At 61.6% G+C, this 57091-nt stretch carries 55 protein-coding genes, 1 tRNA gene and 1 other RNA gene (2 of these 57 only partly in view); 41 read left to right on the top strand and 16 right to left on the bottom strand.

Going from position 1 to position 57091, the window contains the following annotated elements:
* From J2X24_RS01140 to J2X24_RS01125, 4 genes are all read right to left on the bottom strand, one after another.
* Window positions 1–301, bottom strand: the 5' end (the start) of a protein-coding gene (locus J2X24_RS01140) for an ROK family transcriptional regulator (RefSeq protein WP_209715365.1). Its footprint begins 941 nt before the window's first position; the window shows 301 of its 1242 coding nt (coding positions 1–301); it begins with the start codon at window positions 299–301; the stop codon falls past the left edge of the window.
* 181 nt (window positions 302–482) lie between these two features.
* Window positions 483–1415 carry an alpha-E domain-containing protein gene (locus J2X24_RS01135; protein ID WP_209715362.1) on the bottom strand — a complete coding sequence of 311 codons (933 nt, stop codon included), beginning with the start codon at window positions 1413–1415 and terminating at the stop codon, window positions 483–485.
* A gap of 282 nt (window positions 1416–1697) precedes the next feature.
* The gene (locus J2X24_RS01130; protein WP_209715360.1) at window positions 1698–3149 is read right to left on the bottom strand and encodes a circularly permuted type 2 ATP-grasp protein; all 1452 of its coding nucleotides are present in this window, start codon (window positions 3147–3149) and stop codon (window positions 1698–1700) included.
* Between the two features lie 30 nt (window positions 3150–3179).
* Window positions 3180–5093: a class II glutamine amidotransferase gene (locus tag J2X24_RS01125; RefSeq protein ID WP_209715358.1), complete on the bottom strand. Its 1914-nt coding sequence runs from the start codon at window positions 5091–5093 to the stop codon at window positions 3180–3182.
* 168 nt (window positions 5094–5261) lie between these two features.
* Here J2X24_RS01125 and J2X24_RS01120 point away from each other — a divergent pair, with 168 nt between their 5' ends.
* The 3 genes from J2X24_RS01120 (at window position 5262) to J2X24_RS01110 (ending at window position 10920) form a co-directional block, all read left to right on the top strand.
* The gene (locus J2X24_RS01120; protein ID WP_209715355.1) at window positions 5262–8648 is read left to right on the top strand and encodes a transglutaminase family protein; all 3387 of its coding nucleotides are present in this window, start codon (window positions 5262–5264) and stop codon (window positions 8646–8648) included.
* Window positions 8649–8698: 50 nt separating this feature from the next.
* A complete protein-coding gene (locus J2X24_RS01115; RefSeq protein ID WP_209715352.1) occupies window positions 8699–9586 on the top strand; it encodes a tetratricopeptide repeat protein in 888 nt (295 codons plus the stop codon).
* An 83-nt stretch (window positions 9587–9669) separates the two neighbouring features.
* Window positions 9670–10920 (top strand): methyl-accepting chemotaxis protein, encoded by a 1251-nt coding sequence (locus J2X24_RS01110; RefSeq protein WP_209715349.1) that lies wholly within the window; start codon window positions 9670–9672, stop codon window positions 10918–10920.
* Between the two features lie 395 nt (window positions 10921–11315).
* Here J2X24_RS01110 and J2X24_RS01105 read toward each other — a convergent pair whose 3' ends face one another.
* Entirely contained in the window at window positions 11316–12101 is a 786-nt protein-coding gene (locus tag J2X24_RS01105) for a tetratricopeptide repeat protein (RefSeq protein WP_342591056.1), read from the bottom strand.
* A gap of 289 nt (window positions 12102–12390) precedes the next feature.
* Between J2X24_RS01105 and J2X24_RS01100 the strand changes: the two genes are divergently transcribed.
* The 3 genes from J2X24_RS01100 to J2X24_RS01090 all read left to right on the top strand — a co-directional run bounded on the left by J2X24_RS01100 (window position 12391) and on the right by J2X24_RS01090 (window position 15808).
* On the top strand, window positions 12391–13305 hold the full coding sequence (locus J2X24_RS01100) for an SIMPL domain-containing protein (protein WP_209715344.1): 915 nt from the start codon (window positions 12391–12393) through the stop codon (window positions 13303–13305).
* Window positions 13306–13421: 116 nt separating this feature from the next.
* Entirely contained in the window at window positions 13422–14570 is a 1149-nt protein-coding gene (locus tag J2X24_RS01095; protein ID WP_209715341.1) for a patatin-like phospholipase family protein, read from the top strand.
* Window positions 14571–14887: 317 nt separating this feature from the next.
* Entirely contained in the window at window positions 14888–15808 is a 921-nt protein-coding gene (locus J2X24_RS01090) for a tetratricopeptide repeat protein (protein ID WP_209715338.1), read from the top strand.
* 7 nt (window positions 15809–15815) lie between these two features.
* On the opposite strand, the gene J2X24_RS01085 is transcribed toward J2X24_RS01090, so the two are convergent.
* From J2X24_RS01085 to J2X24_RS01075, 3 genes are all read right to left on the bottom strand, one after another.
* Complete coding sequence (locus J2X24_RS01085; protein WP_245344350.1) at window positions 15816–16976, bottom strand: FAD-dependent oxidoreductase; 1161 nt, start codon at window positions 16974–16976, stop codon at window positions 15816–15818.
* A 122-nt stretch (window positions 16977–17098) separates the two neighbouring features.
* Window positions 17099–17173: transfer RNA gene (locus J2X24_RS01080), tRNA-Val, on the bottom strand.
* 113 nt (window positions 17174–17286) lie between these two features.
* Window positions 17287–17643: a response regulator gene (locus tag J2X24_RS01075; RefSeq protein ID WP_209716395.1), complete on the bottom strand. Its 357-nt coding sequence runs from the start codon at window positions 17641–17643 to the stop codon at window positions 17287–17289.
* A 175-nt stretch (window positions 17644–17818) separates the two neighbouring features.
* Here J2X24_RS01075 and J2X24_RS01070 point away from each other — a divergent pair, with 175 nt between their 5' ends.
* Complete coding sequence (locus J2X24_RS01070; protein WP_245344349.1) at window positions 17819–18697, top strand: N-formylglutamate amidohydrolase; 879 nt, start codon at window positions 17819–17821, stop codon at window positions 18695–18697.
* Window positions 18698–18915: 218 nt separating this feature from the next.
* Here J2X24_RS01070 and J2X24_RS01065 read toward each other — a convergent pair whose 3' ends face one another.
* Complete coding sequence (locus J2X24_RS01065) at window positions 18916–19710, bottom strand: DUF599 domain-containing protein (protein WP_209715335.1); 795 nt, start codon at window positions 19708–19710, stop codon at window positions 18916–18918.
* 179 nt (window positions 19711–19889) lie between these two features.
* Between J2X24_RS01065 and ppa the strand changes: the two genes are divergently transcribed.
* Together ppa and J2X24_RS01055 are read left to right on the top strand one after the other, a co-directional pair.
* The gene (gene ppa, locus J2X24_RS01060) at window positions 19890–20426 is read left to right on the top strand and encodes an inorganic diphosphatase (RefSeq protein WP_209715332.1); all 537 of its coding nucleotides are present in this window, start codon (window positions 19890–19892) and stop codon (window positions 20424–20426) included.
* A 447-nt stretch (window positions 20427–20873) separates the two neighbouring features.
* On the top strand, window positions 20874–21131 hold the full coding sequence (locus J2X24_RS01055) for a hypothetical protein (RefSeq protein ID WP_245344348.1): 258 nt from the start codon (window positions 20874–20876) through the stop codon (window positions 21129–21131).
* Window positions 21132–21240: 109 nt separating this feature from the next.
* Here J2X24_RS01055 and J2X24_RS01050 read toward each other — a convergent pair whose 3' ends face one another.
* The gene (locus tag J2X24_RS01050) at window positions 21241–21423 is read right to left on the bottom strand and encodes a YegP family protein (RefSeq protein ID WP_209715325.1); all 183 of its coding nucleotides are present in this window, start codon (window positions 21421–21423) and stop codon (window positions 21241–21243) included.
* Window positions 21424–21522: 99 nt separating this feature from the next.
* On the bottom strand, window positions 21523–21888 hold the full coding sequence (locus tag J2X24_RS01045) for a DUF983 domain-containing protein (RefSeq protein WP_209715322.1): 366 nt from the start codon (window positions 21886–21888) through the stop codon (window positions 21523–21525).
* A 118-nt stretch (window positions 21889–22006) separates the two neighbouring features.
* On the opposite strand from J2X24_RS01045, the gene J2X24_RS01040 reads away from it, so the two are divergent.
* From J2X24_RS01040 to J2X24_RS00985, 12 genes are all read left to right on the top strand, one after another.
* Window positions 22007–22960: an ArsR/SmtB family transcription factor gene (locus J2X24_RS01040; protein ID WP_209715320.1), complete on the top strand. Its 954-nt coding sequence runs from the start codon at window positions 22007–22009 to the stop codon at window positions 22958–22960.
* Between the two features lie 19 nt (window positions 22961–22979).
* Window positions 22980–23897 (top strand): methylenetetrahydrofolate reductase [NAD(P)H], encoded by a 918-nt coding sequence (gene metF / locus J2X24_RS01035; protein WP_209715317.1) that lies wholly within the window; start codon window positions 22980–22982, stop codon window positions 23895–23897.
* A gap of 26 nt (window positions 23898–23923) precedes the next feature.
* The gene (bla, locus tag J2X24_RS01030) at window positions 23924–24754 is read left to right on the top strand and encodes a subclass B3 metallo-beta-lactamase (RefSeq protein WP_209716389.1); all 831 of its coding nucleotides are present in this window, start codon (window positions 23924–23926) and stop codon (window positions 24752–24754) included.
* Window positions 24755–24900: 146 nt separating this feature from the next.
* Window positions 24901–25965, top strand: coding sequence for a homocysteine S-methyltransferase family protein (locus J2X24_RS01025; protein ID WP_209715314.1), 1065 nt, complete (start codon window positions 24901–24903; stop codon window positions 25963–25965).
* 59 nt (window positions 25966–26024) lie between these two features.
* On the top strand, window positions 26025–26717 hold the full coding sequence (locus J2X24_RS01020) for a hypothetical protein (RefSeq protein ID WP_209715311.1): 693 nt from the start codon (window positions 26025–26027) through the stop codon (window positions 26715–26717).
* A gap of 137 nt (window positions 26718–26854) precedes the next feature.
* Window positions 26855–28408 carry a flavin monoamine oxidase family protein gene (locus tag J2X24_RS01015; RefSeq protein WP_209715308.1) on the top strand — a complete coding sequence of 518 codons (1554 nt, stop codon included), beginning with the start codon at window positions 26855–26857 and terminating at the stop codon, window positions 28406–28408.
* 9 nt (window positions 28409–28417) lie between these two features.
* Window positions 28418–28969: a RidA family protein gene (locus tag J2X24_RS01010; RefSeq protein ID WP_245344347.1), complete on the top strand. Its 552-nt coding sequence runs from the start codon at window positions 28418–28420 to the stop codon at window positions 28967–28969.
* Between the two features lie 120 nt (window positions 28970–29089).
* Entirely contained in the window at window positions 29090–30076 is a 987-nt protein-coding gene (locus tag J2X24_RS01005) for a D-alanine--D-alanine ligase family protein (protein WP_209715305.1), read from the top strand.
* Window positions 30077–30160: 84 nt separating this feature from the next.
* Complete coding sequence (locus J2X24_RS01000) at window positions 30161–30787, top strand: hypothetical protein (RefSeq protein ID WP_209715302.1); 627 nt, start codon at window positions 30161–30163, stop codon at window positions 30785–30787.
* Window positions 30788–30830: 43 nt separating this feature from the next.
* Window positions 30831–33491, top strand: coding sequence for a methionine synthase (gene metH / locus J2X24_RS00995; RefSeq protein WP_209715298.1), 2661 nt, complete (start codon window positions 30831–30833; stop codon window positions 33489–33491).
* A gap of 50 nt (window positions 33492–33541) precedes the next feature.
* Window positions 33542–33775 carry a CopG family ribbon-helix-helix protein gene (locus J2X24_RS00990; protein ID WP_209715295.1) on the top strand — a complete coding sequence of 78 codons (234 nt, stop codon included), beginning with the start codon at window positions 33542–33544 and terminating at the stop codon, window positions 33773–33775.
* A 1-nt stretch (window position 33776) separates the two neighbouring features.
* Window positions 33777–34052 carry a type II toxin-antitoxin system RelE/ParE family toxin gene (locus J2X24_RS00985; RefSeq protein WP_209715292.1) on the top strand — a complete coding sequence of 92 codons (276 nt, stop codon included), beginning with the start codon at window positions 33777–33779 and terminating at the stop codon, window positions 34050–34052.
* Here the strand turns inward: J2X24_RS00985 and J2X24_RS00980 are convergent.
* Both J2X24_RS00980 and J2X24_RS00975 read right to left on the bottom strand, forming a co-directional pair.
* Complete coding sequence (locus tag J2X24_RS00980) at window positions 34049–34228, bottom strand: hypothetical protein (protein WP_209715289.1); 180 nt, start codon at window positions 34226–34228, stop codon at window positions 34049–34051. The two genes, J2X24_RS00985 and J2X24_RS00980, sit on opposite strands and share 4 nt — an antisense overlap.
* A 226-nt stretch (window positions 34229–34454) precedes the next feature.
* Window positions 34455–35207 carry a hypothetical protein gene (locus J2X24_RS00975; RefSeq protein ID WP_245344346.1) on the bottom strand — a complete coding sequence of 251 codons (753 nt, stop codon included), beginning with the start codon at window positions 35205–35207 and terminating at the stop codon, window positions 34455–34457.
* A gap of 300 nt (window positions 35208–35507) precedes the next feature.
* Between J2X24_RS00975 and J2X24_RS00970 the strand changes: the two genes are divergently transcribed.
* The 15 genes from J2X24_RS00970 to murD all read left to right on the top strand — a co-directional run bounded on the left by J2X24_RS00970 (window position 35508) and on the right by murD (window position 50029).
* Window positions 35508–36197 (top strand): molecular chaperone DjiA, encoded by a 690-nt coding sequence (locus J2X24_RS00970; RefSeq protein WP_209715282.1) that lies wholly within the window; start codon window positions 35508–35510, stop codon window positions 36195–36197.
* A 242-nt stretch (window positions 36198–36439) separates the two neighbouring features.
* Window positions 36440–36694, top strand: coding sequence for a hypothetical protein (locus J2X24_RS00965; RefSeq protein ID WP_245344345.1), 255 nt, complete (start codon window positions 36440–36442; stop codon window positions 36692–36694).
* Window positions 36695–36769: 75 nt separating this feature from the next.
* Window positions 36770–37897 (top strand): serine hydrolase domain-containing protein, encoded by a 1128-nt coding sequence (locus J2X24_RS00960; protein WP_209715276.1) that lies wholly within the window; start codon window positions 36770–36772, stop codon window positions 37895–37897.
* A gap of 10 nt (window positions 37898–37907) precedes the next feature.
* On the top strand, window positions 37908–38639 hold the full coding sequence (locus tag J2X24_RS00955; protein ID WP_209715273.1) for a DUF4241 domain-containing protein: 732 nt from the start codon (window positions 37908–37910) through the stop codon (window positions 38637–38639).
* Window positions 38640–38697: 58 nt separating this feature from the next.
* Window positions 38698–39453: a peptidoglycan recognition protein family protein gene (locus J2X24_RS00950; protein WP_209715270.1), complete on the top strand. Its 756-nt coding sequence runs from the start codon at window positions 38698–38700 to the stop codon at window positions 39451–39453.
* Between the two features lie 5 nt (window positions 39454–39458).
* Complete coding sequence (locus tag J2X24_RS00945) at window positions 39459–39830, top strand: DUF423 domain-containing protein (protein WP_209715268.1); 372 nt, start codon at window positions 39459–39461, stop codon at window positions 39828–39830.
* A 34-nt stretch (window positions 39831–39864) separates the two neighbouring features.
* Window positions 39865–40261, top strand: an RNA gene (gene rnpB, locus J2X24_RS00940) — RNase P RNA component class A.
* Window positions 40262–40625: 364 nt separating this feature from the next.
* Entirely contained in the window at window positions 40626–41078 is a 453-nt protein-coding gene (locus tag J2X24_RS00935) for a division/cell wall cluster transcriptional repressor MraZ (RefSeq protein ID WP_209715265.1), read from the top strand.
* 1 nt (window position 41079) lies between these two features.
* A complete protein-coding gene (gene rsmH / locus J2X24_RS00930; protein WP_209715262.1) occupies window positions 41080–42054 on the top strand; it encodes a 16S rRNA (cytosine(1402)-N(4))-methyltransferase RsmH in 975 nt (324 codons plus the stop codon).
* Window positions 42051–42512 carry a cell division protein FtsL gene (gene ftsL / locus J2X24_RS00925; protein WP_209715260.1) on the top strand — a complete coding sequence of 154 codons (462 nt, stop codon included), beginning with the start codon at window positions 42051–42053 and terminating at the stop codon, window positions 42510–42512. The genes rsmH and ftsL overlap by 4 nt, the downstream gene beginning before the upstream one ends.
* Window positions 42509–44254: a peptidoglycan D,D-transpeptidase FtsI family protein gene (locus J2X24_RS00920; protein WP_209715257.1), complete on the top strand. Its 1746-nt coding sequence runs from the start codon at window positions 42509–42511 to the stop codon at window positions 44252–44254. Before ftsL ends, J2X24_RS00920 begins: the two co-directional genes overlap by 4 nt.
* A complete protein-coding gene (locus tag J2X24_RS00915; RefSeq protein WP_209715254.1) occupies window positions 44254–45726 on the top strand; it encodes a UDP-N-acetylmuramoyl-L-alanyl-D-glutamate--2,6-diaminopimelate ligase in 1473 nt (490 codons plus the stop codon). The genes J2X24_RS00920 and J2X24_RS00915 overlap by 1 nt, the downstream gene beginning before the upstream one ends.
* A gap of 118 nt (window positions 45727–45844) precedes the next feature.
* Window positions 45845–47236 carry a UDP-N-acetylmuramoyl-tripeptide--D-alanyl-D-alanine ligase gene (locus tag J2X24_RS00910; protein ID WP_209715251.1) on the top strand — a complete coding sequence of 464 codons (1392 nt, stop codon included), beginning with the start codon at window positions 45845–45847 and terminating at the stop codon, window positions 47234–47236.
* A gap of 15 nt (window positions 47237–47251) precedes the next feature.
* Window positions 47252–48364, top strand: a complete 1113-nt coding sequence (gene mraY / locus J2X24_RS00905) for a phospho-N-acetylmuramoyl-pentapeptide-transferase (protein WP_209715248.1) — start codon at window positions 47252–47254, stop codon at window positions 48362–48364.
* Between the two features lie 225 nt (window positions 48365–48589).
* Entirely contained in the window at window positions 48590–50029 is a 1440-nt protein-coding gene (gene murD, locus J2X24_RS00900) for a UDP-N-acetylmuramoyl-L-alanine--D-glutamate ligase (protein WP_209715245.1), read from the top strand.
* On the opposite strand, the gene J2X24_RS00895 is transcribed toward murD, so the two are convergent.
* On the bottom strand, window positions 50030–50761 hold the full coding sequence (locus J2X24_RS00895; RefSeq protein WP_209715241.1) for a Crp/Fnr family transcriptional regulator: 732 nt from the start codon (window positions 50759–50761) through the stop codon (window positions 50030–50032).
* Between the two features lie 194 nt (window positions 50762–50955).
* On the opposite strand from J2X24_RS00895, the gene J2X24_RS00890 reads away from it, so the two are divergent.
* The 4 genes from J2X24_RS00890 (at window position 50956) to J2X24_RS00875 (ending at window position 55130) form a co-directional block, all read left to right on the top strand.
* The gene (locus tag J2X24_RS00890) at window positions 50956–51357 is read left to right on the top strand and encodes a response regulator (protein ID WP_245344344.1); all 402 of its coding nucleotides are present in this window, start codon (window positions 50956–50958) and stop codon (window positions 51355–51357) included.
* Between the two features lie 80 nt (window positions 51358–51437).
* Window positions 51438–52598 carry an FtsW/RodA/SpoVE family cell cycle protein gene (locus J2X24_RS00885; RefSeq protein WP_209715236.1) on the top strand — a complete coding sequence of 387 codons (1161 nt, stop codon included), beginning with the start codon at window positions 51438–51440 and terminating at the stop codon, window positions 52596–52598.
* Window positions 52599–52886: 288 nt separating this feature from the next.
* Window positions 52887–53954 carry an undecaprenyldiphospho-muramoylpentapeptide beta-N-acetylglucosaminyltransferase gene (murG, locus tag J2X24_RS00880; protein WP_245344395.1) on the top strand — a complete coding sequence of 356 codons (1068 nt, stop codon included), beginning with the start codon at window positions 52887–52889 and terminating at the stop codon, window positions 53952–53954.
* A gap of 51 nt (window positions 53955–54005) precedes the next feature.
* Window positions 54006–55130 (top strand): AI-2E family transporter, encoded by a 1125-nt coding sequence (locus tag J2X24_RS00875; protein ID WP_209715233.1) that lies wholly within the window; start codon window positions 54006–54008, stop codon window positions 55128–55130.
* Here the strand turns inward: J2X24_RS00875 and J2X24_RS00870 are convergent.
* Both J2X24_RS00870 and J2X24_RS00865 read right to left on the bottom strand, forming a co-directional pair.
* Window positions 55127–55414: a type II toxin-antitoxin system RelE/ParE family toxin gene (locus tag J2X24_RS00870; RefSeq protein ID WP_209715230.1), complete on the bottom strand. Its 288-nt coding sequence runs from the start codon at window positions 55412–55414 to the stop codon at window positions 55127–55129. The two genes, J2X24_RS00875 and J2X24_RS00870, sit on opposite strands and share 4 nt — an antisense overlap.
* Complete coding sequence (locus tag J2X24_RS00865) at window positions 55407–55643, bottom strand: hypothetical protein (protein WP_209715227.1); 237 nt, start codon at window positions 55641–55643, stop codon at window positions 55407–55409. The genes J2X24_RS00870 and J2X24_RS00865 overlap by 8 nt, the downstream gene beginning before the upstream one ends.
* Before the next feature lie 117 nt (window positions 55644–55760).
* On the opposite strand from J2X24_RS00865, the gene murC reads away from it, so the two are divergent.
* Window positions 55761–57091 carry the 5' portion of a UDP-N-acetylmuramate--L-alanine ligase gene (murC, locus tag J2X24_RS00860; protein ID WP_209715224.1) on the top strand. The gene runs 97 nt beyond the window's last position, so 1331 of the gene's 1428 nt are visible here — the first part of the coding sequence; it begins with the start codon at window positions 55761–55763; the stop codon falls past the right edge of the window.

Genomic DNA, 57091 nt, shown 5'->3' with positions numbered 1-57091 from the left:
CGACCAGCTTGGTCGCCGGCTGGCCACGGCCGCCGAGGTGCCGTCCGGCCTTCAGGATCATGCCGTCATTAAGGAGGCGCTTGGTGATGTTGGCGATGGCCGGCGCGGTCAGCCCGGTCAGTTCGGCAATCTCGGCGCGGGTGATGGGCTCGACGGCGGCGCGGACGGCCTGCAGGGTCACACGCTGATTGTGGTCGCCGGCGCGTTCGAGATTGGTGCCGGACAGGGCGTCCCCTAAGCCGTGAGGCCTGGCCGCCTGGCCGCGCCCCTCGTTTCGTCCGTTACGTTCGTCCGCACCCATTCAAGCCCCTCCCGGGGGACCGCTTATCAAAATTACGCCCGGATGCGCGGCAATCGATCCGGTCTGTCGTCCGCGACGTATACTTTCTTCTGTCACGTGCGCGGTCCTGTTCGCTTATGACATAAAAGCAAAGACTGCAAGCGCCGGACGCAAAAGTGACCAGGATGTAATATGCGCCCGGCTATACCTTGAAATAGGTCTCGTAGATCGCCTCGTCGACCAGGTTCAGATTGTACTGGAAGACATCGATGAACTCGTGCAGGCCGCTGGCGATGATGTGCGCAGCGTCGGAGCCGTGAATCTTTTGCGTCAGCACGGCCATTTCGGTTTCGGCCTTGTTGGACTGACCGTGACCATCAAGACTTTTCAGCGCGCTGGCAACGCGGTCGAGGCAGTGGATCACCGACCGCGGGAAGGCCTTGCTGAACAGCAAAAAAGCCGTGACGTCGCGGTAATTGATGCTGTGGTACTGCTGGCGGTACATTTCCAGCGCATTGACCGACTTCAGCACGGCGCCCCACTGGACGGCGTCATAGGCGCTGTCGATGACTTCGCCATGCGGCAAGAGGATGAAGTATTTGACGTCAAGCAGCCGGGCCGTCTTGTCGGCGCGTTCCAGCATCTGGCCCATATGGGCGAACTGCCAGCCGGAATAGCGGCTCATCGTGTTGTACATCAGGCCGGTGAACAGGTGGCCGGCCATGCGGACCTCGCGGTAGTAGTCGTAGAGGTCGGCCAGGGACCGTTTGCGGCTGTGCGCCTGGGTCAGGTGATACAACTCGTTGATCTTTTCCCACATCTCGACCGGTATGATCTCGCGCACCGTGCGGGCGTTTTCACGCGCCCGGTAGATGCATTGCAGGATGGAGTTGGGGTTCTTGTCGTCGAAGGTGAGGAACTTGACGACCGTGCGTTCGTCGGCGACCTGGTAGCGCTTGTTGAAATCCTCGTCGTCGCCGGAAGTGGCGATGACGGGATACCACTGGGTTTCGTCCTTCGAGAGGCTCATGTCGAGCATCAGGTGGAAGTTGACGTCGATAAAGCGGGCGACATTGTCGGCGCGTTCGAGATAGCGCGACATCCAATAGATCGAGTTGGCGACACGGCTCAGCATTGGCAGAAATCCAGGCGAACTTCGCCCTCCCTGCTTGCGGGGCAGAGCGGTAGCGAAAGTATAGCTTTCGCGAGCGATGGGGACCATCTGCGGAGCAGATGGTGGGCGGGGCTGACCCCTGTTCCCCAAGTTTCGATAGCAATTATTACGGCTCTGACGGTTAGCCCCGCCCACCGCAGCAAGCTGCGGTCCCCCCTCCCCATAAATGGGGAGGGCGAAGAGGGGGCATCATTGCAAAGGGCCTGCTGTACTAAAGCTGAGTGAAGGGAAGGTGCGCTGTGTTTAAACATTCGCGACTCCATCTTCGCCGATCACCCAGGTGTCCTTCGAGCCGCCGCCCTGGGAGGAGTTGACGACCAGCGAGCCCTTCTTCAGCGCCACGCGCGTCAGGCCGCCCGGCAGGGTGAAGATCTCCTCGCCATAGAGCGAATAGGGGCGGAAATCGACGTGGCGGCCTTCGATGCCGTTGCCGCAAAGCGTCGGGCAGCGCGACAGCGACAAGGTCGGCTGGGCGATATAGTCGCGCGGCCTGGCCTTGATCTTGGCAGCGAATTCCTTCTGCTCGGCCTTTGTGCTCTTGGGCCCGATCAGCATGCCGTAGCCGCCCGACAGGTTGACGGCCTTGACCACCAGCTTGTCGAGGTTTTCCAGCACGTATTTGCGGTCTGCATCGTCCTCGCAGATATAGGTGCGGACGTTCTGGGCGATCGCCTCTTCACCGAGATAGTATTTCACGATCTTGGGCACATAGGCATAGATGGCCTTGTCGTCGGCGATGCCGGTGCCAGGTGCATTCGCCAATGCCACCGTACCCTTGCGATAGCAGCGCATGAGGCCGGGGATACCCAGCAGCGAATCGGGCCGGAAAATCTCCGGATCGATGAACTCGTCGTCGATGCGGCGATAGATGACGTCGACCTGATGCAGGCCGGCGGTGGTGCGCATATAGACCTTGTCGTCCTCGACCACGAGGTCGGAGCCCTGCGCCAGCGCCACGCCCATCTGTTGCGCCAGGTAGGCGTGTTCGAAATAGGCCGAATTGTAGATGCCAGGCGTCAGCACGATGATGTTGGGATCGTCCTTGCCGTTGGGCGCGATGTGCTTGAGCGTCCGGTAGAGATGGTCGCCATAGTCGCTGACCGGGCGGACCTTCATGGTCTGGAAGGCTGTGGGCAGGATGCGCTTCAGCACGGCGCGGTTTTCCAGCACATAGGAAATGCCCGACGGACAGCGCAGATTGTCTTCGAGCACATAGAATTCGCCGTCGGAGTCGCGCACGAAATCAGTGCCCGAAATGTGCGTCCACACGCCTTTCGGCGGCGACAGGCCTTCGCAGGGTTTCAGATAGCATTGCGACGAGAAGATCATCTCGGCCGGTATGACGCCGTCTTTCAGGATCTTCTGGTCGTTATAAATGTCCTGGATGAACAGGTTCAGGGCTTGAATACGCTGGGCGATGCCGCGTTCCAGCTTGGCCCAGTCCTTCGCCGACACCATGCGCGGGATGATGTCGAAGGGCAGGATCTTCTCGGTGCCCTTCTTGTCGCCGTAGACGTTGAAGGTATTGCCCGACTGGTAAAGGATGTCCTCGGCCTGTTTCTGCCGGCGCTTCAGTTCGTTACGAGTGAGCTTGTCTATCTGCTCGATCAGCGGCTGCGCAGCCGCGTGCGCCACACCGTCCTTGCGGAACAATTCGTCGTAAAACCCGTCAACCTTATAACTCTCAAGCGCCAAGAACAGCCCCTTCGTTGGGTTATGGTTAGATTATTGGAAAACCTCGTTCATCGTGACCTGAACCCGCAGCGTTTCCTTGCCTCCGCCCCTGTATATGGTCCCCGCCGTGGGCGTTGCGTCGAGGTAGTTGCGGCCGGCGGCGACGCGGACGTGGTCCTGCGTCACGCGGCAACCGTTGGTCGGATCGAAGCCGCGCCAGCCGAGATAGGGGATGTAGATTTCCACCCATGCATGCGAGGCGTCGGACTGAATCTTGTTTTCGTAATTGGCGCCGGTGAAGATGTAACCCACGCGGTAGCGCGCCGGCACACCCAGCAGGCGCGCCAGACAGATGAACAGGTTGGCGAAATCCTGGCAGACGCCCTCGCGCATGGCATAGACGTCGAATGGCGTCGACTTCACCGTCGTCGCGCCCGGCACATAGCGGAAGTCGCGATAGATGCTGAGATTGATGTCGTTGAGCGTGTCCATCAGGTGGCGCGCATTGCGCTCGGCGAAGCTCATGGCATAGACCATCAGTTCGCGAATCTGCGTTTCGGGCAGTTCCGGCGAGCGCAGATAGGGCTCCATCATAACCTGCTGCCACGGCATCATGGTCAGTGGGAGGAAGGGCTGGCGCTTGTCCTGCGACATGTCGTCGATGGGCTGGCCGAAGATCTTGACCAGCGAACGGCACGACACGACCAGCTTCTTGTACGGCTTGATGATCGAATAGTGGATGGTCTGGTTGCCGAACACATCCTCGAAGCGCATCGATTCGCCTTCGGACGACAGGCTGAGCGTCGAATTCAGCACTTCCTGGCCCGAATCCTCGACGGGCATCAGACGGAAGCTGTGCGTCGAGTGCTCGACCTCGTTCTCGTACTCGTACTCGGTCGAATGGACGACGTCGTAAAGACGATAGGTGAGGGGCGAGCCATCCGGCGTATGGGTCAGCGAACGCACATTCAGGACATTGTGCTGGACATTCTTCATCTGCTGCAGCGACTGCAGGATGGAGAGTTGCTGAGCCTGGGCCTGCTGATCGGCGAACGGACGGCCCGTCAGGCCGCGTGACACAGACGGCGGTACGACCACACCTTGCAGGTGGCCGTCCTTCTCGTGGACGATCTGCTGGGGCTGGAGTTTCGGCGCATCCTTCTTGTTGGTCCAGGCGACCTGGCCGCGACGAGCAATGATAAGTTGACCCTTCTGCATCGGCTTCCAGTCGCCCTGGCGGAACGGCGCCGAGGAGAAGACGAGCGCGGTGCGGAAGGTGTCGCGCGGATTGTCGACGGTGAAGGAGGCCGCATCGGCTTCGAAGCCGCCGGCGGAATGGGGTGGGCTGATGCGGTTGTAATAGAGGTGGGTTTCCGACTGCGAGCCATAGAAGGCGGCGACGGTCGTGCCGTCCGAAATGACCATGTCGGCCGAGCCCATGTCGTCCAGCTGCAGGAACCACGACAAGAGGATTTGGTGATCGACATCGGCCAGGGTGCGGGCGCCATAGTCCTGGATCTTGCCGAGCAGGAAGCAGAAGGCCAGTTCCGAATCGGTGCGGCCCATGGGCTCGAGGAAGATCGACTTGTTGAAGTGCAGCTTCTTCATGGCCATCTTGTCGAGATCGCCATTGTGCATGAACAGCCAGTCCTGACCGGCAAAGCTGCGTGAGAAGGGTTGGGTTTCGAGGTGGGTGTAGCCCGAGGCCGCGCCGCGCACCTTGCAGAAGAAGACCGTCGAGCGGAAGGCGTCCCAGTCTTCCATGGCGCCGCGCAGGGATTGCGTGTCGCGCGCCGACGGGTCCTTGGCGACGATGGCCGCCTTATTGTCGGCCGGATACCAGGCCAGGCCCCAGCCCAGGGTATGCTCGCCCTTTTGCGGTCCCTTGCGGAATTTGAGGTCGATCGCCGGCGAACTCAAGCCGTCGAAGGAAAAGGCCAAAATGTCACTCGAAATGGCGCTCACAAAAACGACCTCTTTATTGCAATGCAACTAGACTTTCTTATCGGGGAGTTGTCTAGTCCCCGTTACAGGAAGGTTACACTTTTTTTGCGTTTCCGTAACAGGGGCCGTCACTTAAAAAAGTCCCGCGGACAATGCAGTCACTGAACACGAGGGATTAGTTCGAAGTCCATGACCATTCTGGCTGCGCTGCATCACGTCACCGACTACCGCTACGACCGTCCGATCAGCCTGAACCCGCAGGTCATCCGCCTGCGTCCCGCACCGCATACCCGGGCGCACGTCCAGTCCTATGCGCTAAAGGTGTCGCCGGAGCCGCACTTTATCAACTGGCAGCAGGACCCGTTCGGCAACTGGCTGGCGCGGGTGGTCTTTCCGGAAAAGGTGACGCACTTCAAGGTCGAGGTCGACCTGGTGCTGGAAATCAAGGTCTTCAATCCGTTCGACTTCTTCCTGGAAGATTCGGCCACGAAGTTCCCGTTCGCCTATACCGAAGAACTGAAGGACGAACTGGCACCCTATCTTGAGCTCAAGGACGACGATCCGCTGGTCATGGACTATGTCCGCTCCATTTCCGACGAAGAGGCTGGCACCGTCGATTTTCTGGTCGCCTTCAACCAGAAGCTCAATCGCGATATCGGCTACACCCTGCGCTATGAGCCAGGTGTCCAGACGGCGACCCAGACCTTGCAAAAGCTGACGGGATCGTGCCGCGACATGGCCTGGCTGGCCTGTCAGGTGCTCCGTCACAAGGGGTTGGCGGTGCGATTCGTCTCTGGCTATTCCATCCAGCTCAAGGCGGATGTCGAATCGCTCGACGGGCCGTCGGGCGTCAGCGAAGACGTCACTGATTTGCACGCCTGGTATGAGGTTTATCTGCCGGGCGCCGGCTGGATCGGGCTCGATCCGACTTCGGGCATGTTCACGGGCGAAGGGCATATTCCTTTGTGCTGCGCGCCGCATCCGACCTCGGCGGCGGCGATTACCGGCACGCATGAACGCGCTGACACGACCTTCGATCACAAGATGGAGGTGACGCGCATATATGAGAGTCGCCGCGTCACCCGGCCCTATACCGACAAGGAATGGGAGCGGATCGATGCGCTGGGCCACAAGGTCGACGAGGCCCTGACCGCGCAGGACGTCCGCCTGACCATGGGCGGCGAGCCGACCTTTGTGTCGCTCGATGACCGGACCGGCGACGAGTGGCATTTCACGGCGCTGTCCGACGAGAAAAAGAAGCTGGGTTACGACCTGTTCCAGCGCCTGTCGGCGAAATTCGCAAATGGGGCACTGGCCCAGCATGCACAGGGCAAGTGGTATCCGGGCGAAATCCTGCCGCGCTGGGCGATGAATATGTACTGGCGCAAGGATGGGGAACCTGTGTGGCTCGATCAGGCCCTGCTGGCCGATCCGGAAGCCAAGGCCGGACTGAAGCGCGATGTCGCTGGTGACTTCTTGCGGACGCTCGCGGACGCCCTGGGTGTCGGTGGGGAGCACGTCATCGGCGCTTACGAGGACATTCCGTACCTGCTTTGGAAGGAGCAGCGCATCCCGCTCGAAGGCGAGATGCTCAAGGCTGATATCTATGAGGCGACCGAGCGCAAGCGGCTTCAGGATCAGTTGGATACCAATGTCGGCGAGGCGACGGGCTATGTCCTGCCGCTGACCTTTTCGGGCAAGACGCACGGCTGGCTCTCGAACACATGGACATTCCGCACCGACAAGATGATGCTCTTGCCGGGCAATTCGCCGATTGGTCTGCGTCTGCCGCTGGGCGCCCTGCCGTTTGTCGATCCGAAGCTGGCTGAGGCGCATTACGTGCCGGACCGCTCGCCGTTTGCGGAGACGGAGGCTCTGACGGATGCTGAAGAAGCGATCAAAAGATACGGGAAGGTCCTTACTTCGCCCTCCCCATTTATGGGGAGGGGGGACCGCGAAGCGGTGGGCGGGGCTTTAAAGGACGGAGCCAAAGGCACCCCGCCCACCATCGCAAGCGATGGTCCCCCCTCCCCGCAGAGCAGGGAGGGCGAAGATGGTCCAAATGGTTTGGTCCGTAGTGCCCTCTGCGCCGAAGTCCGCGACGGCAAGCTGTTCCTGTTCCTGCCGCCGCTGTCCTATGTCGAACACTATCTCGACCTGATCCACGCCATCGAAGCCACGGCCGCGCATCTCAAAACCCCGGTCATCATCGAAGGCTATTCGCCGCCGCGCGACCATCGCATCGTATCGATGTCGGTCACCCCGGATCCCGGCGTCATCGAGGTCAATATCCAGCCGGCCGCCAACTGGGACGAACTCAAGTCCATCGTCAACACCGTCTATGACGAAGCCCGCCAGGCGCGGCTGGTCGCCGACAAATTCATGATCGACGGCAAGCGCGTCGGCACCGGCGGCGGCAACCACATTGTCATGGGCGCCGCAAAGCCCGAGGACTCTCCTTTCCTGCGCCGGCCAGACGTGCTGGGGTCGATGATCGCCTTCTGGCAGAACCACCCCAGCCTGTCCTATCTGTTTTCCGGCCTCTATATCGGGCCAACCTCGCAGGCGCCGCGCATCGACGAGGCGCGCCACGAGTCGCTATATGAGCTGGAAATCGCCCTGAAGCACCTGCCGCACGGCGATGAAGAGTCGGCGCCGTGGCTGGTCGACCGCCTGTTGCGCAACCTGCTGGTCGATCTCAGCGGCAATACCCACCGCGCCGAATTCTGCATCGACAAGCTCTATTCGCCCGACAGCGATCGCGGCCGGCTGGGCCTGCTGGAAATGCGCGGCTTCGAGATGTCGCCGCACCCGCAGATGAACCTGATCCAGGCGCTTTTGCTGCGCGCGCTCGTCGCCGTCTTCTGGAAGAAGCCGTACAAGGCGCCGATGGTGCGGTGGGGGACGTCGCTGCACGACCGCTTCATGCTGGGGCATTTTGTGCGCGAAGACATGCTTGAGGTCATCGAGTTCCTGTCGCAGAACGGCTATCGCTTCAGCCCCGACTGGTTCATTCCCTTCTTCGACTTCCGTTTTCCGACGGTCGGCACGGTCCAGATCGGCGGCCTGACCCTGGAACTGAAAAACGCCCTCGAACCCTGGCCAGTCATGGGCGAGGAGCCGTCGGGCGGCGGCACGTCGCGCGGGGTCGATTCGTCGGTCGAACGCATGGAGGTGCGGTTGCTGGGCGGCGTGACGTCACAGCACGTAGTGACCTGCAATGGCTATCGCCTGCCGCTGACGGCGACGCGCGACGCCAATGTCCAGGTCGCGGGCGTCCGTTACAAGGCCTGGAAGCCGTGGTCGTCGCTGCATCCGAACCTGCCTATAAATACGCCGCTTATCTTCGACGTGCTGGATACGCGGCTTGAACGGTCGCTTGGGGGCTGCCGCTACCACGTCATGCATCCGGGCGGGCGCAATTACGAGACCCTGCCGCTCAATGCCAATGAGGCGGAAGGCCGGAGGCTTTCGCGGTTCGAAGCCCCGACCCACACGGCGGGCCGCGTGCGCATTCCGGCATTACACGTCAACCCCGACTACCCGCACACGCTCGACCTCAGACGCCCAGTGTAGATTTCGGCGCCCTTCCGCGCTATGGATGAGGCCTGTCCAAGGGGGGATTCATGAAAAAGAAATCAGGCAGCGGTGCCGTAGTCGTCGGCGCGGCTGCCGTCATCGTGGTTGGTGGTGGCGTGTTTGCCATCGCCCAGGACTGGAAGACGGGCCACAACAGCCTCGTCGATTATGCGCGCGCCGAGATGGGCGACGCCGAGTTGCAGTACCAGTTCGGCCAGAAGGAACTGAAGAACACTTCCATGACCGCCAGCCCGGAAAAGGCACGTGTCTGGTTCGAGAAGTCAGCGAAGAACGGCTATGTGCCGGCGATGATGACGCTGGGCGACACTTACAACACATCGTCGGCTAAACGCGACGGCGATGCCGCCTGCCACTGGTACGAAGAGGCGGCCAGAAAGGGCAATGCCGAAGGCATGCGCAATATCGGCCTCTGCCACCAGATCGGCCGGGGCTCGCTGGCGCCCGACGACCGACCGGCGACCGAATGGTTCCGCAAGGCGGCGGAAAAGGGCGACCTGCCGGCGCATGGCCTGCTGGCGGCCCGCCTGTTCCGGGAGGGCAAGGACGCCGAGGCGCTGGAATGGTTGAAGAAGGCGGACGCGGCCGGATCGCTCGAAGCCACGGAAATGCTGGGAGATTACTACTACAGTCCCTATACCCCCAATCGCGACGTCAATAAGGCGTTCGGCTATTTCGCCAAAGCGGCCGAAGGCGGCATCACCGGCGCGCAACGGTCTTACAGCTTTTGCTTCTTCGCCGGGAAGGGGACAGCCAAGGATGGCGCTGAAGCTTACAAATGGGCGGTGATCGCGCAGAAGTCCGGAGACAAGGACGCGGTGACGGCGATCAATTTCCTGAAGCCCCAGTTGTCGGCGGCGCAGATCGCCGAGGGCGAAAAACGCGCCGATGCGTGGTTGGCCAGTCACAAGCGGTAATGTTTACGCTTAATTAGCCATGTTGCGTCCAATGTCGCCGGCAACTTACTCAGCGACAATCACAAGGACGAGACATGTTCGGAATGGGCCGTAAGACCGCGGACAGCAACCCGCAGGCGGACATCGTATTTGCGGCCATGGATGGACTGGCTTCGCCCGTCGCCGTGGCCGGTGCGGACGGTATCGTCTATTGCAACCCTGCCTTCGCCACGGCCCTGAACGGCCGCCGCGACCAATATGCCGGCCGCGCCCTGTCCAGCCTCTATGCCCCGCGTCAGCCCGAGGGCGGCAGCGGCTTTGACACCGCCCGCGCGGTCGATGACGGCATTGGCCGCTCCGGCAAATGGTCGGGTGTTGTCGGCCTGTCGCGCGCCGACGGTTCCGCGTTTGAAGCTTTGGCCAACATCACCACCATCATGTCGGCCGGGAAGTCCTACACCGTTGCCCAGTTCCAGAACCAGCAGCAGGGTGGCCTCCAGTCCCGCAAGCAGGAATTCGACGCCCTGGCCAGCACGCTGCAAAGCGAAGTCGGCGCCGCCGTCGACGCCATCTCCAAGGCCGCCGGCAATCTGGGCGGCGTGGTCACCAGCCTGATCCATTCGGCCGACGAGACTTCCCGTCAGTCGGAAAGCGTCGTGACGGTCAACACCGCGACGGCGAACAATGTCAGCGGCGTCGCCGATGCCGCCAACGAACTGGCGACCTCAATCGACGCCATCGGCGCCCAAGTCGGCCGGTCGACCCTGATCGCCCGCGACGCCGTCGGCCAGGCTTCCAATACCCAGGTCATCGTCAACCGTCTGGTCGGTGCGGCCGAGCGCATCGGTGACGTCATCAAGCTCATCCAGTCGATCGCCTCGCAGACCAACCTGCTGGCGCTGAACGCCACCATCGAAGCGGCGCGCGCCGGCGATGCCGGTCGCGGCTTCGCGGTCGTGGCCTCGGAAGTGAAGTCGCTGGCCAGCCAGACGGCGAAAGCCACCGAGGAAATCTCGCTGCAGATCGCCGACATCCAGGCGGCGACGACCGAAACCGAATCGGCTATCCGCGCCATCGGTTCGACCATCGAACAGATCAACGAAATTTCGGGCGTGATCGCCGACACGGTCGAGCGCCAGTCGGGCGTGACGCAGCGCATCTCGCAGAACGTGTCACTGGCTTCGCAAGGCACGGACCAGGTGACGCAAAGCCTGATGACCGTGGCCGACGTGGCGCGAGAAACGAGCGGCGCGGTCAACAAGGTCCAGTCGTCGATCGGCCAGGTGTCGGAACATACCGACAGCCTGCAGACGCGCATCCAGGGTTTTATCGAGCGCCTGCGGAAAGCTGCGTAAAGTCATGGGGTTTGGGGCCTGTGGCCCCAAGTCTTATAAAACAAAGAGAAAAGCCTGGCCTTTTGGGGCCAGGCCAGGCTGCTGACAAAGTCTGTGGACAATTTTCATGCGGTATATTGCCACCTGATTCACGGAACGTCTCGGAATCAAGCGGTGAACATATCGGAATCAAATTGTGGCAATTGGCCCTTCTCAAAAAAGATAGGGGGTTTGTCAGTAGCCTGGCCTGGCCTTTTGGGGCCAGGCTTTTCTCTTTGTTTTATAAGGTTTTGTGGGGTCGCGGACCCTGCCCTTCGCATGGCTCCGGGCGTTCGTTGAAGAAATCAGTACATTTAGGACTGATTTCTTCCGGTTTGCTTCACGAAGCAAACCGGCGCTCCTCACCCCCATAAGCTTTAAGCTGGTACCCAGCTCTGCAACTCCGCCTGCAACTCGCGCAACTGCTTTGGCGTCCACGACTGTTCCAGTTTTTCCAACTTGCGCATCGCGTCGCGCCGGCCTTTGCGGGCGGCCAGGGCGTACCAGAAATAGGCTTGCTCGCGGCTGCGCAGCTCACCCGTATTGGTCAGGTAGTTGTCGCCGACGCGCTCGATGGCCTCTGTGTCACCCTGCAATGCCGCCTGCCGCACCAGCTTCGCCGCCGTCACCGGATCGGGCCTGGGCTTCAGGCCGTTGAGATGCAGTTCCGCGAGGCACTTCGCCGCCCACGGGTGGCCGCGCTCGGCCGCGGGCGCCAGATACTCCGCCGCCCGGTCGAAATCGCTGATGCAGCCCAGTCCGTAACGGTATTGGTAACCGGCATAGGCCATGCCGTTGATATCGCCATGACGGGCATTGGCCTCATTGATCGCCAGCGCCGCGCGATAGGCCTTGTCGCCCATCTTCGACATGTGTGGAAAGGTAAAACCGTGATTGCAGATCTCTGCCAGTTTCAGCGCTGCATAGCCATCGCCCTGACGTGCCTTCGTGGCCAGGATCGACGCAGCCTCATGAAGATAATAGCTGGCGAGATTATAGTTATGAGGTGCGCCGCCAGTGCCCTTCTCCAGCATGTCCGCAACGGCGATACAGGCCTTGGCGTCGCCGTTGCGCGCCTTGCGCCGCGTCCGCCGGTATAGATTCAAGGGTTTCGAGTATTTCAGGCCGTCGCTGGTCAGGTCCTGGATCATCAGGATAATCACGACCAGCAAGGCAACACACAGCAAGACGAAAAAGAGAAGTGGGACAGCCACCGAAGGTGAGGTCAGGTCGATTGACATGGCTTTGCGATGTGAAATACCTTCACTGCGAAGGATACAGGCAGCCTATCAAACCGCTGGACAGCTACAAGGCAGCGAATATTTCAGGCGCCGTGCATGATTTGCATTGCATTTTTACAGGCGTACCAGGGCCTCACGCCGGCCATAAATCGGACATCGACGCACAACATCTTGGCGTCAGGCGCGTTTTACGCGCATCAGGGAGGGACTTATGAAAAAGCTGACAATGCTTACGGCCGCCGCCGTCCTTTGCGTATCCGGAACCGCCGTGGCGAAACCCGCCCGGGCGCAGACCGCCGCTACGGCTACTCCGCCGACCTCGAACGCGCTTTACGACAAGGCGCCGTGGTGGATGCGCGATGGCGTCATCACCCAGACCGGCCACGTCTTCACCGAAATCCCGGCCAATCGCGCCAGTTTCTCCGCCACCTTCCAGAGCGTCGATGACTCGGCGGAAAAGGCGCAGGCTAAATCGATTCAACAGACCAAGGCGTTGCAGCAGGCGCTGGACAAGCTCGGTAAGGATGCCGTGCGGGTGAATACCGGTTTTTCGATGCGGACGCTTTATGAGCAGTACCGCGACAAGAACGGCAACCGCATCGAAGACCAGCGCGGCGACAAGATCAATGGCTACGAAGTGTCGCTGAACATCTCGGTCGAGGTGCGCGACATGGCGCAACTGGAGCGCGCCTACGCCCTGGTGCTGGCCGCGTCCCCGACCCAGGCCGGCGGTATTGGCTTCAACCTTCAGCCGACCAACGAGATCAACACCTGGCTCTATAACGAAGCCATCAAGGACGCCCGCAGGCGTGCCACCGATGGCGTGACAGCCGCCGGCGGCAAACTGGGTGGGATCAAAGTCATCGATCCGACCGGCCGCGCCTGCCGTACCGATATCCTGGCGCGCGGCGCTGAGGATGAATGGAACAATACCGAGGCCAATGAAGTGGTCGTCTCCGGCATGCGCAAGGCTTACGCCGCGCCCCCGCCACCTCCACCACCCGCACCCGCAATGGCGGGCACGGTTGAGTATCTCGAAGCCAAGGCGCTGGCCAATCCGTTTATTCAGACACCGCCGTTGCAACGCTTGGAATCGACGGCCTGCGTCGTTTATGGCGTGGATTAAGCAATGTGCGAAAAAGTGTGCAGCGGTTTTTCGCATAACATTGCGACAACAAAAGACTAACATTGAAATTTTAATGTTGCGGCGCAATATGATTCTCCGGCTGTCCGGAGAGTCATATGTCGTTTGAAAGTCCCGACCCGCATCTTGACCTGCCGTTTGACCAGACCGTCCTGGTCCTGCAAGGCGGCGGCGCGCTTGGCCCGTATCAGGCCGGCGCCTATGAGGTTCTGCACGGCCACGGCATTCGGCCGGACTGGATATCGGGCATTTCCATCGGCGCCATCAATGGCGCCCTGATCGCCGGCAACGCGCCCGGTGACCGTATCGATGCCCTGAAAGCTTTCTGGCGCAAGGTCGGCGTCCACTTGCCGGGAGATGGCGCCACTTCGGTCAGTGACATCGCCGACTATGTCTACCGCCAGATGTCCGGTGCCTGGGCCTTGTCCGCCGGCGTCCAGGGCTTTTTTCGGCCGTGGTTCCTGTCGCCGTGGTTCAATCCGCCGGGCGAAGTCCAGGCGACCAGCTTCTACGATACCGCGCCGTTGCGTCAGACACTGCTGGACCTGGTCGATTTCGATCGTATCAATCGCGGCGAGACGCGTCTCAGTGTCGGCGCCGTTCATGTCCGCACCGGCAATTTCGTCTATTTCGACAACCGGGATCGCACGATCACGCCCGATCATATCATGGCCAGCGGGGCGCTGCCGCCCGGCTTTCCGGCGGTAATCATCGACGGCGAACCCTATTGGGATGGCGGTCTCGTCTCGAACACGCCGTTGAGCTATGTGCTGGAGTCCGGCATCGCCCGCGACACCCTGGTCTTTCAGGTCGATCTCTACAGCGCCACGGGGCCGGACCCGGCGACGCTCGACGAGGTTGAGGAGCGGCGCAAGGAGATCATCTATTCCAGCCGCACGCGCATGAATACCGACGCCTTCCTGGAAAAGTACCGGCTGCGCAACAAGCTGCGCGCCTTGGCTCGCCACGTGCCGCCCGAAGTGCGCGCCGAACTGCTGGGAAAGGATGATCCGTCCGACGCCTTCAACGGGCGGGTGAGCCTGGTTCACCTGATCAACCGCACCAACCGTCGCGAGATCCAGTCCAAGGACTATGAATTCTGGTGCCGGTCGCTGGAGATGCACTGGCGGAACGGACGGACGGACGCCGAGACCGCCATGCAGGCGGAGTCGTGGCGGCAATTGAACGATCCCGAAACCGGCCTGGCGGTCTATGACTATATCCGTCCCGACAAAGTAACGGCATAGGATTTAAAGCCTAGATTTAGCAACATTTTCCTTCCCCGTTTACGGGGAAGGTGTCAGCGAGCCTTTGGCGATATGACGGAAGGGGGAAGCCGTAGTTGCCACGACAATCTCCCCCTTCCGTCATTTGCTCCGCAAATGCCACCTTCCCCGTAAACGGGGAAGGAACAGATAACGGCCACAAGCTTTGCCGCTGCCGCTTTTTGGCAACAGCTCCGTGCAGAATGTGTTTGCACTGCAACAAAAACTATCGCCGCCCTCGCGAAAGGCTTATGGCGCTCCTATGTACGGGCGCGTGAAAGCCCACGGAGAATCTTGTTATGGTCATCGCCAGACTGCTGAAACTGACTGCCGCTTTGGCGGCGCTGATGCTGACGGCCAGCCCCGTGTGGTCGGCGACCGATGCCCGCATCAACCAGCAGGCCATCGCCGCCGAAACGAGCGATATTGCGGCCGTGCGCCGTGCCGCCGACGCCGGTGACGCCAAGGCGCAGCTGCGGCTGGCCGACGACTATTACCTGGGTAACGGCGTCGAACAGGATTTCGAAAAGGCTTTCGAATGGTATTCCCGCGCCGCCGCGTCGGGCAATATCGAGGCCATGGCCGAGCTGGGCGTGATGTACGCCAAAGGCCTGGGCACCGAGCAGAATTACGACAAGGCGCGTGAGTGGAGCCTGAAGGCCGCCGGCCTCGGCAGCGTCGAGGCGATGTACAATATCGGCGCCGCCTACGACAACGGGCTGGGCGTGCCGAAGGACCTGGCCAAGGCGTTCGAGTGGTACAAGAAGGCCGCCGAAGCCGGTTACGATGTCGCCCAGTTCAATGTCGGCAATATGTACGAGACGGGCGAGGGCGCGCCGCAGGACTTCGCCCAGGCCGTTTACTGGTACGAAAAGGCCGCCGCCCAGGACAGTCCGCCGGCGCGCTTCAACCTCGGCCGCATGTATGTCCACGGCCAGGGCGTGGCCAAGGACCTCCAGAAGGGGCGCGCCCTGATCGAGACTGCGGCGCGTCAGGGCCTGGCCTTGGCGCAGCTCAACATGGCGGCGTTCGCCTACCGCGGCGAGGGCCAGCCGGTCGACAAGGTCGCGGCCTATGCCTGGGCGCTGCTGGCGGCCGATGGCGGCGATCCGGATGCGCGCGACCTCGTGCGCACTATGGAGCAGGACAGGGAACTGACCGAGGACCAACTGAAGCAGGCGTCGGACCTGGCCGACAAGCTGTCGCAGCCGGTCGCCTAGTCCGACCTTAACCTCTGTAGACCCTGGCGACGTTTTCGATCGACTCGCGCGCCGCCACCGGATCGATGGTCTCGTTGTCATCGTTCCAGCCGAACATCTCGTTCCAGCCGACATCCTGGACAACCACGCCGTCGCGCCGCCCCAGCACCGACACGCCGCCATAATAGAAGCCGTAGTGCGCATCCGCCTGCGGCGCCAGCCAGACGATCTGGCCGCGGACCGGCACGATGCTTTCGTCCTTGCACAGTGCGCGGGCACCATAGCCGGTGCAGTTGATGATGACCTTTTCCTTCAGTCGCGTGAAATCCGACAGGCTGTGGAACTGCGCCGGCACGAACCTGCCGCCCGCCTCGAGGAAGTCCTCGGTCAGCTGGTGCGCCAGCGAAGCGACGTTGAAGGTCAGCATATTGGTCCGCTGCACGTTCTCCGAGGCGAAGGGGTGCGCGTCATTAGGCACCGGCTGGCTATGGGGGACGATGTCGTTGATGCGGCCGTCGAGATGTATAAAGTCCGCCTTGATATCGGCATAGGCGGGACGTGGGCCTGGACGCCCGCCGCCCCGGACGAGGTATTGGTCCATCCACTCGACGGGATTGCCGGCGAGGCCGACATACGACTGGTGCATGCTCCAGGCGTAGCGCGCCATAGTCTCCCAGCGATCGGCAAAATCGGGCGCGACCTCGGCTGCCATGGCAACCCGCGACGAGGGCGTCCAGCTGCCCGTGGCAAAAGCCGATCGAACGAACGGAAAGCGTTCGCGGGCGTAGATGGTCACTTGAGCGCCGGCCCGCTGGGCCATCAGGGCGGCCGTCAACCCCAGGGCGCCGGCGCCAACGACAGCGATCTTGCGGGGACTTGATTGCATGGCCAGCCGGACGGCGTATTCCGCCGAACCCCAGGACAGGGACCAGCCGCTGCCGCCGTGGCCGTAATTGTGCACGACCTGTTTACGGCCGACCGTTTCGGTCTCGATGCGCGGCCCCTTGCCCCGGAAAGGCCGCAGGCAGACCGTGGTGCGGAAGACCTGATCGGGACTGAGGCGGATAGGCACCAAAGGCGGGGTCGATGACGGACTAGGCGCTGCCGGCGCCTGCGCGCGGCCAATTCCAGGCAAGACGGAAGCCGTCAGTGCACCAGCTCCCAAAAGCATAAGCTTTCGTCTGTCCATACCCGTATCTCCTTATTTGCGATGCGACACGTGTCGCACCATTCCAAGGCAAGTTCAAGGCATCGGGCGGTGACGTGCAAAAACAAAAAAGCGCCGGACCAGCCGGCGCTTTTTGGTGAAGATGGTGGGCGCTACAGGGATTGAACCTGTGACCCCTACCATGTCAAGGTAGTGCTCTCCCGCTGAGCTAAGCGCCCATCTTCATTGCGAGGAGCGGCTGTATAACCAAGCGCTGCCGGGTTAGCAAGCGGTGAGATGCGATTTTTTGGAGAAACCGCAATTTCATCCACGCCCAACCCTATCAGGCCGGTCAAGCCGCGATCAGGCGTTCGACCTCGGTGACGATCTCACGCAGGTGGACGGGCTTTTCGAGCACCTTGGCGTTCGGCGAGGCCTTCTGTGCGTTGAGGGCCACTGCGGCGAAGCCGGTGATGAACATGATCTTCAGTTCCGGCTGGCGTTCGGCGGCGCGCTTGGCGACTTCGATGCCGTCGGCGCCCGGCATGACGATGTCGGTCAGCAGCAGGTCATAGGGGCCGTTGTCGAGTTGCATGATCGCCGTGTCGCCGTCCGGGCAGGACACGACGTCGTAGCCGGCGCGTTGCAGGGCACGCGACAGGAAGCTGCGGACCGAGTCCTCGTCTTCTGCGAGCAGGATCTTTTTCATGTCACTCATTAATAGGCGTTCCTAATCATGATCCGCGGGTGCGCGGCTGTAAAGCGATGTCGCACGATCTTTGCGGGTTGAGGTAAATTAGGGGTGAATACGTGGCAGGAATGTCCTACTAAATGGCTAAAGTCTGTTAGCCATTTGTTTGGTTCGATTACCGTTCCGGAAAGATATGGATCAATTGTCTCCCGTTCCATGGCACGTTCTCCACACCCCCGAGATGGGGCTCGAGATCGTGCGTCCGGCCGGCGAGGGCACGAACCTGGTCTACAGCCTGCCGCATTCCGGCCGCTACTATCCCGACAGCTTCGTTGCCGAGGCGCGGTTATCGGGCACCACACTGCGTCTCAGCGAGGACGCGTGGGTCGACGACATGGTGGCTTTGAGCCCGGAACTCGGTGTCTATGGTCTGATCGGACGCTATGCCCGCGCCTTTTGCGACGTCAACCGCAATCCGCTGGAGCTGGATGCGCGCCTGATCCGGGGCGAACTGCCCAAGGCGGCCCTGTCCCTGAGCGCGCGCGTCAAGGCCGGATTCGGCGTGATCGCGCGGCGTTTGAGCGCCGATCTCGACATCTACCGCCAGCCGCTCGACATGGCGGAGGTCAGCCGGCGCATCGAGCTGATCCACAGGCCATATCACACGGCCCTGCATGGTTTGTTGCGCGAGGCGGGTCGGAACAACCGGGTACGGCTGATCGACTGGCATTCCATGCCGTCGAGCGCGCTGCTTCATCCGTCGGTCAGCGGCACCCGGCCGGACATCGTGTTGGGGACGCTGCACGGCGAGAGCAGCAGCGAGGGCTTCGTCAACCAGGTCAAGCGTGTGCTGGAAAAGGAAGGCCTGCGCGTCGGACTGAACCGTCCCTTCGCCGGCGGTTACATCGTCGAAAAGTACGGCCGCCCGTCCGCCGGCGTCGACGCTTTGCAGATTGAGATCAACCGCGCCATCTATATGGACGAGGCGACGCTGGAGGCCCATTCGGGACTTGGCAAGCTGCGCGAGGTTTTCCGTAAGCTGACCGTTGCGCTGGTCGATGAGGCCTCGTAAGGCAAAAAAAAAGCCGCGCTAAACAGCGCGGCTAAAAGTTTACAGGGAGGAAACGCCCAGGAAGGGCATCGACGTAAAAACGTCGAACAACTTCAATGTAGTTTGCGGTGCAAAATAAAGCAACCAAAAAACTTTAATCGTCCGATCACGTATCGTTACAATGCCGTTGAGCTGTCACGTTTTCGTCGCGATGCCAAAAATCGTGCCTCAATAATCTATTATTGCGATGCAATATTTTTGTCGATTTTTTGAGCGTCCGCGGAATAAAGCGGGCGCGTGGGCGTCGGATAAGGGTGCTCTTCCAGCAGTTCGCGCAGCTGTCTTAACCCACGCGCCGCCTGCGACCGCGACTGACGCCAGCCCAGAAGGACGATGGCGCCGATGCTGGCGACGATGAGATAGCCTGGACCGAACAGCCATGCAGCGGCGGCGATCGAAAAATAGTAGCCGCGCACGCCTTGCGAAAAGTTCGACATGGCCGGCTCGATAATGTTGCCCATGGCGTCGGTGAAGCGGGCGGCGACCGTCTTGTCCATATATTCCGGGATCGAGCCCATGGCGGCGGCGCAATAGTTCATCTGGCGGATCGCCCAGATGAAGTTCAGCAGGCCCCTGACCAGGCAAATGACGATCAGAGCCAGCTTGAGCTGAAAGAGCACGGGCGAGGAGACGTCGAAGCCCAGGGCCTCGATCGATTTCAACGGCAGCTTGCTGGAAAACAGGACGCCGCCCAGCGCCGCGATCAGCAGCAGGTTGGCGGACGAGAAGTTGGTCGCCGAATTGACCGCGTGCGCCATCAGGTTCGAATCGTAGAGCTTGATTTCGCGGATCGTCATCTCCTGCATCCAGGCGCGGCGGACGACGCTCAGGTCCTTGGTGATCAGGCCGGACTTCTTCGAAATCATCTGCAGGAAAGGCTCGTAGCCCAGCCAGCAGAAGACGAAGATGGCGATCGCCAGGGCGTCGATCGGGCTGTGCTTGGCGGCGAGAATAAGGGCTGTCAGGGGTTCCATGGGGCGTATCGCGGAGTTTGGCGGTTGGGACTGGGTATTTTTATCGCCCAACGCAAGAATGTTTGGTTAAGACGCGATAAATACGCTTTCTTCGCTTGTGCGAAATAGGGCTTACGCCTATGAAGTCGCCAAGACCGTCCGTAACAACGACCCTTCTTTCAGACCTTTCAAGACCTTCCATGAATATAGACAAGATTTCCGTCGGCCCCAACGCCCCGTGGGACGTCCACGCCGTCATCGAAATTCCGCAGGGCGGCATGCCCGTGAAGTACGAAATGGACAAGGATTCCGGCGCGCTGTTCGTCGACCGCTTCCTGTACACCTCGATGTACTACCCCGGAAACTACGGTTTCATTCCGCACACCCTGGCTGATGACGGCGATCCGTGCGACGTCATGGTGGTCGGCCCGACGCCGGTCTATCCGGGTGTCGTCATCCGCGTCCGCCCGATCGGCGCCCTGGTGATGGAAGACGAAGCCGGCCGCGACGAAAAGATCCTGGCTGTGCCGGTCGATAAGCTGCACCCCTTCTATACCAATGTCGCCAGCTATCGGCAGATGCCGTCGATCTTCATCGAGCAGGTGACGCACTTCTTCGCGCACTACAAGGACCTGGAAAAGGGCAAGACGACGAACGTCATCGGCTGGGTCGAGCCCGAAGCGGCCGCGCAGTTGATCCGTGAAGGTCAGGAACGGCTGGCCCAGAAGGTCGGTTAAGCCGCTCTCAACATAGACATTTCTGCCCCGGGGTTTTCATAGCCCCGGGTTTTTTGTTTTTGTGCAAACTGCCTTGCTTAGAATACATGCGATTGCAACTACCTCGCATAACATGCGTTATGTCGGTAGGATAATTTTGCTTTCCGCACAATATTATTGAAAATGATAGCGCTCCCGGAGGAATTCTGCCTCCCTTGAGCTCAAATGTAGGATAATTTCGCATCCGTTCACGGAAACGTCATTATTTACAAAGCTCTGCAAAAAATTGTATTCCAAGAGCGGTAAAAGTGTAACTCTGGATTGTTCAGAACATTTTCCCTATATAGGCGACAAGTGCCGCGTACTTGTTTGAGTAAAGCGCTTTGGAAATATGTTTGTGTTTACGCCGATATCCGAAGCCTTCTGAGAGAGAGTTCGTATTCATCTTACATGGCTAGAAAGAAAATGATGCCCAATTCCTCCCCGAATGTGGCGTCGCGTCTTTATGCTTTGGCGGTTGCTAAGGATACCGCCAACCTCGTCGACGCGGATGCCGCGTTGGCGCTGGCGCGCGCCTCTACCCGTACCCTGATGGCCCTGTCGCCTCAGGCCGCAACGCTGATGCGCAAGTTCGCGCAGGAAGAAATCGATCGCCTGTCGATGGAATGCACGGAGGAATCCGTCGGCTCCATCGCCATCATCCGCGATGCGGTCCGCGTGAGCTGATAATTTCGGTTCAGGCATGTGAAGTGTAGAGGGCGGTTCCGGGACCGCCTTTTTTCTTTTGCGAAGTACGGCGTGCCCGTGCTTTACCGGGCACGCCGAAAGCAATGGGTCAGCTGTCGGTCTTGTCCTCGACCGGCGCTTCCGGCCCGTTTGTCTTGATCGACTCGATGGCATTCTTGGCGGAGGCCTTGGAACTGTAGCCTTCGGTCCAGAATATCGATTCACTATTGTACATGAAGTAGGCGACGAACTCGCCCGCCTTGTTCTTACGAATTTCGAACCTGTGCGCCATGATCGGCCTCCTCGTTAAAGAGGCGCCGATGTCACGTCAGTCCCTTGAGTCTGTCAATACACATAAGGCGTGTCGCATGTCCTGGCGAAACCGGAGCCCTTATCGCGCACGCTTCAGGCCCAGATACCACATCAGGTTCAGATAAAAGCCCTTGACCACCGGCAGAGTCGCCAGGGTCAGGGCCAGCATCGCAGCCAGCATCGATGGCACGATGATCTCGACCGGATAGGTATAGAAGATGTGGAACATGAAGGCGGGGCCGATGACGACATGGCCGATCAGCAGCATGGTCAGGTAGGCCGGGCCGTCGTCGCAGGGATAGATGCCGAGCGGCGTCCGGCAGTTGCCGCATTCCTCGACGATCTTCAGATAGCCGCGAAACGCCGGCGCCTTGCCGCAGCACGGGCATTTGCGTTGCAGGCCCCGGAGCAGGGCGGTGCCGAGAGTTACGCCATCGCGTGCCATGATATTTCCTTGCTTCGACATACGTGCAATATAACGCTCCGTATGAAAATTTTCCATGCGTCCCGCTGCCGCAGCAAAAAACCTTGCAAATCATATAAAGATATCTTTATGTGATTATATGGAAAAGCAGTCCGCTCAGCTTCAGTTTGAGTCGCTCCTCGATGCCCTGCGCGCCGCGGGCGAGCCGACGCGCCTGCGCCTGCTGCGGCTGCTGGCGCGCGAGGAGCTGTCGGTGATGGAACTGGTCTCCATCCTGGACCAGAGCCAGCCGCGCGTATCCCGCCATCTCAAGCTGATGACCGAGGCTGGTCTGATCGAACGTTTCCCGGATGGCGCCTGGGTCTTCTATCGGTTGTCGCACGCCCCGTCCATGCGGCCACTGCTCGAGTCGATCCTGCGTCTGTCCGGCGACGCCTATCCGGAAGACCTTCAACAGCTTGAAGCCATCCGCGTTACGCGCCGCCAGTCCGCCGAGGGTTATTTCGAAACCATCGCGCCCAAGTGGGACGAAATTCGCAGCCACTATATTTCCGAGAGCGATGTCGAGGCGGCCGTCCTGAAGGTCCTGGGCGACCAGCCTTTCCGTCACCTCATCGACCTTGGCACCGGCTCCGGCCGGATGCTGGAACTGCTGGGCGGGCGCGCGGAAACCGCCATTGGCGTCGACCAGTCGCAGCACATGCTCAACATCGCCCGCGCCAAGGCGTTCGGCGCCGGCCTGAGCCACGCCGACTTCCGCCACGGCGATATCTACGACACGCGTCTGAACGGAGGCGCGGCCGACTTGGTCGTCATCCATCAGGTCCTGCACTTTCTCAGCGATCCGGGCCGCGCCATCGCCGAAGCTGGCCGTCTGCTGGCCGGCGGCGGGCGTCTTTTGATCGCCGACTTTGCCCATCACGACCTGGAGGTCATGCGCGAGCAGTACCAGCACCGCCGCCTCGGCATGCTGGATGAGGACATGGCGGAGTGGTTCCGCACCGCCGGCCTGACGCCCAGTACCATACTCGACCTGCCGCCGCAGAAATCCGGCGGTCTGACCGTTAAAATCTGGCTCGCCAAAAAGAGCTAAGTCATAACCGAGATCCCTTATGAGCCCCGTTCTGAATCGCGACTCCCTCCACCTGGCGCCGATCGCCCGTTCGCTGTCCGAAGGCGGACGCGTGCGCGCCTCCTTCGAGTTCTTTCCGCCCAAGACCGAGGAGATGGAGCAGACCCTGTGGACGTCGATCGCCCGGCTGGCGCCGCTCAATCCGACTTTTGTCTCGGTCACCTACGGCGCGGGCGGCTCGACGCGTGAACGGACGCACCGCACCGTCAAGCGCATGCTGGACGAGACGGCATTGCGGCCGGCTGCGCATCTAACCTGCGTTGATGCCTCGCGCGCCGAGGTTGACGAGGTCATCCAGGCCTATTGGGACGCAGGCGTGCGCCATATCGTGGCCCTGCGCGGCGATCCGCCGACGGGCTTCGGCGACTATACGCCGCGCGCCGACGGCTATCAGAATGCCACGGAACTGACCGCTGCCATCAAGCGCATCGGCGATTTCGAAGTCAGCGTCGGCGTCTATCCGGAAAAGCACCCACAATCGGCGAGCCTGGCCTTCGACCTCGATGTGCTGCGCCAGAAGGTCGACGCCGGGGCGACGCGTGGCATCAGCCAGTTCTTCTTCGAGGCCGAAACCTACCTGCGTTACCGCGACGCCGTGGCCGATGCCGGGATAAGGATCGACCTGACGCCGGGCATCATGCCCGTGACCAATTTCAAGGGTCTGCGGCGGATGGCGGCGGCTTGCGAAGCCAATATCCCCGACTGGCTGGGTGGCTTGTTCGAAGGCCTCGACGACGATGCCGAGACGCGCAAGCTTCTGGCGTCGGCGGTAGCGGTCGAGCTGTGCCTGGAGCTGGAGCGGGAAGGGGTGCGCGATTTCCATTTTTACACGCTCAACCGCGCCGACCTGGTCTATGCTATCTGCCGCATCCTGGGTGTAAAGGAAACCGCACTGTGAAAAGTCTGTCGATCGTTCTGGCCTTGATGACGCTGCCGGGCGTTGCCATGCCGGGCGCAGCCCTGGCCCACAATCCGGAATGGGATGCACCGTCCGAGCCGTTCCGCATCGCCGGAAATGTCTACTCCGTTGGGACGGAAGGGATTGGCGTCTATCTGATTACCTCTCCGGCCGGTCATATCCTCCTGGACGGCGCCACCCAAAAAGGCGCTGCGGTCGTCGAGGCTAATATCAAGGCGCTTGGCTTCAAGCTGAGAGATGTCAAATACATCATCGAAACGCACGCCCACTTTGATCATGTGGGCGGCATTGCCAAATTGAAGGCCGATACGGGGGCGGCCTTTGTCGCCAGCGCCGCTGACCGCAAGGCGCTGGAAAGCGGCGCGCACGACGGTGATAACGAAAATGGCGTCGGGCATTTCCCGGCCATCAAGGTCGATCGTGTGATCGGCGATGGCGAGCGCCTTGTGCTTGATGGCATTTACTTGAAAGCGCATCTGACGCCCGGCCACACCAAGGGCTGCACAAGCTGGACGACCGACGTTCAGGAAAAGGGCGTGACCTATAGCGTACTTTTTTATTGCAGTGCTTCGGTCGCGGGCAACGCCCTTGTCGGCAACAAGGCGCATCCCGATATAGTGGCGGACTATCGCAAAAGCTTCGCCACGTTTAAAAGCCTCAAGCCCGACATACCGCTGACCAACCATCCCTCTCAAGTCGCGATGGCGGAGAAGCGGAAGGCCCAGAAGGCGGGCAAGGCCAATGCCTTTGTTGATCGTGAAGCCTTGCCGAAGCTGGTTGCCGAGCAGGAAAAGGCCTTTGAAGCTGAGTTGAAGCGTCAACAGGCACACAAGTAATTCGAGGGTTAAGCCCCTCACCCTAACCCTCTCCCCGTTTGCCTGCCGGCGAGGCCGGGGAGAGGGGATTATCAAGGCACCTCTCCGGCTCCCTCTCCCTGCTTGCGGGGAGAGGGCTGGGGTGAGGGGCTATAGAAAGACGTAACATGAACCGAAGCCAACGCATTGACGCCCTGAAAGCCGCCGCGAAAGAGCGCATCCTGATGCTCGACGGTTCGTGGGGCGTGATGATCCAGCGTCGTGGGCTCGACGAGGATGATTTCCGCGCTGAACGCTTCAAGCACCATAATGGTCAGCTTAAGGGCAATAACGATATCCTGTGCCTGACGCGGCCGGACATCATCGCTGACCTGCATAACCAATATTTCGCCGCCGGCGCCGACATTTCCGAGACCAATACATTTTCGGCGACAACGATTGCCCAGGACGACTATCACCTCGATCTGCAGGCGGTCATCGACATCAACCTGGAAGGCGCTAAAATCGCCCGCAAGGTCGCCGACGAATGGACGGCAAAGGAGCCGGAAAAGCCGCGCTTCGTCGCCGGTTCCATCGGGCCGCTGAACAAGATGCTCAGCATGTCGTCGGACGTGAACGATCCCGGCGCGCGCCTGGTCACCTTCGACCAGGTCTACCAAGCCTATCGTGAACAGATCCAGGCGCTCAACGAAGGCGGGGTCGACCTCTACCTGATCGAAACCATCACCGACACGCTGAACTGCAAGGCGGCGATCAAGGCGATCATGGACCTGGAAGACGAAGGCCTGGAGCAACTGCCGATCTGGATTTCCGGTACGATTACCGACCGTTCGGGCCGGACCCTGAGCGGCCAGACCGCCGAAGCCTTCTGGAACTCGGTCAAGCACGCCAGGCCGTTTGCTGTCGGCTTTAATTGCGCGCTCGGCGCCGACCTGATGCGCCCGCACATCGCCGAACTGGCGCGCGTCGCCGATTGTCTTGTCGCCGCCTATCCGAATGCTGGCCTGCCCAACGCCATGGGCCAGTACGACGAACAGCCGCACGAGACCGCCCACGAACTGCACGAATGGGCCAAGGACGGCATCGTCAACATCCTGGGCGGCTGCTGCGGCACCACGCCGGACCACATCAAGCACGTGGCCGATGAGGTGCGCGGCGTCACTCCACGTCAAATCCCCGATCGTCCCAAGGCGCTGCGCCTGGCCGGTCTTGAGCCCTTCGAACTGGCATGAGGGTAGCGACGGTTCTGTTGGCAGGGATAATGCTGGCGGGATGCGCCCATCAGCCGCCTGTGGGCCGAATCCTGAGCTATAGCCGCAGCAATAGCGATGGCTCGGAGCTTGAAAAGGTCCACGTCTATCGCGCCACCGCCCATCGCGTCGAAGTCAACAAGGCGGTCGAGCCGTGCACGACCTCAGCCCTGGTCACCGCCGATCTTGACCTGAAAGCGCAGCAACCGGTCCGTCTGGTGGCCGGCAAGCTCAATCGCCAGGGCGGGCAGGACGCGTTCGGGACGCTGACGCGCAAAAACGATCGTCTGATCGTGGAACTGGGGGACCACAGGGAAGAGCTGCCCGTTCCGCCCGGGCCGTGGATGCTCTATGATTTCGATCTGGCCGACCTTACGGCGCTTCTGCCGGCGCGGCGTGATTACAAGGCCGATTTTGCCTTTGGCGTTGCCCTGGTCTGGCCGGAGGACAGCGTTCAGACTTTCCTGCGCTGGCATGGCCCGGCTAAGGCGCATTATGCCGAAAGCGTAATCTGGAAGGGGAGGACGGCTTACCGCTTTGACGTCACGGGTGCGGTTTCCGGTCCGTTGTGGCTCGATGCGAAAGACGGCCATGTGCTGGAGGCGAAGTGGGCGCAGCCGAATCATCCCGGCTATACGGACTATCACCTGGTTCTCGATGCGGTTGATGACGGGGGCGCCGGTGCCTGGCGCGCGCTGGTAATGAAGCACTGGCAGGATTGCGGCGAAGGCTGAGTGGGCGTGCAGCGTGATGCTGACGCCACGTGTCAGCAATATGAATAGTTTCGCCTGAGACCGGGCTGGCCAAGTTCAGAAAACATGGTTAGCGTCCGGTAACATCCGCAACTTTCGGGCTTCGGGGGCCTTGAAACATGACGACGCGCCGCGACATCCTCACACGTTTCACCGCCGTAGCCGGGTTTGCCGGCGGCTATGCGGCGCTGCATGCGCTGGGCTTTACCGGAACCGAGGCCTGGGCGGGCACGCCTGCGCTTCCGCCAGGGTCCGGCAAGGGCGTCAAGGTCGCCATCCTCGGCGCCGGGCCGGCCGGTCTGGCGGCGGCCTATGAGCTGGGCAAGGCGGGTTATCACTGCACCATCCTGGAGGCGCGTGACCGTGTTGGCGGCCGCAACTGGACGGTGCGCAAGGGGACGCAGATCGACTATATCGATGGCACGAAGCAGGTCTGCGGCTTCGACGATGGCCATTATTTCAACGCCGGCCCGGCCCGCATCCCGGCGCACCATCAGGCGACGCTGGGTTATTGCCGCGAATTCGGCGTCGAGATGGAGACCGAGGTCAACTGGTCCGGCCGCGCCCGCATCCAGGCCGACCGCCTGAACGGCGGTAAGCCGGTCGAGATGCGCCAGGCGATTTTCGATTATCGTGGCCATATGGCCGAACTGCTGGCCAAGGTGACCAACAAGGGCGCCCTCGATGACGCTTTCAGCAAGGAAGACCGGGACAAGCTGATGGCTGGTCTGTCGCAATGGGGACGCCTGACCGAAAAGCTGACCTACGGCGGCAGCGACAATGCCGGCTACGATCAGGACCCTGCCGCTGGAACGCAAGAGCCGAAGTTCCGCACGGCCTTGCCGCTGTCGGTGGTCGGCGATCCGTTCGTGCAGGCGGTGGCGACCTTTGCCGATGCCGCCGACTTTCAGGCGACCATGCAGCAGCCGGTCGGCGGCATGGATCGCATCCCGATGGCGTTTGAACAGAGGCTCGGCAATGTCATCCGCAAGGGCTGTGAAGTGAAGCGCATCCGCCGCACCAAGAACGGCGTCGACGTCTTCTATTATGACACCGTCACGGCGCGCGCCGACGTGCTGTCGGCCGACTACTGCATCTGCACCATTCCCTTGCCGGCGTTGGCGGTGATCGCCAATGATTTCTCAAAGCCCGTCAAGGCGGCGATCGAAAAGAACAAGACCAGTTATGTCGGCGGCTACAAGATCGCCTTTCAAAGCCCCCGGTTCTGGGAAACCAACGACCATATCTATGGCGGGTTGAGCTTTACCGACCGCGATACGTTTGCGACCTGGTATCCATCCAATCAGTTTCACGCGGCTGAAGGAATCATCGTCGCCGGCTATGCTTTCAATGGCAATATGGCCAGCCGTTCCATCGCCGAACAGATCGCCTATGCCCGCGAAACCGTCGAGCGCCTGCATCCCGGCCAGTCGGGGCACATGAAGTCGCCGACCATCGTCAACTGGGCCAGCATTCCGTATTCGCAGGGGCTGGCGGGTTTCCTGTCCACCGGCGATCCGGTAGCCTATACGCTGTTGTCACAGCCCGACGGTCCGGTCTATTTTGCCGGCGATCATATGAGTCATGTCTCGTCCTGGCAGCAGGGCGCCTTCTGTTCCGCGCATCGCGTCGTTACCCAGATTGCCGAACGGCAAAAATCCCTCACAGCCTAAGGAGCTTTCATGTCCCGTACCCTGATGAAACTGACCAAGGTGGCGGGGATGGCTGCCGTCTTAAGCCTGCCTTTATCCGGCTGCATCCTTTACGATGGCACGGGCGACGGCGATGTGCGCCTGACCGTCGACGCGCCGCCCGCCGCCGACATCACGCGCACCTATGCCGGCACCTTCCCGATCGCCCAGGCGATTACCGTGCCGCCGGGCTATTCGACTGTCTATGTGTCGGGCATGGTGCCGTCGCCGATCAATGGGACAACCGACCAGTACGGCAATACCGAGGCCCAGACTGAAACCGTGCTGAAAAAGATCGAAGAGGCGCTGAAGGCCGAAGGTCTGGGCTTTGGCGATGTCGTCAACATGAAGGTCTATCTCGTCGGAGATCCGGCGCTTGGCGGCAAGATGGATTTCGCCGGCATGATGAAGACCTATTCGAAATATTTCGGCACGCCTGAGCAGCCCAACAAGCCGACGCGCGCCACGGTTCAGGTGGCGGCCCTGGTCAGCCCGGCCTATCTGGTTGAAATCGAGGTTGTCGCGGTGAAGAAGAGCAAGTGATTCCTTCTCCCCGCTTGCGGGGAGAAGGCTAGGGTGAGGGGCAATTGAACCTTGCCCCATTGAAGCGGCTTCAAGCATAGCCTATGACGCCATAGCCTTTTTACTGCCGGTTGATACCCCATGCGCACTACGATTCTCTTCGGCGGCAACAGCCGTGAACGCCTTGTTGCCGTTGCCACGACGCAGGCCCTGACGACCGCCTTGCCGGACGCCGACCTGTGGTTCTGGGATGCCGACGATACGGTGCATGAAGCAACCCGCGACGCCGTCTTGGGCCACGACCGGCCATTCGAAATCGCCTTTACCGCTGATGGCGCGCGCATCGGATCTTTGGCCCAGGCACTTGATCGCGCTGCCGCCGAAGATCGCGTACTCGTTTTGGGTCTGCACGGCGGCTCGCCCGAAAACGGCGAGTTCCAGGTCCTGGCCGAAATGCGCGGCGTGCCGTTCACCGGCTCGGGTTCGGCCTCATCCAACCTGGCCTTTGACAAGGTCCGCGCCAAAAAGTTCGTTGCCGCCGCCGGTGTCCATTCGCCCGGCAATGTCACCTTGGCGGAGGCCGACGAAGCCCTGACGCACTACGGCAAGCTGATCGCCAAGCCGTCACAGGATGGGTCTTCGTTCGGCCTGATCTTCGTCAATTCCGCGCAGGACATCGAGGCCGTCCGTCAGGCGGCCAGGACGGCGGAGTACGTCATCGAGCCCTTTATCACCGGCGCGGAATCGACCTGCGGCGTGCTGGAGCAGGCCGACGGTTCGCTGATCGCCCTGCCGCCGGTTGAAATTCTGCCCGATGGTGGCGCCTTCGATTACAAGTCCAAATATCTCGCTGCGGGTACGCAGGAAATCTGCCCGGCGCGTTTCCCCGCGGAGGTCAATGCGCAGTTACAGGATCTGGCGATCAAGGCCCACCTCGCCTTGTCGTGCCGTGGCTATTCGCGCTCGGACTTCATCATCTCGAAAGACGGTCCGATCTATCTTGAAACGAACACGTTGCCGGGCCTGACCAAGGCGTCGCTGTACCCGAAATCGCTCAAGGCGCAGGGGATTGAATTTATCGACTTTCTGCAAGGGCAGATCGACATTGCTGTTCGCCGCGTCCGGTAACCTTCTACGCATCCAAGGTTGACCGCTGTCATAATGCGGTTACACTTCGTTAACGGTTACAGCGGCCGCGAGCGGGGGTAAGGCATGGAACATCTGCACCTTTTTGGTGTCGATATCGGAACGTGGCAGGACATCGAGGCGATCTTCTCGATGATCGTCACCCTGGTCGGTCTTATCGGTGTCTACTTTGCCTGGCGGCAGATTTCGTCCAGCGCCAGTATTTCCAACCGCGAAAAATCGCTGGAAGCCTATCTCGACTTCTCGCAGAAGTACGACAGCCTGTCGCATATCGACCATGCCAACATCCAGCGCTTCCGGGCCGGCGACAAGACGCTGCACGAGACCGACGTCGCCTTCTATTTCGACAGCTACTGGGTGCTGCACCTGCAGGAATGGCAATTCTATCAGGCCGGCATTCTGCCGACGACCCTGTATGTGCAATGGGTCCAACACCTGCACGAATACCTGCATGTCAATAAGGCGCGGCGCTATTTCGCCGAGGATGGGGCGCCGGCGGAAGCCAGCTTTGTCGAGGGCTATGAGCGCTACGGTCTGCACATTCTGCGCTTCCATCCCGACTTTATCGCCTTTATCAGTGACCTTCAGGACGTGCCTTTCGTGCCGGAAAAGCGTAATGCCGCCAAATCACTGAATGCGCTGACGAAACTGGTGAAAAAGCATCGCTCGGCCGGCGTCTACTGGAAGCACTGATTTTCGGCTTTTCCCAAGGGGCATATCGCTTTAAAGCGGGGGCATGACCCCTACCTTTATCAATATCGGCGAACGGACCAATGTCACGGGTTCGGCGAAGTTCAAGAAGCTGATCGTCGAGGGCAACTATACCGAGGCGCTCAATGTCGCGCGCCAGCAGGTTGAAGCCGGCGCGCAGATCATCGACGTCAATATGGACGAAGGCCTGCTGGACAGTGTTGTCGCCATGCGGACCTTCCTGAACTTGCTGGCCGCCGAACCCGATATCGCGCGCGTGCCGATTATGGTCGATTCCTCCAAGTGGGAGGTGATCGAGGAAGGGCTGAAGTGCGTCCAGGGCAAGTGCATCGTCAATTCGATTTCGATGAAGGAAGGCGAAGACATCTTCCGCCATCACGCGCGTGAATGCCTGAAGTACGGCGCTGCCGTCGTGGTCATGGCGTTCGATGAGGTCGGCCAGGCCGACACGGCCGCGCGTAAAGTTGAGATATGCACCCGCGCCTATCATATCCTGGTCGATGAGGTCGGCTTCCCGCCGGAAGACATCATCTTCGACCCGAACATCTTCGCGGTCGCGACAGGCATCGACGAACACAACAACTACGCCGTCGATTTCATCGAAGGCACGCGCGCGATCAAGCAGACCCTGCCCTATGCGCGCGTGTCGGGCGGCGTGTCGAACGTCTCATTCTCGTTCCGCGGCAATGAGCCGGTCAGGCGGGCCATCCACTCGGTGTTTCTGTACCACGCCATTGCGGCCGGTATGGATATGGGCATCGTCAATGCGGGCGACCTGCCGGTCTATGACGATATAGATCCCGAACTGCGCCAGGCCGTTGAGGATGTCATCCTCAACCGGCCCCAGCGCCATAATGTCAGCAATACCGAATACCTCGTCGACCTGGCGCCGAAGTATAAGGGCGAAAAGGGCCAGGTCCAGGTCGCCAACCTGGCTTGGCGCGAAGGCTCTGTCGCCGAGCGCCTGAAGCACGCGCTGGTCCACGGTATTACCGAATTCATTGATGCCGACACCGAAGAGGCGCGCCTGCAGGCCGAGCGTCCGCTGCATGTTATCGAAGGCCCCTTGATGGCCGGCATGAACGTCGTCGGCGACCTGTTCGGCGCCGGCAAGATGTTCCTGCCCCAGGTCGTCAAGTCGGCCCGCGTCATGAAGCAGGCCGTGGCCTGGCTGATGCCCTACATGGAAGCCGAGAAGGAAGCGCATGTTGCCGCCGGCGGCAGCTATCAGGCAGCCGGCAAGATCCTGATGGCCACCGTCAAGGGCGACGTCCACGATATCGGCAAGAACATCGTCGGCGTCGTGCTTCAATGTAACAACTACGAAGTCATTGACCTTGGCGTCATGGTGTCGTGCGACCGCATCCTGGCCGAAGCGAAGGAACACAAGGTCGATATGATCGGCCTTAGCGGCCTGATCACGCCATCGCTCGACGAGATGGTCTTCGTGGCGCGCGAGATGCAGCGCACGGGTTTCGATATTCCGTTGCTGATCGGCGGGGCGACGACGTCGAAGACGCACACGGCGGTCAAGATCGAGCCCGGATATCACAACAATCAGGTTGTCTATGTGCTGGATGCGTCGCGCGCCGTCGGTGTCGTGTCGAACCTGCTGAGCGAAACAGAACGCGATACTTTCGTCGCCGACACCAAGGCGGATTATGCGCGTGTGCGTGACTCCTACGGCAAGGGCGGATCGCAGCCGCGCTCGAGCCTCGCCGAAGCCCGCCAGAACCATTTCAAGATCGACTTTGCCGCCGAAGCCCCCGTTAAGCCGTCCTTTCTGGGCCTCAAGACCTTCAGCCCCTACGACCTGAAGGATTTGGCCGACCATATCGACTGGACGCCCTTTTTTGCCACGTGGGAACTGGCCGGCAAGTATCCGGCCATCCTCGAAGACGAGGTCGTGGGCGAGGCGGCGACCAGCCTGTTCCAGGACGCGCAAGCCATGCTCAAGCGCATCCTCGATGAAAAATGGTTCGAAGCGCGCGGCGTTGTCGGTTTCTGGCCGGCCAACCGCACGGACGAAGACGATATCGAAGTCTACGCCGACGAGACGCGGTCTGATGTCATCGCCACCTTCCATAGCCTGCGCCAGCAGATGAAGAAGACGCGCGAAGGCCAGAGCAATACAGCTCTGTCGGACTTTGTTGCGCCGAAAGGCACGCCCGACTGGATCGGCGGCTTTGCCGTAACCACCGGCCATGGTGAGATGGAAATCGCCCGCGATTTCAAGGCCAAGGGCGACGACTATAACGCCATCCTGTCGACGGCCCTGGCCGACCGCCTGGCCGAAGCCTTCGCCGAAGCGCTGCACAAGACCGTCCGACGCGAACTGTGGGGCTATGCGGCGGATGAGGACCTCGACATCAATGGCCTTATTGCGGAACAGTATAAGGGCATCCGCCCGGCGCCGGGCTATCCCGCCCAGCCCGACCATACCGAAAAGTGGACGCTGTTCGACCTGCTCGACGCGCGCGACCGCACCGGCATGGAACTGACGGAATCGCTGGCCATGACGCCGCCTGCATCCGTGTCAGGGCTCTATTTCGGACATCCAAAGTCGCACTATTTCGGCGTGGGCAAGATCGAGAGGGATCAGGTTGAGGACTATGCCCGCCGCAAGGGCTGGACCACAGAAGAGGCCGAACGCTGGCTGTCGCCGATCCTCAACTACGTGCCTTAATCAGACTTCGTCACATTGACGAAAGCTGATTAAGGGCGCATGTTTCGGGTATGCAAACCCGGACCGTCACCGCTCATATTCCAATCGAACTGGCCGAACAGGTCGACGCTGCCGCCGAGCGCCTGGAGCGTCCGCGCGGCTGGATCGTGAAGCAGGCCTTGCAGAACTGGATCAGCCTTGAAGAACGTCGTCATCAGATGACCTTGGAAGGTCTGAACGCTATTGATGAGGGGCAAGTCGTCGATCATGCCGAAATCACGGCATGGATAGACTCGCTCGAATAGCTTGCAACTTCTTTGGTCCGCGCCTGCACGCCGTGATCTTCAACGGCTCTACAGCTTTCTGCGTGAGGTCAATCCGCGGGCAGCAAAGAATGTGCTAAAACAATTGGACGCTGCAGCAAACCGTCTGCGGTCGTTTCCACAAATAGCGCCTCGGCTTGAGGTATATGCGGATCGCGATGTCCGGGCGCTTATGGTCGGCGACTACGAGTTACGGTACGAAGTTAAGCGGGATGCGCTCATAGTTGTCCGCGTCTGGCATACACGCGAAGAGCGCTAGGTCGCCTTCATCGCCGCCTGTGCTTCGGCCGACAGGGTCACTTTCACGGCCTGCGAACCGGCGGTGGAGTCGGGGTTATTGTCTTTGAGGTAATATTCCGAACGCATCGGATTAAATACGCGCGCCGCTGAGACGGGGCTGATGCACGCGTTCAGCGCTTCAATCATCCTGGTCATGATGTCACCGGCCTTCTACCGGAATAAGTGTCTGAGTTTCTAATAAATATGCCAACTCAAGCGTGTATTTATACCCTATTAAGGTTAAGGCGCGGTTAATTTGCCGCGACGCAGCACAAGGCGTGCGGCCAGCGGCTACCGGCGCATTAACACTGTTGAGTTCTAGAGAGGTTAAGCGGGCAGTCGGTGTCCAAAATGCCCGCCTTAGATCTTAACCTTTCGATTCTTATTGCGAGCCGGTCGCGGGGGCAGCCGCAGGTTGCGAAGCGGGCTGCGGCGTTGTCACCTTGGGCAGGCTTACGGACTGGAGGGCGCGGCGGGCAAGCGTGTTGGTCGCCACGGGCGCGTTCGGATCTTCGGGCGCGACCTGTGCCGCCAGCTTCGGCTGGGGCAGTTCGTCATAGCCGCGTGGTCCGCCCGAGTTCAGCGTGTCGGCAATGACCTTGGCTTCTTCATCGGTCGCCATTTCGGCGAACAGGTTGGGGTGGCCGGAAATACGCGTGGCGGCGTGCTCGCAGTCGCCCGGCAGTTGCCAGGTGGCGTAGGCATAGGCCGCCTTGTGGACCTCGGCCTTACGGGCGCCGTCCCAGGCGTCGTAGCCATGCTGGCGCGCCTTGTCGGCCACGGCGAAGCCATCCGGCGTCTTGCCCTTGCCGGACAGGGTCAGCGCGGCTTCATAGGCGCGCAAATAAGAGCGGCCGATGGTCTGGATGCGCTGGTCGACGGGCTCGATCGAGGAAATCTGCTCGGCCAGCTGCATATTGCCGGTCAGGATGCCGTGGCACCACGCCACGCGCTGGTAGTCGTCGGCCGGCGCGTCCTCGATGGTCGGTGAGCGCGGGCTGCCATCCGCGTTGAACAGCACCAGCGGCTTCAACTGCTCGGCCGTTGGACCTTTCGGCTTGGCCTTGACCGTCTTTTGCGCGACGGCGCGCTTCTTGGGCTTGGCAGCGGCCGGGGAGGCTGCGTTCAGCGCCATTGCGCATGCGATGAGAGGCAAAAGCGTAGGGACCAGCAGCCGCAACGGGCAAACTCCATCAAATGGTAACGATGCTAATAAACACGATTATAAGGCAATTCGGGCATAAAATCGCCCTGAACACGTTTTTATTTAGCGGAAACGGTATCAGCTGCGCCAAACTGCCGCGGCGATTACCAAAACTTAAGTCTGTGGCTAGCCGGTCCTGCGCTATAGTGTCAGTATCAGGCTGGAATTTGTTTGTCGCGATATTGAACCGAAAACCGCTGCGCACTTTTCGGATATCGCTTAAGGAGTGCGATGTCGTTCTGGAAAAACCTGGCGCAGCTGGCGGTTCGCCGGTTCGATCCGGCCGAGTGTGTCGAATGCCCGAAGGGGCAGCCGGGCGCCGACCCGGCATTCGCCACGGCGGTAACGGCGCTGGGGGCCAAGCTGGCCATGGCGGACGGCCTCGCCCAGGATGTCGAACAGACGGCGTTCCTGCAGGTCTTCAAGCCCGAGGACGCGGCGCGCCGCGATGTCCTGCGCCTCTATGAGTTGGCGCGCCAGACGCCGCACGGTTTTGAATCCTACGCCAAGCGCCTGGCCAAGCGCTATTCGAGTTGCCCGCAGATCCTGGAAGACGTTCTGGAAGGCCTGTTCCACATCGCCGTTGCCGACGGCTATCTGACGCACGAGGAGGAAACCTACCTCGAAACGGTTTCACGCCTGTTCGGGCTGAAATCGACGACCTACCGCAGCATTCGATCGGGCTATGTGCCGGCCGACACCGAAGACCCGTACGTCATTCTGGGGATCGAACCCCACGCCAGCGACGAGGAGGTGCGTAAGGCCCGCCGCCTGCGCCTGAGCGACGTCCACCCCGATCGTATCCGCGCGCGCGGGCTGCCGCCGGACTTCGAAACCCTCTACACCCAGAAGGCCGCGCGCATAAATCTGGCCTTTGACGGCATCATGAAGGAGAGAATGGCTGACAGCACGACAATGTGATCGCCCGCAAGGGGATTTGCAGTGCAATGAAAAAGCCACGCCGTATGGTTATAAAAAAATTAAAATTCGCTCTGTTTGATGGTGGAGAGGTTGACGCGAGGCTGTTTCGTGACAATCTTGTAGCAGCAAGCGCCGCGTATCATGGCCTGTCAGTTCAAGGTTCAAGAGTAATGACCAATAATCCGTCCTTTGCTTCATTCAAGCGTTCGTATCAGCCGTGGGGGCAGGTCCGCAGGAGGAACATGGTGTCGCGCGTTCTGCATATCGTTTCAATGACGGCGCTTGGCCTGGCGGTACTCGCCGGGATCGCGCTTCTGGTCGTCTTCGCGGCTTCGGTCGCGGTGGTCGGCGCCGCCGCCCTTGCGCTGATGGCGCTGGCGGCCTTCGTGACCCGCAAGCCGGTCCGCGTCTTTGTGCGCGGGCAGGACAAGCCCAAAGACGACGGCAAGGGCATCTACGAAGCCCGCAAGACCGGCTCGACCTGGAGCGTTTATTAAAGCTTCAACCTGAAGTCATCTTTTTACCGGAATCGGTAGAGATAACCCCGTGCAGGCACTGCACGGGGTTTTTCAATGCGCAAAGCGATGGGGCTCGCCGCTGTCATCATGCTGGCGGCCAGCGTGGCGCACGCCGGCGATTACAAGCCGGTCGTCTGTTCGTCGGTCAAACCCTATGCCGGAGCGCCGCGCTATGCCGCGCCTTTGAACCTGGGCGCCCTGCCGGATTGGCCTGAAGGCGCAGCGCCAACGCCGCTGGCGGCCAGGCTGTCCGCGACCTTCACCCAGGCCAGGGAACTGACCCACGCTGCCTCGCTCGATGCCGCCGTCGGCACACCGGAAGGGCGCTGGCATCAGGCCGACAGCCCGAAACTCTACTACTGGGCCAGCGCCGGCAAGACCTTTACCGCTATCGCCATCCTTCAGGCCGCCGAGGCCGGAAAACTGAAGCTGGAAGATCCGGTGTCGAAATGGATCGACGGCGTGCCCAATGGCGATGTCATCACTGTCGGTCACCTCCTTTACCACACCAGCGGCCTGTTCAGTGCCAATGAGGACCTGGTGGTCCGCAAGGGTTCTAGAAAGCTGACCCTCGACGAGGAGCTAAAGGTTCTGAAACGCCACGGCGCCATGTTCTGCCCGGGAGAAAACTGGCGCTACAGCAACTCCGGCTACACCCTGCTGGGCGCGATCCTCGAAAAGGTCGAGGGCAAGCCCTACGCCCGGGTCGTGACCGAAGGGATTATCGACCGGCTTGGCCTGAAGGATATCCGCGTCATTACGCCGGACGACGCCCTTGCCGATATTGAACCTCTGGTGTCGCAGTCGCAGGAAAAGGCCATCGACATGCGTGTACCGGGGCCGGCCGGCGGCATCGCCGCCTCAAGCCTGTCGATGATCGCCGTGTGGCAAGGGCTTTTGTCCGGGCGCCTGCTAAAGCCGGAAACCGTCCAGGACATGTTCGACGCGCCCTATCCGATGTTCGGCCAACCGATGTATTATGGCCAGGGCGTCATGGTCTACCGGCCGCCGGTCAAGCCTGGCGACGCACCCATCCTGTGGCTCGGCCACAGCGGTGGCGCACCGGGCGTCAAGGCGGTGGTGGTCTATTCGCCGGCCGATAAGGCGTTCGCGGCGGTGGCCCTGACCGGCGATGGCTCGGCCGAAGCGACAGCGGCCCTACTGCTGAAAACGCTACAATAGGAGGATGCGCATGAAGTCTTTCCTGATGACGCTTATGGCGATGGTCGCGCCATTGACGGGCCATGCACAGGTTGCGGCCGATCCGGACATTCTGGACGGCGCTTTCCGCCCCGGCTTTACGACGACCTTGCCGGATCAGCAGGGTAGCGTTGGCGTTCAGGTGGTCGAAGCAGGCCGGCTGAAGGTCACCAGCGGCCGTATCGTTGCCGTCGATCCCTTTATCTATCTCGATGCCGAGGCTTTTACCTTTCAGGTGCCGCCGGGAGACTACCCGGTCCGGCTGGCGGTCGCCGAAGTCGGCAAGGACCATTACCGCGTCGCCCTGGCGCGGGTGGACTTCTCCGATACTCCCGCCACCCGCTGGGAGATGGCGCTGATTCCCGGGCAGTCGCTGAAGACGCTGAAGGACAAGGAGGTCTATGGCTATGGCGTCGATGCCGGGACCGGCGCGTTCGGTGACGTCGATGCATTTCGTTGGCTGAATGACCGGTACAAGGGCGCTACCAGTTCGGAGTATGAGGACCTGTCCGATTCGTGGATCAGCGACGGCGAAGTCGAAGGCGCAAGGCATCTGCCGCACCTGTTCCTTTTGATGCCCGAAGCGGGCCCAGCCAACAATATCGCCATGTTCTCGAGTGGCTGGGGCGATGGCTTTTACACCTCGTGGGTTGGCTATGCCGCGGACGGCAAGGTCACGGCGCTGGTCACCGATTTTCTGGTGATCAAGGCGACGAAATCTTAGCAAACGGCCTGCGAAAAACCGCTGACACTTTTGCACACATTACGGTATGGCTGGGCGCATGTCCCTGATCGATAAGCCTTCGCCCAATTTCAATGAACGCAAAGGGCCGCCTGACATGGTGGTTCTCCATTACACCGGCATGGAGACGGCCAAGGCCGCGCTCGACCGTCTCTTGGATCCCGACGCCAAAGTCTCGGCCCACTATGTCGTTGACGAAGACGGTTCGGTCTACGCCCTGGTGCCCGAAGAGCGCCGCGCCTGGCACGCCGGTGTTTCCTACTGGCGCGGCGAGACCGACATCAATGGCTGCTCGATCGGCGTCGAGATCGTCAATCCCGGCCATGAGTTCGGCTATCGTGACTTTCCGGCGATCCAGATTGACGCGGTCATCGGTCTGCTCGACGGCATCCGCGAACGCTGGGACATCGCCGACAGTCGTATCCTCGGCCATTCCGATGTCGCTCCTGCGCGCAAGGAAGATCCGGGTGAGCGCTTTCCGTGGAAGACGCTGGCCGATCACGGCCATGGCCTGTGGGTCGAGCCCGACCTGCCGCCGGCCGGCGCCATGGGGCCGCCGTTAGGGCCGGGCGACGAGGGCCTCGGTGTCTTTTCACTGCAATCGGCACTGGGCAAGCTTGGCTACAATGTACTGGGCGGCGGGCCCTATGACGACGAAACCCTGACGATCGTGCGCGCCTTTCAGCGCCACTGGCTGCCCGAAGTCATCGGCACCGAGATCGAGGGCCGGGCGGACGCCGCCACGCGCGTGCGCCTGATGGCCCTGCTGCGCCATATAACGCTTCTGGAGGTGTAAAGCCCATGGACGGACAACGCATTCTGCTGGGGATCGCGGCCTTGTGGGGCCTTTTGGGTATGCTGATGCTGGCGGCCGGGTCGCATCCACCACGGATCGGCGTGCTGGCGGTCGGTGGCCAGGTGATGATGTTCCACGCCGTCGCCGCCCTGGCCCTCATCAATACCACCCTTGTCACCGGCTGGCGCCGGGCCCTGCCGGTCGCGCTCATGCTGACGGGCAGCGGCCTGTTTGGTCTGTCGATGTGGCTGCGTACCGCCGGTGTGCTCGACTTCGGCCTTCTGGCGCCGATCGGTGGCGGGCTGGCCATCGTCGGCTGGATCGTCTTGGCGGTCAGCGCGCTTCTGCCGGCACGTGACACCAGCTCTCAGCCTTGATCTTTTTAGCTTTTGCGCGCACATAGGCGCCGGATCAGATGGCCGGGCGGTCGCGGGCGAAGGTTTCCCTTCGTTTGAGGAAAGTCCGGGCTCCACGGCAATATGGCGGCGGGTAACGCCCGCCAGGGGTGACCCTAGGGATAGCGCCACAGAAAGCAAACCGCCCGGCTCCGGCCGGGTAAGGGTGAAAGGGTGCGGTAAGAGCGCACCGCGCCGGCGGTAACGCAGGCGGCACGGCAAGCCCCGCCAGGAGCAAGACCAAATAGGAACGGCGCGCCGGAAGCAATTCCGGCAGGGCATTGCCGCCCGGGACCGTTCGGGTAGGTTGCGTGAGCCGTCCAGCAATGGCCGGCCAAGAGGAATGATCGTCACGATCGTTGGTCCTCGGAGCAATGATCGTACAGAACCCGGCTTACAGGCCGTCTGATCCGTTTTCTTTATTGTGATGCCTATGCACCGGGCCGCGCATATTTTTTCGCGCATTGCTTAATAATCCACAGCTATCGAAAAGGTTGCGCCAATCTTAATTGCGTTGCGCGCGTTTACCTTTGATTCAGCATGATTTGTTCAAATAACAACAATACAGCCGGGTATTTTGTTCTGTGTATGTTCTGGTTTGCAAGTTCTGCAACCGGGATTTTCAAGTGCAGAATCCGACTTTAGTGTCAGCCAGAGTCATTGCGTCCCATTTAATCCCATGTTAACCCAAAACTCATCGGGCGCACGGTTCGGCAACGGGCCGCAAGCCACGCACAAGGTTCGGCAGGGAGCGGGTCAGTACGACCCGGGTGTGGGGTGTTTCTCTCAAGCCACGAGAAGCAGCTGGATGCCAAGCGGCGACTGCTGGTCCCGCAGGATTTCCGTGCCTCGGCCCTGGCGCCGTATGACGGCGTCGAACCGTTCGAAGGTCTGTATTGTTTTGCCGCCATTAACGCGTCGTGCCTCGAATGCGGAGGAGCGGCGTTTTTTGCCACTTATCGCGCCGTGATCGAAGCTCATCCCCCATTGTCGCCGACCCGCAAGGCCCTGGAGCACCGCTTTTATGCGTCAATGCACCGGCTTGCCTTCGACACGGCCGGCCGCATTACCCTGCCGGAAGCCCTGTGCGATCGCTTCAACCTCAAGGGCGACGTCCTGCTGACCGGCCTTGGCACTTCGTTTCAGATCTGGCAACCCGGCGCCTATACGGTCTATGCCGAGGAACAGGATCGCCTGGTCACAGAAGCCCTGAAGGGAGCGCTGTCCTGACATGACGACCGCGCCCGCCCACCTGTCCGTCCTGCTGCCCGAGGTGCTAACCACGCTTGGTAACCTTGAAGGCCGTCTGGTGGTCGATGGCACGTTCGGCGCCGGTGGTTATTCGCGCGCATTCCTGAAGAGCGGCGCCCATGTCGTGGCCTTCGACCGCGATATCCGCGTCAAGCCCTATGTCGACGCGCTGAAAAGCGAGTACCCCGACCGCTTCCAGTGGGTGAACCGCTGCTTCTCCGAGATGAAGGAAGGCCTGGCCGAACTGGGTCATTCGACCTGCGACGCCATTGTGCTCGACATCGGCGTGTCGTCGATGCAACTCGACGAGGCCGAGCGCGGTTTTTCCTTCCTGCGCGACGGGCCGCTCGACATGCGCATGAGCGCGGAAGGCCGCAGCGCCGCCGACATCGTCAATGAGGATGACAAGGACGACATCGCCCACATCATCTGGCTGTACGGCGAAGAGCATAAGTCGCGCGCCATTGCCGCGGCCATCACCCGCCGCCGTGCCGAGCGCCCGTTCGAACGTACGTTGGATCTGGCGGAAGTCGTTGAAAAGGCTCTGGGCGGCCGGCGCGGCGCGCCCGTGCATCCGGCGACAAAGACCTTCCAGGCGCTGCGCATCGCGGTAAATGACGAACTGGGGGAACTGGAACGCGCGCTCGACGTCGCCGAAACCCTGCTCAAGCCCGATGGTGTCCTTGCGGTCGTCACCTTCCACTCTCTGGAAGACCGCATCGTCAAAAACTTTTTCAATGAGCGTTCGGGCAAGCTGCCCGGCGGGTCGCGCTATGCCCCGCAGCAACTGACCGTTTCAACGCCTGTTTTCAGCCTGGTCACGCCGAAGGCCATTGCCCCGTCCGAAGCCGAACTGGCCGTCAATCCGCGCGCCCGTTCTGCCAAGCTGCGCGCAGTACAGCGCACCTCCGCCTCTTTAGTATCGCGTACCCAAACAAGGAAAAACCGCTCATGAAGGCTTTCCTCTCTCTTTTCGAACAACGGATCAGGGGCGTGCGCCTGATCGAGATCATCGGCCTGGTGCTGGCGCTGGGCATGATCTTCTGGGTCTGTCTGTCGAAGGCGAGGGAAGGGGAGGACATCAAGCGCCTGGCGAAACTGGATGCCCAGATCGCCGAGGAATCCAAGACGGTGCAGGACCTGCGTGTCAAGGTCGCCGAACTGGAACGGCCGGCGCGCCTCGAAGCCCTGGCCACGACCTATCTCGGCATGAAGCCGGTGGCATCGTCGCACGAAACCCAGCTGGAAGCGCTCGGCGATATCTCCCGCGCCACTTCGCGTCCTGTCGCGGCGGCGGCGTCGCCTGAGACGCCTGCTTCCGCTTCGTCGACCGACGACCTGATCTCCAAGGCCGAAAGCAAGGCCGCGCAACCCGTGCCGGTGTCGCTGCCCAAGGCGGAGGGCGCACGATGAAGGTGGGGCTTTTCGATTCGACCCAGTCGGGATTTCAATGGGTCGCCGACCGCGTCTGGAAGGTCGAACACGCGTTTGAACGCGCCAATGCGACCGGTGAGAAGGCGCGCTCGACGCGCATGCGCATCTTCATCATCCTGTGCTGCCTGGGTACGGTCTACTGTCTGCTGATGCTGTTCGCGGCACGCGCTTCGCTGTTCCACGGCGCGGGGCAGATCGCCGCCCTGACGGGCCAGGCGCACGCGCGCGGCCAGCTGGTGGACCGCAATGGCGCCCTGCTGGCGACCGACGTCGACAATTTCGACCTGTTCGTTGACCCGACCGACATGACGGCGGAAGACCGCGTCTATGTCCGCCGGGCGCTGGCACAGCTCTTCCCCAGCCTGCCACGTGAAACTCTCGACAAGGCATTCCGCCGCGAAGGCCGGGCGCTCCTGACCGGCAATCTCGACGCCATGGACCGGGCAAAGCTGCTGGAATACGGCCTGCCGGGCGTGTCGTTCGAGGCCCAGCGCGTCCGCCGTTATCCGCTGGGGACAACAGGCGCCTTTTATATCGGCATGACGAAACGCGCCGGCGAAGGCATGTCCGGCGCCGAAAAGTCCCTGGAAGAGCAGATCGTCGCCTCGGCCAATGGCCAGGCCGTCCCGCTGGCCATGGACCTGCGCGTCCAGGGCGCGCTCGAAAACGAATTGCGCGCCATGGCCGTGGCCCAGAAGGCCGTGGGCGCCGTCGGGCTGGTCATCAACGTCCGTACCGGCGAAGTGCTGGGCATGGCGTCGTGGCCGGAATTCGATCTCAATCGCCCGGGCGACTATCCCGAGGCCCATAAGCGCAACCACGCGGCGGTCGACCGCTATGAACTGGGCTCGATCTTCAAGGCGATCTCGGTCGGCATCGGCCTGGATACCGGCACGGCGTCGATGAACTCGGTCTATGACGCGCGCCAGCCCTTGGTGGTCGGCGGCCGCAAGATTCATGACCTGCATGCCACCAATGCTTACATGGGCCTGGAGGACGTCTTCATCAAATCGTCCAACATCGGCACCGGCCTTATCGCGCTCAATGCCGGGAAGGACGACTTTACCCGCTATTACGAAGCCATCGGCCTGTTCCGTTCGGCCGAGATCGAACTGACCGAGCCGGCCTCGCCGCTCTACCCCAAGACCTGGACCGACCTGTCGCTTGTCCAGACGGCCTTCGGTCAGGGCATCGCCATAACGCCGCTCAGCTTCGCCGAGGCCATCATGCCACTGCTCAACGGCGGCTATCACCGACCGCTGACGATCAAGAAGTATGACGGCCATACACCCCTCACCGGTGAGCGCGTCTTTTCGGCGGCGACGTCGCGGACCATGCTGGATCTTATGCGCGCCAATGTCACCAAGGGGTCGGGGGCGCGCGCCAATGCACCGGGCCTGCGCGTCGGCGGCAAGACCGGCACGGCGCAAAAGCCCGGCCGCGGCGGCTATACCTCTGACAACATCGCCTCGTTCGCCGCCGTCTTTCCGACCGACGGAGCTGTGGACGACGACCGTTACCTGGTTCTCACCATCTACGACTCGCCGCAGGGTGCGCCCGAAAGCAGCGGTTCACGGATGGGCGGTCTGGTTGCCGCGCCGGTTGCCGGCCGCGTCATCGATCGCATCGCACCGTTCGTCGGTGTGGCGCGCAGGGAGGACAAGTTCGCCACGCCGCAATGGGACAAGGCGCCAATCCAGGCTGTTGAGGAAGAACACTGATGGCTAGTGTACATGGCCTGCGCCTTTCCGATATCCTGCGGCGCGATCTCGACAACGATCCGATCGTCACCGGCGTGACCGCCGATAGCCGGAAAGTGGATGCCGGCACCCTGTTCTGCGCCCTGCCGGGCACGGCCATTGATGGCCGCGACTTCATCCCTCAGGCGCTCGCCAAGGGCGCCGCCGCCGTGCTGGCGCCCGACGACACCAACGCCATCGAAGTGGGTAATACGGCTCTGGTCAAGGTGTCCGACGTGCGCCGCGCCTACGCCCTGGCCGCCAAGAACTTCTATGGCTCGCAGCCCAGGACCTGCGTCGCGATTACCGGCACCAACGGCAAGACCAGCGTCGCCACCTTCTGCCGTCAGATATTCGCGACCCTCGGCCATGCCTCGGCCAGCATGGGGACCCTGGGGGTCGTCAAATCCATGCCGGACGGCACGGAGGAAGCGATCACCGGCCCGGGCCTGACGACGCCGGATGCGGCTGACCTTGCGAAGCACCTGGCCGATCTGGCGCGCGACGGCGTGACCTTCCTGGCGTTGGAAGCGTCTTCGCACGGTATCGACCAGCGCCGGCTCGACGGCGTGTCGCTGACGGCGGCGGGGTTCACCAACCTGACCCAGGATCATCTCGACTACCACGCCACCATGGCCGCCTATCGCACGGCCAAGCTGCGCCTGTTCGAAAGCCTGCTGCCACGCGGCCGCACGGCGGTGCTGAACGCCGATTCCGACAGCTATAACGCCTTTGCCGCCACCTCGATCATGTCGGGCCTGAGCGTCATGAGCGTCGGTGAACGCGGCCAGTCGCTGTGCATGACCGGCCGCGACCTGACCGTCGACGGCCAGATACTCTATCTCGAGCACAGGGGCCGGGCCTACGAGACAAAGCTGCCCCTGGCGGGTCTCTTCCAAGCGTCGAACGCCCTGGTTGCCGCCGGGCTTGCCATCGCCGCCGGCCAGGACGCCGAAGGTGTTATCCATGCCCTGTCGAAGCTGCAAGGTGCGCGCGGCCGCCTGGAACGCGTCGGTTCCAAGTCGAACGGCGCCGAGGTCTATGTCGATTACGCCCACACGCCCGATGGGCTTGAGACCGTACTGAACGCCCTGCGTCCGCATACGCATGGCAAGCTGGTCTGCGTCTTCGGTTGCGGCGGAGACCGGGACCGCACCAAGCGGCCCTTGATGGGCGGCATCGCCGCTCGCCTGGCCGACCGCGCCATCGTCACCGACGACAATCCGCGCTCGGAAGACCCAGCCGCCATCCGCGCCGAGGTCATGAAGGGCATGGGCAAGTCGGCCGTCGAGATCGGCGACCGCAAGGAGGCCATTTTCGAAGCCGTGGCCAGCCTCAAGGCCGGCGATGTCCTGGTCGTCGCCGGCAAGGGCCACGAGCAGGGCCAGATCATTGGCGGCAAGGTCCTGCCGTTCGATGACGTCAGTGTTGTGAAGCAGGCGCTGAACGGCTAATGCCAGATATCCGGGGTTGACTTGGTTCTCAGCTCGCCGCCCCGCGCACCCTCACCCCGCAAGCAGGAGAGGGGTAAGGAAGCGCCTCCAGTTTGCTTGTGCCGGGAACGAGTACACGATGACTTCAGCTTTATGGACATTTACCGAGCTTGCCGAAGCGACCGGCGGGACCTTCGTCGGCGCCGGGAACGGCGGGCCGACCGAGGCCGGCGGCATCAATTTCGATAGCCGGGGCCTGACGCCCGGCGACATCTTCCTGGCGCTGCAGGGCGTGCGCGACGGTCACGACTTCGTGCCGCAGGCTTTTGTGTCCGGCGCTGTCGTTGCCATCACCCGCCGTCCTGTCGAAGGTGGGCCATGCCTGTTGGTGCCGGACGTCCAACGCGCGCTCGAAGACCTGGGCGTCTTTGCTCGCAATCGCGCGGCAACCGCCAAACGCGGGGCCGTCACCGGCTCGGTCGGCAAGACCTCGGTGACGCAGATGGTCATGCAGGGGCTGCGCCGGGCTGGTAAGGCGCATTCGGCGATCAAAAGCTTCAACAACCATATTGGCGTGCCGCTGACCCTGGCGCGCATGCCGCGCGACACGGAACGCGCCGTCTTCGAGATTGGCATGAACCACGCCGACGAGATCACGCCGCTGTCGGAATTCGTCGCGCCGCACGCCGTCATCATCACCACGGTCGGTGCCGTCCACACCGAAAACTTCCCGGACGGCGAACAGGGCGTGGCCCGCGCCAAGGCGGAAATCTTCGACGGTTTGCTGCCGGGCGGCCTGGCCATCCTCAATGCCGACAATCGCTGGTTCGATTTCCTGAGCAGTGAAGCGCGCGGGGCAGGGGCGCTGGTCTCTGCCTTCGGCGAAGGCGGCGGCAATGACGCGCAACTGGTGTCCCACATCATTGCCGGCGAGCGCGCCCGCGTGGAAGCGCGCTTCCACGGCCGCGATATCGCGTTTTCCCTGTCGCACACCGGCAAGCATCAGGCGGTTAACGCCCTGTCGGTCCTGCTGATGCTCGAAGCCCTCGGTGTCGACCTCGACACCTCGATCGCGTCTCTGGAAGACGCGCCCACGCTCGAAGGGCGCGGCAAGGTAACGGAAAAGGCATTTGGTGGCGGCACCATCACCATAATCGATGAGAGCTATAACGCCAATCCGGTGTCGATGGTCGCGACCTTGAAGTCGCTGGCAGAGACGAACAAGGGTGATGGCCGCAAGATCGTGGTCATGACCGATATGCTGGAGCTTGGGCCCGACGAGGCGGATCTGCACGCAGGGCTTAGCGCGACGCTGGAAGCGCTTGATATCGACCGCGTCTACCTCGCTGGCCCGTTGATGAAGAACCTGTGGGACGTGCTGCCGGAGCGCCTGCGCGGGCGGTACGCCGCCAGTGCCGCCGATTTGACCGATGGCCTCACTGCGGACTTGCGCAGCGGGGACCTAGTCATGGTAAAGGGCTCGAACGGTTCAAAGGCCGGCCTCATCGCCAAAACGTTGCTCTCTGCGTAAGGACGCATACTTCACATGTTCTACCTGCTGTACGAGCACCTCAACAACCTGAACCAGCATTGGCCGCTGATCAACCTGATGCGCTATCAGACTGTGCGTGTCTTCCTGGCGCTCATCACCGCCATGATCGTCGCCGTCGCCATGGGGTCGCGCTTCATCAACTGGATGCGCGCCCGCCAAGGCAAGGGCCAGCCAATCCGCGAGGATGGACCGCAAAGTCATCTGCTGACCAAGAAGGGCACGCCGACCATGGGCGGCCTGATGATCCTGGCCGGGATCGCCGTGGCGACCCTGTTGTGGATCGACCCGCGTTCGGCTTCGGCCTGGGTCGTGTTCGGCGTCACCATGGCCTATGGCGTACTGGGCTATATCGACGACTACGCCAAGGTGACGAAGCAGACCTCGGCCGGCCTGACCTCGATCCAGAAGCTGATCGCACAGATCGCCATCGCCGTCGTGGCCGTGCTGGTCCTGATCTATTATACGCCGCAGCCGGCGGACACGCCGAAGCTGGCGACCTCGCTGGTTTTCCCGATCTTCAAGAATGCCGTTTTTGACCTGGGCCTGTTCTTCGTGGTGTTCGGCGCCGTCGTCATCGTCGGCGCATCGAACGCCGTCAACCTGACCGACGGCCTGGACGGCCTGGCCATCGTGCCGGTCATGATCGCCGCGGGTGCGTTCGGCTTCATCGCTTATGTCGTCGGCAATTTCAAATTCGCCGAATATCTGATCGTCCACTTCGTGCCGGGCGCCGGTGAAGTCGCGGTCATCTGCGCCGCCATTATCGGCGGAGGCATGGGCTTTCTGTGGTACAACGCCCCGCCGGCCAAGATATTCATGGGCGATACCGGTTCGCTGGCGCTCGGCGGCGGCCTCGGCGCCGTGGCGGTCGCGACCAAGCACGAAATCGTCCTGGCGATCATCGGCGGCCTGTTCGTGGTCGAGGCCATGTCGGTCATGATCCAGGTCGGTTACTTCAAGCTGACCAAGAAGCGTATCTTCCTGATGGCGCCGATCCACCACCATTTCGAAAAGCTCGGCTGGCCGGAATCGACCGTCGTCATCCGATTCTGGATTGTCGCGGCGCTGCTGGCCATGGTCGGCCTGGCCACGCTGAAGCTGAGGTAGTTTGCTGCTGGCGGTGCCCTTTTCCAATTTCCCTCCCCGTTTACGGGGAGGGGGACCGCGAAGCGGTGGGAGGGGGATCGCAGGCAGAGGTTTATGCGGAACTGCTTGTGAGTTCCCCCTTCCGTCTTTTGAGCGCTTGGCGCGCTCAAAATCCACCTTCCCCGGCCTCGGCGGCAGCCAAAACGGGGAAGGAATTGACTATGATGCCCAAGGAGCCTTCTTATCATGATCCCCGTAAAAGGTTTTGAAGGCAAGCGCGTCGCCATTTTCGGCCTGGGCCGCTCCGGCCTGTCGGCAGCCCGCGCGCTCAAGGCCGGCGGCGCCGAGCCCCTGCTGTGGGACGACAAGCCCGCCTCGGTCATGGCCGCGACCAAGGAGCGCTTCACGGTTGAGAACCTGAAGAACACTGACTGGTCGGAAATCGATGCCCTAATGCTTTCGCCGGGCGTGCCGCTGACGCACCCTGAGCCGCACTGGACGGTCCAGATGGCCAAGGACGCCAGTGTGCCGATCCTGGGTGATATCGAGCTGTTCGCCCGCACGATCGCCGCCCTGCCGGACCGTAAGCGCCCGAAGACAGTGGCGATCACCGGCACCAATGGCAAGTCGACGACGACGGCGCTGATCGGCCATATCCTGAAAGCCGCCGACAAGGACGTCCACGTCGGCGGCAATATCGGCATCGGCATCCTCGACCTGCCGTCGTCGATGCATTCGGGCTCGATCTACGTCATCGAGACTTCGTCCTATCAACTCGATCTGACCCTGACCTTCCGGCCGGACGTGGCGGTGCTGATGAATTTTTCGCCCGACCATCTCGACCGGCACGGCGGCATGGACGGCTACATCGCCGCCAAGAAGCGTCTCTTCATGAACCAGACGGAGGCGCAGGTCGCGGTCATCGGCAGCGACGACGATTACAGCACCCGCCTGATTTCCGAGATGCGCGCCGGCCATCCGGTGAAACTGGTGCCCATCTCGTCCAAGCGCAATGTCGGCGAGGGCGTCTATGCCATCAACGGCGTGCTGTTCGACAGCTCCGAGGGCCGGGCGCGCCAGATTATCGACCTGAAGACCGTGCGGACGCTTACCGGACGCCACAACTGGCAGAACGCCGCCGCCGCCTATGCGGCCTGCAAGGCGCTGGGCCTGAGCAGCGAGGCGATTGTCGCCGGCATGCGCTCCTTCCCCGGTCTGGCGCACCGCATGCAGGAAATCGGCCGCATCGGCAAGGTGCGCTTCATCAACGATTCCAAGGCAACCAATTCGGACGCCGCGCGCCAGGCGATGTCGAGCTACGAAAGCTTCTTCTGGATCGCCGGCGGCAAGGCCAAGGCCGGCGGCATCGAGGATCTGCGCGACCTGTTCCCGCGCGTCAAGCACGCCTACCTGATCGGCGAGGCGGCGGAGCTGTTCGAAAAGACAATCGGCAAGACCGCGCCGTGCACGCAATCGCGCCACCTGTTCACGGCGGTTGCCCAGGCCTACGCGGCGGCGGAAAAGACCGGCAAGGAAGAGGTCGTCCTGTTCTCGCCGGCCTGCGCCAGCTTTGACCAGTTCGCGGACTTCGAAGCGCGCGGCGATGCCTTCCGCGACGCCGTCGATGAGATATCGAAATCGGCTGCCGTGTCGGGCGCTGAGGTTCCGGCAGTCACAAAAACCTAGCTATGGTCTGGGATAAATCCCGTGCAGCACGGCGTCGAAATGGTCCTCGATCGCCTGGGTGCAGTGGCACGACTCACCGCGCAGTTCGTGCAGGTTCCGGATGACCAGGGTCCCCCGCCGCGATTCGACGATGCCCTGCTTGCGCATGGTGCCCAGGATCCGGCTTACGAAGGTCCGGCCCACGCCCAGCATGTCGGCCAGTTGTTCCTGCGTCATCGGAATGTCCATATTGCCGGTCCGTTCCAGCCCCGCCAGGATCAGCTTGGCGATGCGTTGCCGGATCGTATGTGTGGCGTTGCACGCGGCGGTCTGGAACACCTGGGCCAGCAGGCAGTCCGAATAGCGCGAGAACCAGTGGCGAAGGTGGATAGATTCAAGCTTCGCCTGTTCCAGCGCCGACGTCTTGATCCTCAGAAACGTCCCCGGCATACGCACCACGGCGGTGGCATAGGCTGGGATTTGGCCCTGGGACACGATACCGCCGACCGCGCCTTCGCGGCCGACAAAGGCGACATCGACGGAATGGCCATTGGCGCCGCGAATGCAAAAGGCGGCCATAGCACCGGCGCACGGAAAGAAGGTGTCGGTCACGTCCTGGCCCGAATGCGAAAGGATGGCTTCGGCCGGCAGGTCAAGGGCCGCCATGTGCGGCAGGAGACGCTGGCGATCATCGTCGGTCAGGACGGAGAGGAGGGCGTTCTGGGAAAGATCTTGCTTGGTCGCGGCAGTCATTTAGTACAGCTCAATTATCCGCTTATGTGCAGTAGTGGACAGACAAGGTGAGTGAAAACTGTTACTTAGACACACAAGGGTCGATTCTCGTCTCCATGTGATCTAGACTGCTGCCTTGTAAGGCGGCAATGTGGCGCGGCCGCAGCGGTGTAAATTGCTGCTCTGTCGTGAGATTTCCAAAAAGGGATAGTGGTTTGGCGTTGAACGATACCCCGGATCAGCAAGGCTCGACCTTGCGCGTACTGATCGTCGATGACAATGCGGCCGCGGCGCAGACCACCGGCTGGATGGTCGAGATGATGGACTGTGAATTCCAATTGTCGCACAGCCCCCAGGATGCATTGGCGGCAGGCGGTTATCGGCCCGACATCGCTTTGCTCGATATTGGCCTGCCGGGCATGGACGGCTTCGACCTGTGCAAGGCCATGCGCGCCCTGCCGGAATTCGCCGATACGGTCTTTATTGCCCAGACCGGTTGGGAGGGCGAAAGCTATCGCCGCCGCGCCGACGAAGCCGGCTTTCACCACTACCTTGTCAAGCCCGTCCCCTACGAGACGCTGGAAGGCGTCATCGCCGGCGTACGGGCGCAACGATAGGGCGACGGTTAAGGCAAAATTAACCACGCTCTGGTGAATCCTTTAGCGGTCTTCCGACATTTATCGAGTACCGGAGCCGCATGCCCAGCGCCTATGCCCACCCGTTCACCCGCACCGACCGGTCACCTACCGCCATGTGGTGGTGGACACTGGATCGCGTCACCCTGTCGCTGATCCTGATCCTGCTGCTGCTGGGCTTCTTCTTTTCGTTTTCGTCGAGCCCAGTCGCCGCGCCGCATACCAGCAATTACGACGCCTTCTACTACACCAAGCGCCACTTCCTGTTCGCCCTGATGACTTCGGGCCTTATGGTGGCGGTATCGATGCTGTCCCTGCGCGGTGTGCGCCGCGTCGGACTGTTCGTCTATGCGGCGGCCATCGGCGTCATGGCGCTGCTGCCCGTTATCGGCCATTCGGCCAAGGGCGGCCAGCGCTGGCTAGACCTTGGCCCTTTCGCGCTCCAGCCGTCGGAATTCCTCAAACCCGCCCTGGTCATCCTGATCGCGTGGATGTTCTCGGAAGGCCAGAAGGGCAAGGGCGTGCCGGGCGTGACCATTGCCTTTGGCCTCTATGGCCTGGCCATCGCGCTTTTGCTGATCCAGCCCGATGTCGGCCAGTCAATCCTGATCACCGTAGCGTTTGGCGCCTGCTTCTTCATTTCAGGTGTGCCGTTCCGCTGGATCATGGGGATGCTGGCCGCGGCCGCCTCGGGCCTCGTCGCCCTGTTCTTCATCCAGCCGCACTTCCGCAACCGTATCCTGGGCTTCATCACCGAGGGCGGCGACAAGTACCAGGTCAACAGCGCCAAGGCGGCCATCGCCAATGGCGGCTTCTTTGGCCAGGGCCTGAACGAAGGCGAGATGAAGCGTCACATTCCCGACCTGCATACCGACTTTATCTACTCGGTCATCGCCGAGGAATACGGCCTGTGGCTGACCCTGATCCTGATCGGTATCTTTGCCTTTGTGGTCGTGCGCGGCCTGGCCAAGTCGATGGCGATGCAGGACCCGTTCCGCCAGATCGCTACCTCGGGCCTTTACATAATGGTCGGCACCCAGGTGATCATCAATGTCAGCGTCAATCTGGGTCTGATCCCGCCCAAGGGCATGACCCTGCCGTTCATCTCCTACGGCGGTTCGTCCATGCTGGCCATGGGCCTGACCATGGGCTTTATCCTGGCCCTGACGCGCAAGCGCCGCGACGAGGTGACCGAACAGGACGACGATCCGACAAACTGGTGATGATGCCTGTAGACTGTGCTAGAGCACGATGACAATAAGTTTCCCCCTTCCGTCATTTGCTCCGCAAATGCCACCTTCCCCGTAAACGGGGAAGGAAATCGGCCCGCTCATCTTGTTCCTTCCTTCCCCGTTTACGGGGAAGGTGGCCGCGAAGCGGTCGGAAGGGGGGATTCTTCCTTAGTTCATCTGTTCGCAGGTATTCCCTTGGCCGCCAAATCTCGCCGCAAAGCCTCTTCCTTCGCTGACAAGCCTTTGGCCATCGTCGCCGCCGGCGGTACGGGCGGGCACATGTTTCCGGCCGAAGCGCTGGCGCGCGAGCTGATCGACCGCGGCTGGGAGGTCGTGCTGGCCTCCGATTCGCGCGGCGCCGCCTATGCCGAAAAATTCCCGGCGAAGGAGCGCCTGTCGCTCGAGGCCGCGACCTTCAAGACTGGCGACCCCATCGGCATGGTCCGCGCGGGCTTCAAGATCGCCCAAGGTGTGCTGCAGGCCAGAGCGGCGTTCAAGCGCCTGAAGCCGTGGGCGGTCATCGGCTTTGGCGGTTATCCGTCCTTTCCGGCTTTGACAGCCGCGCTGATGCGCAAGGACGTGACGCTGATCCACGAACAGAACTCGGTGCTCGGTCGCTCCAATCGCAAGCTGGCGGCCAAGGTCGATGCCGTTGCCTGCGCCTTTCCCGTGCTGCGCCTGGCGCCCACCGAGCTGGAAGGCAAGGTCCAGGTCGTGGGCAATCCGGTCCGGCCCGATATCCGCGCGCTCTATGACCAGCCGTTTCCGCCGGTCGACAAGATCCTGACCCTCCTCGTCACCGGCGGGTCGCAGGGCGCCAAGATCCTGTCCGAGACGGTTCCCCAGGCCCTGGCGCTCCTGCCCGTGTCGCTGCGCATCAAGCTGAAGGTCGAGCAGCAGACGCGCGCCGAACAGGTTGAGCTGGCCAAGAAAATCTATGCCGATGCCGAGATCGACGCCGAGATCGCGCCCTTCTTCAATGACATGGCCGATCGCCTGGGCCGCGCCCATCTGGTCATCGGCCGCGCCGGTGCCTCGACCGTCTGTGAACTGGCCGTGGCCGGCAAGCCGTCACTGCTGATCCCGCTCAAGATCGCCGCCGACGACCACCAGACCTACAATGCCGAGGTGCTGCGCGAGGCCAAGGCGGCCGTGGTTATCAAGGAAGAGGAGGTAACGGCCGAACGGCTGTCGGCCGAAATTCGCGAGCTGATCGAAGCCGCGGGCCTTCTGCCCATGCGCGCCGCCGCCGCCAGGTCGGTGGCACGCCCTGACGCCGCCAGACAATTGGCCGATCTTGTCGAACGCACTGTCTCTTCCGTCACCGGGAAGACCGCAAAAGAATAGCGTTTTTATAGCTTTGGCCGCATTATTCGCCCGATTCTGCAGGGAGGGGTCATGGCCGCCAGTCCAAAATCAACGCCGAAACGCACGTCGCGCACAACGGTGTCCAAGACCGAGCCCAAGGCTGTGGCGACGGCGAGCGTCGAGGCCCTGCCGCAGGGCCTGACCACCGGCTTCATGCACCGCGTCCTGTTCGTCATGCTGGCGGTCGCCCTGGCCTGGCTGGCGCTGAAGCTGTTCGGCCTCTGGCTGCTGATCTTTGGCGCCGTTATTATCGCCGTCATCCTGCGCGGCATATCCGGACCGTTGATCCGGTATCTTAAGCTCAACGAGACGCTGGCGGTGGTCCTGGCCCTGGTCGGTGTCCTGGCCCTGATCAGCCTGACCATGTACCTGTTCGGCGTCCAGATCGCGATTCAGGTCGAGACACTTACGCGCGAACTGCCGGCAGCGTGGGCGGCCTTTCAGACGCGTCTCCACGCCATGCCGATGGGCGATGAGATCCAGGCGCAGTTCAACGCGCTTGGCCAGCAGGCGGGCGGTTTTGCTTCCAAGCTGCCGGGCATTGCGGGCAACATTTTGTCGAGCCTGGCCAATATCCTTGTGGCCACGATTGCCGGTGTCATGCTGGCCATGCATCCCGGCAAGTATCGCGACGGCTTGATCACGCTCTTCCCGCAGAACCAGCGGCCGGCGCTGTTAGAGAGCATGAACACCAGCGGCGAGGCGCTGAAAAAATGGTTCATCGCCCAGTTTATCTCCATGGTTCTGGTCGGCGTGCTGGTCGGCGTCGGCCTGGCGATTATCGGCGTGCCGTCGGCCCTGGCGCTGGGGCTGATGGCCGGTCTGGCCCAGTTCGTGCCGGTGGTCGGTCCCGTCCTATCCGCCGGCCCGGGGCTGCTGCTGGCCGGGGTCGGCGGCACGGAGCCCTTCCTGTGGACACTGGCCCTCTATGTCGGCGTCTCGCAACTGGAGAGCAATCTGCTGACCCCCATGGTCCAGCGGCAGATTTCAGAAGTTCCGATGGTGCTGACGCTTTTCGCCATCGTCGGATTTGCCGGGCTTCTGGGGCCGATGGGCGTGCTTTACGCCATGCCGATCACGGTCATTCTGTTCTCGCTGATCAAGCGCTATCTCGATCTGCGCGAAGCCGGCGTTGCGCCAAAACCGCCGGCTTAAAGATGGCGCAGGACGTCCATGCCTTGATGGAGAATACGCAGTATCGAGACACGATCGGCCGAGACGCGGTAGAAAATTGCGTGCGACTGATAGATGTGTTTGCGGACACCCGGTCGCAATGGGAAGGCTGCGCCTAGTTCTGGATTGGCGGCCAGCCTGTCGAACATGTCAATCAGGCCATCGCGATAGACGCGTGCCCGTTCAATGCCAAATGTCTCGCTGCTATAATGGGCGATGCCGATCAGATCCGCTTCCGCGCGTCGCGAAAGCCGATATTCAATCACGACGTGCCAGATATTCGGCTTCAGCGGCCGCCCAGATATCCTTCGCGCTGCGCTCGCTAAAGCCGCTGGTTTCGGCTTCATCGAGCATCTGGCACAGCTCAGTTTCGGCCGCCTTGCGTTGCTGATCTCTGCGGATCAGTTCGTTGACATAGGCATCGACATCCGCCCCGGCTTGTTGATCCAGCCAGATTTGCGTCTGTTCATCGATGGAAATCGAAATCTTTCCCATGACGTCGATAGTCTCACACAATCCTTTACGGGCAAAGAAAAAAACGTAGAGTGACAGCCGCCGCAAGCTGGTCTAAAAGCCTGCCCTTTCCCTGATTTCGCAAGCAGTGTGCTGCCTATGGCCTCCATCTCCAAAGTCCGTCCGACTCCGTTCGATCTCGGTCCCGTCCACTTCGTCGGTATCGGCGGCATCGGCATGAGCGGCATCGCCGAAATCATGATCAAGATCGGCTACAAAGTGCAGGGCTCGGACGCCAAGGCCTCAGCCAATACGGAGCGGCTTGAGAAGCTGGGCGCCAAGATCTTTATCGGCCACGCTGCCGAACACGTTACGGACGGCGTCTGCGCGCTCGTTTATTCGACCGCCGTCAAGTCCGACAATCCGGAAATGGTCGAAGCCCGCCGCCGCCGCGTGCCTCTGGTCCGCCGCGCCGAGATGCTGGCCGAACTGATGCGCCTGCAATTCTCGATCGCGGTCGGCGGCACCCATGGCAAGACGACGACGACCTCGATGGTCGCGGCGCTGCTCGATGCCGGCGGTTTCGATCCGACCGTCGTCAATGGCGGCATCATCAATGCCTATGGCACCAATGCCAAGGTCGGCGACGGCGACTGGATCGTCGTTGAAGCCGATGAGTCGGACGGTTCCTTCCTGCGCCTGAAATCGACCCTGGCCATCGTCACCAATATCGACCCGGAGCACCTCGACCACTGGGGCGATTTCGAAGCGGTCAAGAAGGGCTTCGTCGATTTTATCGAGAACATCCCGTTCTACGGCTTTGCCGCGGTCTGCATCGACCATCCGGAAGTCCAGGCGCTGACCGCCAAGATCGATAACCGCCGCCTGATCCCTTATGGCGCAAGCCCGCAGGCCGAGGTCCGCTGCACCAATATCGAATTTGGCCCGGAAGGCGCTGTCTTTGACGTCGTCTTCTCGCCGACCGGCGCCGAGCCCTTCACCTGGGAAAAGCTTAAACTGCCGATGACCGGCAACCACAATGTCTCGAACGCGACGGCCGCGATTGCGCTGGCTCGCGAACTGGGCATTGGTGAAGACGCCGTGCGCAAGGGCATTGGCGGCTTTGGTGGCGTCAAGCGCCGCTTTACGACGACGGGTGTCGTTGGCGGCATCCGCGTTATTGACGACTATGGTCACCATCCGGTCGAAATCGCCGCCGTGCTCAAAGCCGCCCGTCAGGTCGTTGGCCAGGGACGCGTCATCGCCGTCGTCCAGCCGCACCGCTACACCCGCCTGCGCGACCTGATGAACGAGTTCTCGTCGTGCTTCCACGATGCCGATACAGTCATCGTCGCTGACGTCTACAGCGCCGGCGAACAGCCAATCGAAGGTGTCTCCAAGGCTGATCTGGTTGCCGGCCTTCACCGCTTCGGTCACCGCAACGCCATCGCCCTTGACGGCCCGGCGCAACTGGCCGGGCTGGTGGCGGG

The organism is Asticcacaulis solisilvae, assembly GCF_017875235.1.
In the GTDB taxonomy this organism is placed as follows: domain Bacteria; phylum Pseudomonadota; class Alphaproteobacteria; order Caulobacterales; family Caulobacteraceae; genus Asticcacaulis; species Asticcacaulis solisilvae_A.
This window is presented reverse-complemented; position numbering and strand designations above follow the sequence as displayed.

Coding starts and splice junctions, on each gene's coding strand:
- J2X24_RS01135 (WP_209715362.1), bottom strand. CDS start 1,415: ATGCTGAGCCGTGTCGCCAACTCGATCTATTGGATGTCGCGCTATCTC.
- J2X24_RS01115 (WP_209715352.1), top strand. CDS start 8,699: ATGAAAAAGAAATCAGGCAGCGGTGCCGTAGTCGTCGGCGCGGCTGCC.
- J2X24_RS00875 (WP_209715233.1), top strand. CDS start 54,006: ATGGCCGCCAGTCCAAAATCAACGCCGAAACGCACGTCGCGCACAACG.
- J2X24_RS00915 (WP_209715254.1), top strand. CDS start 44,254: ATGGCTAGTGTACATGGCCTGCGCCTTTCCGATATCCTGCGGCGCGAT.
- J2X24_RS01050 (WP_209715325.1), bottom strand. CDS start 21,423: ATGGCGCACAGGTTCGAAATTCGTAAGAACAAGGCGGGCGAGTTCGTC.
- J2X24_RS01040 (WP_209715320.1), top strand. CDS start 22,007: ATGGAAAAGCAGTCCGCTCAGCTTCAGTTTGAGTCGCTCCTCGATGCC.
- J2X24_RS01070 (WP_245344349.1), top strand. CDS start 17,819: ATGGATCAATTGTCTCCCGTTCCATGGCACGTTCTCCACACCCCCGAG.
- J2X24_RS01090 (WP_209715338.1), top strand. CDS start 14,888: ATGGTCATCGCCAGACTGCTGAAACTGACTGCCGCTTTGGCGGCGCTG.
- J2X24_RS00945 (WP_209715268.1), top strand. CDS start 39,459: ATGGACGGACAACGCATTCTGCTGGGGATCGCGGCCTTGTGGGGCCTT.
- J2X24_RS00965 (WP_245344345.1), top strand. CDS start 36,440: ATGGTGTCGCGCGTTCTGCATATCGTTTCAATGACGGCGCTTGGCCTG.
- J2X24_RS00885 (WP_209715236.1), top strand. CDS start 51,438: ATGCCCAGCGCCTATGCCCACCCGTTCACCCGCACCGACCGGTCACCT.
- J2X24_RS01095 (WP_209715341.1), top strand. CDS start 13,422: ATGTCGTTTGAAAGTCCCGACCCGCATCTTGACCTGCCGTTTGACCAG.
- J2X24_RS01065 (WP_209715335.1), bottom strand. CDS start 19,710: ATGGAACCCCTGACAGCCCTTATTCTCGCCGCCAAGCACAGCCCGATC.
- J2X24_RS00920 (WP_209715257.1), top strand. CDS start 42,509: ATGAAGGTGGGGCTTTTCGATTCGACCCAGTCGGGATTTCAATGGGTC.
- J2X24_RS01045 (WP_209715322.1), bottom strand. CDS start 21,888: ATGGCACGCGATGGCGTAACTCTCGGCACCGCCCTGCTCCGGGGCCTG.
- J2X24_RS00865 (WP_209715227.1), bottom strand. CDS start 55,643: ATGGGAAAGATTTCGATTTCCATCGATGAACAGACGCAAATCTGGCTG.
- J2X24_RS00975 (WP_245344346.1), bottom strand. CDS start 35,207: ATGGCGCTGAACGCAGCCTCCCCGGCCGCTGCCAAGCCCAAGAAGCGC.
- J2X24_RS01015 (WP_209715308.1), top strand. CDS start 26,855: ATGACGACGCGCCGCGACATCCTCACACGTTTCACCGCCGTAGCCGGG.
- J2X24_RS00970 (WP_209715282.1), top strand. CDS start 35,508: ATGTCGTTCTGGAAAAACCTGGCGCAGCTGGCGGTTCGCCGGTTCGAT.
- murG (WP_245344395.1), top strand. CDS start 52,887: ATGTTTCCGGCCGAAGCGCTGGCGCGCGAGCTGATCGACCGCGGCTGG.
- J2X24_RS00910 (WP_209715251.1), top strand. CDS start 45,845: ATGACTTCAGCTTTATGGACATTTACCGAGCTTGCCGAAGCGACCGGC.
- J2X24_RS01120 (WP_209715355.1), top strand. CDS start 5,262: ATGACCATTCTGGCTGCGCTGCATCACGTCACCGACTACCGCTACGAC.
- J2X24_RS00960 (WP_209715276.1), top strand. CDS start 36,770: ATGCGCAAAGCGATGGGGCTCGCCGCTGTCATCATGCTGGCGGCCAGC.
- murD (WP_209715245.1), top strand. CDS start 48,590: ATGATCCCCGTAAAAGGTTTTGAAGGCAAGCGCGTCGCCATTTTCGGC.
- J2X24_RS01110 (WP_209715349.1), top strand. CDS start 9,670: ATGGGCCGTAAGACCGCGGACAGCAACCCGCAGGCGGACATCGTATTT.
- J2X24_RS00990 (WP_209715295.1), top strand. CDS start 33,542: ATGCAAACCCGGACCGTCACCGCTCATATTCCAATCGAACTGGCCGAA.
- metH (WP_209715298.1), top strand. CDS start 30,831: ATGACCCCTACCTTTATCAATATCGGCGAACGGACCAATGTCACGGGT.
- metF (WP_209715317.1), top strand. CDS start 22,980: ATGAGCCCCGTTCTGAATCGCGACTCCCTCCACCTGGCGCCGATCGCC.
- rsmH (WP_209715262.1), top strand. CDS start 41,080: ATGACGACCGCGCCCGCCCACCTGTCCGTCCTGCTGCCCGAGGTGCTA.
- J2X24_RS01100 (WP_209715344.1), top strand. CDS start 12,391: ATGAAAAAGCTGACAATGCTTACGGCCGCCGCCGTCCTTTGCGTATCC.
- J2X24_RS00980 (WP_209715289.1), bottom strand. CDS start 34,228: ATGACCAGGATGATTGAAGCGCTGAACGCGTGCATCAGCCCCGTCTCA.
- J2X24_RS00895 (WP_209715241.1), bottom strand. CDS start 50,761: ATGACTGCCGCGACCAAGCAAGATCTTTCCCAGAACGCCCTCCTCTCC.
- ftsL (WP_209715260.1), top strand. CDS start 42,051: ATGAAGGCTTTCCTCTCTCTTTTCGAACAACGGATCAGGGGCGTGCGC.
- J2X24_RS01010 (WP_245344347.1), top strand. CDS start 28,418: ATGTCCCGTACCCTGATGAAACTGACCAAGGTGGCGGGGATGGCTGCC.
- J2X24_RS01005 (WP_209715305.1), top strand. CDS start 29,090: ATGCGCACTACGATTCTCTTCGGCGGCAACAGCCGTGAACGCCTTGTT.
- J2X24_RS01075 (WP_209716395.1), bottom strand. CDS start 17,643: ATGAAAAAGATCCTGCTCGCAGAAGACGAGGACTCGGTCCGCAGCTTC.
- J2X24_RS01085 (WP_245344350.1), bottom strand. CDS start 16,976: ATGGACAGACGAAAGCTTATGCTTTTGGGAGCTGGTGCACTGACGGCT.
- J2X24_RS01055 (WP_245344348.1), top strand. CDS start 20,874: ATGCCCAATTCCTCCCCGAATGTGGCGTCGCGTCTTTATGCTTTGGCG.
- J2X24_RS00955 (WP_209715273.1), top strand. CDS start 37,908: ATGAAGTCTTTCCTGATGACGCTTATGGCGATGGTCGCGCCATTGACG.
- J2X24_RS01025 (WP_209715314.1), top strand. CDS start 24,901: ATGAACCGAAGCCAACGCATTGACGCCCTGAAAGCCGCCGCGAAAGAG.
- bla (WP_209716389.1), top strand. CDS start 23,924: ATGACGCTGCCGGGCGTTGCCATGCCGGGCGCAGCCCTGGCCCACAAT.
- ppa (WP_209715332.1), top strand. CDS start 19,890: ATGAATATAGACAAGATTTCCGTCGGCCCCAACGCCCCGTGGGACGTC.
- mraY (WP_209715248.1), top strand. CDS start 47,252: ATGTTCTACCTGCTGTACGAGCACCTCAACAACCTGAACCAGCATTGG.
- J2X24_RS00950 (WP_209715270.1), top strand. CDS start 38,698: ATGTCCCTGATCGATAAGCCTTCGCCCAATTTCAATGAACGCAAAGGG.
- J2X24_RS01000 (WP_209715302.1), top strand. CDS start 30,161: ATGGAACATCTGCACCTTTTTGGTGTCGATATCGGAACGTGGCAGGAC.